This window comes from Clostridium sartagoforme (assembly GCF_039521405.1).
GTDB lineage: Bacteria > Bacillota > Clostridia > Clostridiales > Clostridiaceae > Clostridium > Clostridium sartagoforme.
On record NZ_BAAACH010000037.1, the window covers coordinates 288,357 to 344,494 of the forward strand.

General features: G+C 28.7%; 42 protein-coding genes (1 of these 42 only partly in view). 8 read left to right on the top strand and 34 right to left on the bottom strand.

Annotated features, from left to right (window positions below):
* The 28 genes from ABDZ60_RS15290 to ABDZ60_RS15425 form a co-directional block, all read right to left on the bottom strand.
* On the bottom strand, positions 1–741 hold the 5' portion of the coding sequence (locus tag ABDZ60_RS15290) for a sugar ABC transporter substrate-binding protein (protein WP_343779206.1). It extends 468 nt beyond the left edge of the window; 741 of the gene's 1,209 nt are visible here — the first part of the coding sequence; the start codon lies at positions 739–741; its stop codon lies off the left edge, out of view.
* Between the two features lie 135 nt (positions 742–876).
* Entirely contained in the window at positions 877–1,824 is a 948-nt protein-coding gene (locus ABDZ60_RS15295) for a PucR family transcriptional regulator (RefSeq protein ID WP_343779209.1), read from the bottom strand.
* Between the two features lie 263 nt (positions 1,825–2,087).
* Positions 2,088–2,279, bottom strand: coding sequence for a hypothetical protein (locus ABDZ60_RS15300; protein WP_343779210.1), 192 nt, complete (start codon positions 2,277–2,279; stop codon positions 2,088–2,090).
* A gap of 167 nt (positions 2,280–2,446) precedes the next feature.
* Positions 2,447–2,989 (bottom strand): phosphatase PAP2 family protein, encoded by a 543-nt coding sequence (locus ABDZ60_RS15305; RefSeq protein WP_343779212.1) that lies wholly within the window; start codon positions 2,987–2,989, stop codon positions 2,447–2,449.
* Between the two features lie 26 nt (positions 2,990–3,015).
* Positions 3,016–3,636 (bottom strand): thioester domain-containing protein, encoded by a 621-nt coding sequence (locus ABDZ60_RS15310; protein ID WP_343779214.1) that lies wholly within the window; start codon positions 3,634–3,636, stop codon positions 3,016–3,018.
* A gap of 146 nt (positions 3,637–3,782) precedes the next feature.
* Positions 3,783–4,109: a DUF1904 family protein gene (locus tag ABDZ60_RS15315; RefSeq protein WP_343779216.1), complete on the bottom strand. Its 327-nt coding sequence runs from the start codon at positions 4,107–4,109 to the stop codon at positions 3,783–3,785.
* Between the two features lie 263 nt (positions 4,110–4,372).
* Entirely contained in the window at positions 4,373–4,687 is a 315-nt protein-coding gene (locus ABDZ60_RS15320) for a PTS sugar transporter subunit IIA (protein ID WP_016206278.1), read from the bottom strand.
* Between the two features lie 26 nt (positions 4,688–4,713).
* Entirely contained in the window at positions 4,714–6,051 is a 1,338-nt protein-coding gene (locus ABDZ60_RS15325) for a PTS sugar transporter subunit IIC (protein WP_343779218.1), read from the bottom strand.
* A gap of 41 nt (positions 6,052–6,092) precedes the next feature.
* Complete coding sequence (locus ABDZ60_RS15330; RefSeq protein ID WP_016206280.1) at positions 6,093–6,398, bottom strand: PTS sugar transporter subunit IIB; 306 nt, start codon at positions 6,396–6,398, stop codon at positions 6,093–6,095.
* Positions 6,399–6,432: 34 nt separating this feature from the next.
* Positions 6,433–7,872 (bottom strand): glycoside hydrolase family 1 protein, encoded by a 1,440-nt coding sequence (locus ABDZ60_RS15335; protein ID WP_016206281.1) that lies wholly within the window; start codon positions 7,870–7,872, stop codon positions 6,433–6,435.
* A gap of 316 nt (positions 7,873–8,188) precedes the next feature.
* On the bottom strand, positions 8,189–8,917 hold the full coding sequence (locus ABDZ60_RS15340) for a MurR/RpiR family transcriptional regulator (protein ID WP_343779222.1): 729 nt from the start codon (positions 8,915–8,917) through the stop codon (positions 8,189–8,191).
* Positions 8,918–9,114: 197 nt separating this feature from the next.
* Positions 9,115–10,521, bottom strand: a complete 1,407-nt coding sequence (locus ABDZ60_RS15345) for a GH1 family beta-glucosidase (protein WP_047001858.1) — start codon at positions 10,519–10,521, stop codon at positions 9,115–9,117.
* Positions 10,522–10,569: 48 nt separating this feature from the next.
* Positions 10,570–10,803 (bottom strand): hypothetical protein, encoded by a 234-nt coding sequence (locus ABDZ60_RS15350; protein WP_016206283.1) that lies wholly within the window; start codon positions 10,801–10,803, stop codon positions 10,570–10,572.
* A 286-nt stretch (positions 10,804–11,089) separates the two neighbouring features.
* The gene (locus ABDZ60_RS15355; RefSeq protein WP_343779225.1) at positions 11,090–13,786 is read right to left on the bottom strand and encodes a GH36-type glycosyl hydrolase domain-containing protein; all 2,697 of its coding nucleotides are present in this window, start codon (positions 13,784–13,786) and stop codon (positions 11,090–11,092) included.
* A gap of 53 nt (positions 13,787–13,839) precedes the next feature.
* Positions 13,840–14,856 carry a LacI family DNA-binding transcriptional regulator gene (locus tag ABDZ60_RS15360; RefSeq protein ID WP_016206285.1) on the bottom strand — a complete coding sequence of 339 codons (1,017 nt, stop codon included), beginning with the start codon at positions 14,854–14,856 and terminating at the stop codon, positions 13,840–13,842.
* A gap of 68 nt (positions 14,857–14,924) precedes the next feature.
* On the bottom strand, positions 14,925–16,265 hold the full coding sequence (locus ABDZ60_RS15365) for a glycoside hydrolase family 30 protein (protein ID WP_343779227.1): 1,341 nt from the start codon (positions 16,263–16,265) through the stop codon (positions 14,925–14,927).
* A 16-nt stretch (positions 16,266–16,281) separates the two neighbouring features.
* Positions 16,282–19,440: a hypothetical protein gene (locus tag ABDZ60_RS15370; RefSeq protein WP_343779229.1), complete on the bottom strand. Its 3,159-nt coding sequence runs from the start codon at positions 19,438–19,440 to the stop codon at positions 16,282–16,284.
* Between the two features lie 30 nt (positions 19,441–19,470).
* Positions 19,471–20,298: a carbohydrate ABC transporter permease gene (locus ABDZ60_RS15375; RefSeq protein WP_047001862.1), complete on the bottom strand. Its 828-nt coding sequence runs from the start codon at positions 20,296–20,298 to the stop codon at positions 19,471–19,473.
* Positions 20,298–21,260 carry a carbohydrate ABC transporter permease gene (locus tag ABDZ60_RS15380; protein WP_343779231.1) on the bottom strand — a complete coding sequence of 321 codons (963 nt, stop codon included), beginning with the start codon at positions 21,258–21,260 and terminating at the stop codon, positions 20,298–20,300. Before ABDZ60_RS15380 ends, ABDZ60_RS15375 begins: the two co-directional genes overlap by 1 nt.
* 72 nt (positions 21,261–21,332) lie before the next feature.
* Complete coding sequence (locus ABDZ60_RS15385) at positions 21,333–22,670, bottom strand: ABC transporter substrate-binding protein (RefSeq protein WP_016206289.1); 1,338 nt, start codon at positions 22,668–22,670, stop codon at positions 21,333–21,335.
* 361 nt (positions 22,671–23,031) lie between these two features.
* Entirely contained in the window at positions 23,032–24,510 is a 1,479-nt protein-coding gene (locus tag ABDZ60_RS15390) for a methyl-accepting chemotaxis protein (RefSeq protein ID WP_343779233.1), read from the bottom strand.
* Positions 24,511–24,763: 253 nt separating this feature from the next.
* Complete coding sequence (locus ABDZ60_RS15395) at positions 24,764–25,522, bottom strand: flagellar motor protein MotB (protein ID WP_343779235.1); 759 nt, start codon at positions 25,520–25,522, stop codon at positions 24,764–24,766.
* An 18-nt stretch (positions 25,523–25,540) separates the two neighbouring features.
* Positions 25,541–26,320 carry a flagellar motor stator protein MotA gene (gene motA / locus ABDZ60_RS15400; RefSeq protein ID WP_343779237.1) on the bottom strand — a complete coding sequence of 260 codons (780 nt, stop codon included), beginning with the start codon at positions 26,318–26,320 and terminating at the stop codon, positions 25,541–25,543.
* Between the two features lie 228 nt (positions 26,321–26,548).
* Positions 26,549–31,918: a GH92 family glycosyl hydrolase gene (locus tag ABDZ60_RS15405; RefSeq protein ID WP_343779239.1), complete on the bottom strand. Its 5,370-nt coding sequence runs from the start codon at positions 31,916–31,918 to the stop codon at positions 26,549–26,551.
* Positions 31,919–32,122: 204 nt separating this feature from the next.
* The gene (locus tag ABDZ60_RS15410; RefSeq protein WP_343779241.1) at positions 32,123–38,002 is read right to left on the bottom strand and encodes a GH92 family glycosyl hydrolase; all 5,880 of its coding nucleotides are present in this window, start codon (positions 38,000–38,002) and stop codon (positions 32,123–32,125) included.
* Between the two features lie 345 nt (positions 38,003–38,347).
* Positions 38,348–39,223: an ROK family protein gene (locus ABDZ60_RS15415; RefSeq protein WP_016206292.1), complete on the bottom strand. Its 876-nt coding sequence runs from the start codon at positions 39,221–39,223 to the stop codon at positions 38,348–38,350.
* Positions 39,224–39,325: 102 nt separating this feature from the next.
* Positions 39,326–40,087, bottom strand: coding sequence for a MerR family transcriptional regulator (locus ABDZ60_RS15420; protein WP_016206293.1), 762 nt, complete (start codon positions 40,085–40,087; stop codon positions 39,326–39,328).
* A 229-nt stretch (positions 40,088–40,316) separates the two neighbouring features.
* Positions 40,317–40,550, bottom strand: coding sequence for a DUF2249 domain-containing protein (locus ABDZ60_RS15425; RefSeq protein ID WP_016206294.1), 234 nt, complete (start codon positions 40,548–40,550; stop codon positions 40,317–40,319).
* A gap of 303 nt (positions 40,551–40,853) precedes the next feature.
* Between ABDZ60_RS15425 and ABDZ60_RS15430 the strand changes: the two genes are divergently transcribed.
* A complete protein-coding gene (locus ABDZ60_RS15430) occupies positions 40,854–42,218 on the top strand; it encodes a YjiH family protein (protein WP_343779246.1) in 1,365 nt (454 codons plus the stop codon).
* Positions 42,219–42,298: 80 nt separating this feature from the next.
* Here ABDZ60_RS15430 and ABDZ60_RS15435 read toward each other — a convergent pair whose 3' ends face one another.
* The 6 genes from ABDZ60_RS15435 to ABDZ60_RS15460 all read right to left on the bottom strand — a co-directional run bounded on the left by ABDZ60_RS15435 (position 42,299) and on the right by ABDZ60_RS15460 (position 49,765).
* A complete protein-coding gene (locus ABDZ60_RS15435) occupies positions 42,299–43,684 on the bottom strand; it encodes a methyl-accepting chemotaxis protein (protein ID WP_047001867.1) in 1,386 nt (461 codons plus the stop codon).
* Positions 43,685–43,933: 249 nt separating this feature from the next.
* On the bottom strand, positions 43,934–46,549 hold the full coding sequence (locus ABDZ60_RS15440; protein ID WP_343779248.1) for an ABC transporter permease: 2,616 nt from the start codon (positions 46,547–46,549) through the stop codon (positions 43,934–43,936).
* Positions 46,546–47,229, bottom strand: a complete 684-nt coding sequence (locus ABDZ60_RS15445; protein ID WP_343779250.1) for an ABC transporter ATP-binding protein — start codon at positions 47,227–47,229, stop codon at positions 46,546–46,548. Before ABDZ60_RS15445 ends, ABDZ60_RS15440 begins: the two co-directional genes overlap by 4 nt.
* Before the next feature lie 80 nt (positions 47,230–47,309).
* Positions 47,310–48,320 carry a sensor histidine kinase gene (locus tag ABDZ60_RS15450; protein ID WP_343779252.1) on the bottom strand — a complete coding sequence of 337 codons (1,011 nt, stop codon included), beginning with the start codon at positions 48,318–48,320 and terminating at the stop codon, positions 47,310–47,312.
* Positions 48,313–48,990: a response regulator transcription factor gene (locus ABDZ60_RS15455; protein ID WP_343779254.1), complete on the bottom strand. Its 678-nt coding sequence runs from the start codon at positions 48,988–48,990 to the stop codon at positions 48,313–48,315. The genes ABDZ60_RS15450 and ABDZ60_RS15455 overlap by 8 nt, the downstream gene beginning before the upstream one ends.
* A 208-nt stretch (positions 48,991–49,198) precedes the next feature.
* Positions 49,199–49,765 carry a DUF4256 domain-containing protein gene (locus ABDZ60_RS15460; protein ID WP_343779256.1) on the bottom strand — a complete coding sequence of 189 codons (567 nt, stop codon included), beginning with the start codon at positions 49,763–49,765 and terminating at the stop codon, positions 49,199–49,201.
* A 248-nt stretch (positions 49,766–50,013) separates the two neighbouring features.
* On the opposite strand from ABDZ60_RS15460, the gene ABDZ60_RS15465 reads away from it, so the two are divergent.
* The 7 genes from ABDZ60_RS15465 to ABDZ60_RS15495 all read left to right on the top strand — a co-directional run.
* A complete protein-coding gene (locus tag ABDZ60_RS15465) occupies positions 50,014–50,928 on the top strand; it encodes an alpha/beta hydrolase (RefSeq protein WP_343779258.1) in 915 nt (304 codons plus the stop codon).
* Between the two features lie 25 nt (positions 50,929–50,953).
* Entirely contained in the window at positions 50,954–51,628 is a 675-nt protein-coding gene (locus ABDZ60_RS15470; RefSeq protein WP_343779260.1) for a response regulator transcription factor, read from the top strand.
* Positions 51,625–52,953 (top strand): HAMP domain-containing sensor histidine kinase, encoded by a 1,329-nt coding sequence (locus tag ABDZ60_RS15475; RefSeq protein WP_343779262.1) that lies wholly within the window; start codon positions 51,625–51,627, stop codon positions 52,951–52,953. Before ABDZ60_RS15470 ends, ABDZ60_RS15475 begins: the two co-directional genes overlap by 4 nt.
* Before the next feature lie 320 nt (positions 52,954–53,273).
* On the top strand, positions 53,274–54,740 hold the full coding sequence (istA, locus tag ABDZ60_RS15480; RefSeq protein WP_343779264.1) for an IS21 family transposase: 1,467 nt from the start codon (positions 53,274–53,276) through the stop codon (positions 54,738–54,740).
* Between the two features lie 2 nt (positions 54,741–54,742).
* Positions 54,743–55,492: an IS21-like element helper ATPase IstB gene (istB, locus tag ABDZ60_RS15485; RefSeq protein ID WP_343779266.1), complete on the top strand. Its 750-nt coding sequence runs from the start codon at positions 54,743–54,745 to the stop codon at positions 55,490–55,492.
* Positions 55,493–55,504: 12 nt separating this feature from the next.
* Positions 55,505–55,945, top strand: coding sequence for a hypothetical protein (locus tag ABDZ60_RS15490; RefSeq protein ID WP_343779268.1), 441 nt, complete (start codon positions 55,505–55,507; stop codon positions 55,943–55,945).
* 44 nt (positions 55,946–55,989) lie between these two features.
* Positions 55,990–56,138, top strand: a 149-nt coding sequence (locus ABDZ60_RS15495) for an ATP-binding protein (protein ID WP_425544863.1), incomplete at its 3' end; no start/stop codon positions are given.

The window sequence follows — 56,138 nt, forward strand, 5'->3', positions numbered from 1 at the left end:
ACCCTTAGCTATATCTCCAGTTATATCTGCTGCCATTAATTTATCTTTGTTAACTAAATCTGAAATAAATTGAAGTCCTGCTACTGCACCTTCATTTCCAAGACCTATATCTGATGGATCTAAAGTACCATTATTGTTTTTATAAACATATCCACCACCTGCTGATAAGAATGCATATGAGAAGAAGAAATCATTTATATTATACTCAAATCCAACTTCTTTTGCCATTGCAACTAAATCTTCCATTGTCTTTGGAACTTCTTTAACTTTGTCTTTATTATAGAACATTCCTGTTGTTTCTTGAGCAAATGGAACTGCATAAACCTTTCCCCCTATAGTTACTGCATCTACTATACCTTGAGATGTATATTTATCAGCTGAAACCATTCCTGATGGTACTTCTGCTGTTATTCCTGCTTTTTGGAACGTTCCTAAATTATCATGTGGAACTCCTAATATAAGATCTGGACCATTATCACTTTGACAAGCTTGAATCATTTCTTGGAACTTTCCTTGGTCTTCAACAACACTTACTTCAACATTATTTTCTTCGCCCCAAGCTTTAGCTACTTTTTCAAATTCTTTAACTTCGTTAGTAGTAAAGTGTGACCAAACTGTTAAAGTTTTCTTTTCTGTATTGGCAGTACCGCCTTTTTCATCTTTTCCACCACAACCAACTAAAGAAGTTGTAGCAATTATACCAGCAATTAAAACTGCTAATAGTTTTGAACGTTTTACCATAATAAATTCCTCCCAAAATCTAATTTTAGATCTTTATATTTATAAACCATATTAGGTTTATTAACTAAATTTATAATATTTTTTATTTGTGATATTGTTTACAGGTAACCTTACCGGTACCGTTTCCAACAAACTTTATAATTTATTTTTATATCCTGATTCTTTCCACAATAAAAATAAAATTTTAAACTCTACTGCTTCATTAAAATTGGATATATCATAGTTTACTATTTTTTTTATTTTATCTATTCTATAGAATAATGTATTTCTATGAATATATAACTTATCTGCTGACTCACTTATTTTTAAACCTTCACTAAAGAAAATTTCTATTGTTTTTATAAGATCCTCATCTAACTTAGAAAAAATATCATTAAATTCTTTATATACTCTAGTTATTTCTTTTTCATCTACATTCTCTATCATTTTTTCTACTAATAAAGAATTTTCAGTATATATCTTTGATTGCAAATTATATTTTAAACATATTTCTAAATTATCTTTAAGATATTCAAATTTTTCTTTAAGTTCATTATATTCATCAATTTTACAATAACTTATATAACACTTTTCTGTTATACTTTTTTTGATTGCTAAAAAAAGTTCTTTAATACTATCATCACTTATATCATTTTTACTTATAATAACAATGTATTCATCTTGAACAACTATAATACTATCGTCACCTAAATGTTTTCTCTCTATTAACTTTAAAGCTTTAGAATGCTTGTCTTTTAAATGAATAAGTATTAATTTGAACGGCTTGTCCTTTATAACCTCTTTTAGAATATCATTAGAAAATTCTTTCCCTTTTATTATGTCTAATATTATTTCTTCTTTAGATTTTACTGCATTACTTAATTCTTGCTCTAAACAATATTTTAATAAACTCATACAGTTACTATAATTTTCATAGGTTTCTAGTAACAGTTCTTCTGTTGGTATTCTTAAAATACTGCTTACAATTTTAGAATTTTTCCCTTGAAGAAAGTCAGCTATTACAGATCCATCTTTTTCGCTTATTTTGAAGGGAATTTGAATTTCTTCACTTATTTTTTGAAAAGAGTTTTTTAACCCATACATAAGCTTCCCCCATAATTTAATTTTTCTGAATATTTATGAAACAGGTAACGTTTCCAGAAAAATAAGAAATTTTGTTTTTATAGTATTTAACTTTACCTTGTAACTAGATTATACTCGTGCAATCGTTTTTATTCAATAGTATTTTAATACAATTAGCTATTTATTTTTTGTGTTATCTCACAAAAAACAACTTGAACCCCTTGTATTTAGCCATACTTATCAACTAAAAAGCTTTTTTTAATTTAAGCTTTTTAGTTGATTTATTATTTCATTTTTTTCATAGCTCTCTTCATATCATTTACGATACCTGAAATATTTCTTTTTGCATCTTCTCCCATATTTTCTACATGTTCCATTATCTCAGATATTTCATCTGCTATCTCTTCAGTTAATCTACCTGATTTAACATGTCTATATAGCTTTTTCATTTTTCTTTGAATTTTATCCTCCTCCATAAAATACACCTCCTTATAGCGTAATCTATATTTTTATTTTTTCACTTTTTTATGAATTTATACTTATATATTAGATAGTGTAGAACTAAAATTTAAATAATTCTTTATATAAACAATATTAAATTAATAAAAGCTTGCTGAAAACTTTTATTCTTCAACAAGCTTTTTTATGAATTTTTCTTTGTTACTATATTGTTTATTATTTTAATAGCTATATACCCACATATAATTCCAAATATCATTCCACCAACTATATCTGATGGATAATGTACCCATAAGTATAATCTTGAAAATGCCACAAGAAAAGCTAAAAAGTAAAATAAATACTTATATTCTTTTATATAATACCCAAGTACCATAGCTGCTGCAAATGAAGATGCAGTATGCCCAGAAGGAAAAGAATAGGATGATGGAGCTTTAATTATAAGCTCTATATCATTTATGGAATTAAACACTCTTGGTCTTTGTATTATATTCTTTATTATACCTTCTCCAATGATACTTGTTAATAATAGAGCAACTATCATTGTTATTCCTATTCTTTTATATTTTTTACTTACTAGTAATATTACTGATATTATAATCCAGATTAATCCTATATCTCCTAGCTTAGTTATTAATACCATTATACTATCCATAAGAGAGCTTGAAAAATATGTTCTAATAACTTCTAAAATTCTTAAATCTATAAAATTTATATAATCCCACATAATTCCCCCATTAAAATATATTCTTATTATTTTCCATAAATAATACTCTGTTGATTTTCTTCCAATGCACTTGAATTTTCTTTCATGACTTCACTTCTATAATTTTTAATTAATGCTATATCCTGTACTTCATCATTATAATTATATATTTTATATTGATTATTATATTCTTCTGAATTTTTACTTATTCCTTGATTATATATCCTTTTTATTGCCTCGACAACTCTATTGTTTCCTTTAAATCCATTTACATCATATTCTTCAACATAGCTCCATATTGCAATTTGTGTTGCAAAATACGCTTCTTCCTCTGAGGATAATCCTATTTCTACATAATTTTTATTAGGATAGCCTTCTGATATTATTCCAGCTAATCCATCATTGGCATAACCTATGCTTTTAAATATCTCTCCACTTGGATATAATTTTTCAATTTCTAAACAATAACCTATTTCTTCAGTTTCCAATGCTCTTATCATTTTTGCTTTAATAATAAAATTTTCATATTCTATTTCTCCAACATAATAATCTCCTGTTGATATTTTTACTTCATCTCCTAATTGCATTGCAAAGTAATTAGAGCTAAAATTTAATATTAATAAAACTAATATAAAAACAATAGCTATACTTTTTCTTTTAAATTTCATTTTATCACTCCTACTTAATTGACTTTATACTATTTTTATCAATTTAAGTTTAGATAATACTAAATGTTATAAATATTATTCATATCAAAACAAGGTAGGATATTATAGTATCCTACCTTGTTTTATTTTTACTTATTATAACTTTATTAAAAATGTTCTCCATTTTCATAGTATCTATTTTCTTCTAACTTAAAAAATATAACATCTACATTAGAATATCCTATTGAGTTAACATGATTAGTAATTATCTTTGCTGCTTTATCCTGAATTTCTTGTCCTCTATCAAACCAAGAAATCTCAACTCTTGCTTCACCATCAACAAATTTACCATCTCTTACATATAAAGATTGATCAACTGCTAAATTGAAATATTCCCTTGGACATTGAATTAATTCTTGAAGGTCGTCTACTAGATCTTTACTTATATCACATACTTTTTTAGCTTCTATTGCTTTAAATCTAATAATTGGCATTATAGGACACTCTCCATTTCTATACTTTTTAACAAAATTATATCATATTAGTAGTATTTGTAAAATCCTTATGCATAACTTTTAATTTTACTTACATATACATATATTTAAACTTCTTTACTTATTATATATATCTATTTTGTATAGTTTTATCTATAAAAAAATATAGAGGTAGTCTAAATTATTTCATTTAGCTACCTCTATTATTTATTTTATATGCATATTTATTCACTTGCTATTGTTTATTTTATATACATATTTATTTACTTACTATTGATTGCTTTATTCATTTCTATAAGCTCTATAGCTAAGTCTTTTATAGTTTCTGCACTGATCAGTTGATCTTCAGCATGCATTATTATCAAAGAAAACTCAAGCTTTTCACCATTAGCTTCCTTATGAATCAATCCAGAATGTGCATGATGCCCTTCTAATAAAAATCCTTTAGCTTCTTCTATTTTTTTGTTTGCTTCATCATAATCATTATTTCTAGCATCTCTTATTGCTTCTATTGCCAAAGATTTAGCCATACCTACGTTGCTTATAATTTCAAAAGCAACTAATTCTAGTTCATTCATAATTATTCTCCTATCTATCTTATTTATTACATAGTTTCTGTATCTGCATTTAATCCTTCTTCTTGTGATTTTGCTGCTGCCTTATTAGATGCTATAACGAAAGGAGCATAAATTAATACACTGACTGCTAAACACACAATACCTACAACAAGTCCCATAATTTCTCCACCAGTTCCTACGAAAGGTATAAGTGGTCCAGGAGTAGTCCAAGGTACACCATAAGCTATTGGTGGAATAAGTTTTACTACAATCGCGGCATATCCTATTAATAAATTAACAACTGGTACTAATAAGAATGGGATTATAAATATTGGGTTTAATACTATTGGTAAACCAAATATTACTGATTCATTAATATTGAATAATCCAGGTCCTATAGATAACTTAGCTATATCTTTTTGATCCTTCATTCTTGAGAATATAAGAATAGCTATAATTAATCCAAGAGTACAACCTGATCCACCATAGTTAGAAAATCCATCTACTAAAGCCCAAGTTGTTGGGAAAGGTGCTCCCCATGCACTTCCATTAGCTTGTGCGAAAGCTAAGTTAGCTGCATTTGGCTCTGCAAACATAGTATCTCTTACTGCTGCAATAGTATTAGGTCCATGTATACCCATTATCCATAATAAGTTTGATACTAAAGCCATAACTACTACTGATACAATACTGTCTCCAAGTTTAGTTAATGGTGCTTGTAATAAGTTGTAAATTATAGTGTGAATTCCACCACCATTAGTAACTTTACCTAATACAAAGTTAAGAACTGAGAAACCAACTGTTACTATTATTATTGGTAATAATATTTTAAATGTTCTAGAAACTGCTGGAGGAACTTGTTCTGGCATCTTGATTTCAAGTTTAGGTGTTTTAGATAACCTTGATAAAAGTTCTCCAACTATTAAACCAATTATTAATGCAACGAATAAACCTTGTGGTCCCATGTATTGCATTGTAATGTTTCCATCAACTGCTGCTGGATACATTATAAAGAATACTGATACTGCAGTTAAACCAGTTAATAGATCATCAGCACCTAAGGATCTTGCAAGATTCCTTGCTATTAAAAATACTATTAAAATTGCTAAAATGTTTAAAGATCCATTTAATACTGGTGCAAATATAGCTTGATAGTCTGCTAAATTAGGAATTAAATCTCCTAAGTGTAAAAGTTTCGCTATAAACCCATCTGGATGAAGTAAAACATTGTTTATTAATACCATTAATGAACCTGCCATTGTTAATGGGAAGGTTAAGATAAATGCGTCCCTAACTGCACAAACATGTCTCTGTGCATTTAACTTTGTTGCAATTGGAACAAGTATTCTTTCCATGCTACTTTCTAATTTTGTCATAAAGCTCATTGTTTTTCCCCCTCATATTTTTTTATTTATTAAACCTCTTGTTAAATTCCAAGAGTTTTTAATACACCTTCTAAGATAACTTTACCATTCATTGTTCCATATAACCTCATGTCTATAACTTGTACTGGTATTCTTCCATTAACTAAAGCATCTACTTGTGGTTTTTGGAATCTTACTTGTGGTCCTAATAAAACTATATCTGCTTTATCTATAACACTTGAACATTCTGAAACTGGAAGTGCATCAATATTAATTTCTATTCCTTTTTCCTTTGCTGCTGCTTTCATCTTGTTTACTAATAGGCTTGTTGACATACCTGCTGCACAAACTAATAAAATATTTTTCATAATAATTCCTCCTAAAATTTATTTTTAATTATATTTAAAGCTCTTCTCCATTAGTAGCTATCACATTTTTATACCAATAAAAACTTTTCTTTTTAATACGTTTTAAATCCTTTTCATCTTTCTCATTTCTATCTATATAAACAAATCCATACCTCTTTTGATATCCATTAAGCCAGCTTAGTAAATCTGTAAATGACCATGTACAATATCCTAATAACTCTACCCCATCAGTTATAGCTTCTTTGCAAGCTATTACATGATTTCTTATAAAATTTATTCTATAATCATCATTTATACTTCCATCTTCTTCGATTTTATCAAATTCACCAAGACCATTTTCCGTTACTAATATAGGAAGCCTGTATCTACTATTAATTCTTCTTATGCCTATTCTTAATCCTGTAGGATCTATCTCCCAATCCCAGTTAGTTCTATCTAAATTTGGATTCTTTATTGTCTTAAAGCTACCTGGAATTCCATAATCTTTAGATGTTCCTTTTTTTCCTGATGTATTTATTTCTTCAAAATTACTTATACCATCTATTGAATTTGCTTCAACAGTTTCGCTTCTATAGTAATTTATACCTATAAAGTCAGGTTTTCCCCTTTCTAAAAGTTCTAAGTCTCCATCTTCAATTTCCGGAGCTATTCCTTCCTTTTCATATCTACTTAGTGCAAATGCTGGATAGTTTCCAAAACAATATACATCTAACCACCAATGACAATTCATATCTTCCGCATTTTCCCTTGCTAAAACATCTTCTGGCTTGCATGTATAAGCATAATTAGGTGTGAAAGCAAAACTTGGACCAATCATACCATTTGATACATATTGTCTAAATGACTCTATTGCTTTTGCGTTTGCTAAGCTTGCTATATGATTTGCCTTAAGCATTCTTCTATCATCTTGTACCTTTGGTGGATGTATTCCTATCTTATAGCCTAAAAGTATAAATACATTTTGTTCATTTAATGTAACCCAATATTTAACTCTATCTCCGTATCTTTTATAAAGAGTTATACAATAATTATTAAAATCATCTATTATTTCTCTAGATTCCCAGCCTCCATATAAATCCTGAAGATACTGTGGTAAATCCCAATGATATATCGTTATTATAGGCTTTATATTATTAGCAATAAGTTCATCTATAAGGTTATCATAAAATTCTAATCCTTTTTCATTTATGTCTCCTCTTCCATTTGGATAGATTCTACTCCACGCTATTGAAAATCTATACGCTTTCAATCCTAACTCTTTCATTAAAGCTATATCTTCTTTATATCTTCTATAATGGTCTACTGCTACTTTACCATTTGTTCCTTCATAGGTTGTTCCAGGTAATTCACTGAATGTATCCCATATACTTAAGCCTTTTCCATCAATATTATAAGCTCCTTCAACTTGATATGCTGCAGATGCACTTCCCCATAAAAAATCACTTTTGAATTTATCAAGTTTCTTGTGAATCAATATTACCTCCTCCCTTCCTACTTCTTGATTATATTATATCTTACAAAAATATATTTGTAATCAGTTTCACCCCTTAAAAAAACACACTTTTATCTTATATAAATTGTTCCATTTATATAACAATTTGTTTTACATTTTATGGAGCTTTAAGTTCATATCTATAAATATTTTTTCTAATTTTATTTTTCAAAATTTAATATAATATTTAAATATTGTATATTTAAAGGGCATTATGTGTTAATTACTTTAATTCTGGTTAAATAAATTGTAGTAAATTGTATAAATATAGAAATTATAAGGGATAGATGCTATTCATCTATCCCTTATAATTTCTATATAATTTTCTACCTATTGTTTCAATAATGTATAACGCTGGTATTTGTGTTGTAATATCGTTTTCTTCTGTTTTTTCTTGTTGCACATAATAACCAATATTTATATCTGATATTCTTGCTAAAGTTGAATCTTCATTATTGGTAATGCTTATTATTTTACTACCCTTTCTTTTTAACCTATTTATATGGTCTATTACAGTTGGAGTTTCTCCAGACACAGAAAATGCAATAGTAACATAATTTTCTGTACATTTAATATTTATAGGATAAAACGGATCATCTATATATATAGCATTTTTACCTATTGCAGAAATATATCTTGCTGCATACTTTGAAAGAATACCTGAAAATCCTATTCCAACAAATATTATTGTATTGGCATTATTTAACTCATCACAAACCATATCTATTTTTTCTCTATAATCCATACTTTGTGCCTTTTTTAAAAAATCAATTATCATTGAGGTATTATCTGTTAATGATTTTCCTCCACCTTTTTCAATATACATTTTGAACTTTAATTTAAATTCTGAAAATCCTTCGCAATCTAATTTCTTACAAAATCTTAGTATAGTGGTAGTTGACACATGAGCTTCATTTGCTAATTCCCTTATTCTCATATAAATTACTTTTTCACTATTTTTCATTATATAATTATAAAGGGATAGTTCTAATTCATTTAAACTTTGTATTTTATTATAACTAAACATTACTCATCTCCTTTGCTAATTTAAGATAATGTATATAGTTATATATAATCTTAAATATTTAAATTAATAATAATTTTTTATATTAAATTTAAATAATCTTTATATAATTATACCACTTTAGCTAGATAATTATTATAAAAGGCTGAAATCTATTTTTATGAAGATCCCAGCCCTAAATTAAATGTCTTTAATTAAATTTATATATCTTCGCCTCTTGTTTCTATTATATGCTTATACCAATAGAAAGAGGCTTTTTTCTTTCTAGCTAAACCATTTTTATGATCTACATATATAAAACCATATTGCTTTTTATATCCATTTAACCAACTTAATAAGTCAATAACTGACCATGCATAATATCCTTTTAAGTTTATTCCTTCTTCAATTGCATTTTTAACAGCTTTTAAATGAGTTTCAATAAACTTAATTCTAGGTATGTCAACAATTTCATCTTCTATTATAGGATCTTCATCACCTAATCCATTTTCTGTTATATATATTTTTATATCTCCATATCTACCCTTTAGCATTCTTAATCCCTCTAAAAATGCTTCAGGTGATATCTCCCATCCCCATTTTGTGTACTTTTTATCATTCATTTTAACAGTTCTATAAAAACCATCAAATGAAGGATTACCTGGTGCTCCTGTTGAGTTTTCTCTATTTCTCTCAACTTCTTCATCCATATTGTTTTTCATTACCCTTTGAGGTTGATAATAATTAAGTCCTATAAAATCATTTTTATCTGAAGCTCTCTTTATTATTTGAAGTTCTTCATCTGTCCAATCAATTTTAATTCCTTTTTGCTCAATGATATCTACAACATATTTAGGATATTCACCTTTTAATATTGGATCATAATACCAATTTGTATCAATTTCATTTGCATGCTTAGCTGCAATTATATTTTCTTCTTTATTATCTATACTAAATGCAGGAGAAAATACATGTGTAATACCTATTTCACCATATTGTTTTAATGATTTATATAGTTCAATTGATTTAGCATGAGCTAAAAATACATTATGAGTGGCTTGGAAATATTTATTTAAATCACCTACTATTGCTGGCGGATGTGCTCCTGCTAAATATCCTAGTCCACAAAATACTACTGTTTCATTGAATGTAATCCAATGTTTAACTCTATCTCCAAAGGCTTTATAACAAACTTCTGAATAATTTAAGAATGCGTCTATTGTTTCTTTATTTATCCATCCACCTTTTTCTTCTAAAACTTGAGGCATATCCCAATGATATAATGTTACAAATGGAACTATTCCATAACTTAAACATTCATTTATTATATTGTTATAGAATTCTATTCCTTTTTGATTTACTTCTCCTACACCATTTGGTATTATTCTAGGCCATGAAATTGAAAATCTATATGATTCTAATCCCATCTCCGCCATTAATTTTATATCTTCTTTATATCTATGATAATGATCTATCGCAATATCACCATTAGTTCCTTCAAAAGTTTTCCCTGGTATCTTAGAAAATACATCCCAATTAGAAATTCCTTTTCCATCCTCATTCCAGGCACCTTCTACTTGATATGATGCAGATGCTGCTCCAAATAAAAAATCCTTTGCAAACTTCATTTATATTTCCTCCAATTCATAAAAATAAGCTTAATTTATTTCAATTTGTTACTTTACATAAAGTGTATAATAAAGTGCTGTTCCATACTTTGATTTTGTTTTAAATTGTGTTTTTAAATATGATTCTAATTCTTTTGCTGTTAAACTTGTTTCAGCTGAATAAATTATTTTTATTCTATTTTTATCATCACTTACTGTAAGCTTAACTTTATCATCCTCATAATTATCAAAAAATTCTCTTATAAATTTCATTTGAACTCCATTTATTTCTACATTATACATAACTTATCCCCCTACGATTTTTTAATTCTTTAATATAATTTTACAATACTTTTTAATTTAAAGCCTATTTTTATGAATTAATAAAACAAATATCACATTTTATAATTTGTTTTATTTTTGTAACAAATCGTTATCATAATTATATCAATAATCTTTAGGAAAATATATTATTTATTATTAAAAAGTATATATTAAATCTATTTTAATTACACTGCTATTAAAGGAGAGATAGTAAACTGCCTATCTCTCCTTTATATATTATTTATTTTAAGGATATCATTACTTTTTATTTTAATATAACAGTAATTATGTGTTCTTTATCTACTTCTAGTGAATTTATATATTTTTTATCTATGGTATTTAAATTATCAAATTCATATGTTTCATTATTGATGAATATTTCTTGAATTTTATACTCTCCAAAATCTTTATGCAATTCATTTATATATTCAACTTTAAATTTTCTGTCGCTAAATACTAAACTTATACTTGCTTTGTTGTCTTCATCAAATTGACTTAGTAATAGTTTAGGATCAAGTTTCATATCTCCATAACTTCCCTTTACTCCAAACATTTCCGTTAATACAGTCAAAATAAGCCAACTTGCTGATCCTGTTAAATAATGATACATTCCTCGTCCCTTAGAGCTTATATATTCGGGTATTCCAGGATATATCTTACTAACTTCAAAATTAATACAGTGTTTATATAGTGCATCTATAACTTTAAATCCTTCTTTTACAAAACCTCTTTGATAAAGTGCATTGGCATACATAATAGTCATATGACTAAAAACTGCTCCATTTTCTTTACTTCCATAAGCAAACCCAAACATTCTGCCTAAATCCGTTTTTAATTCCTTAAAATTAGTATTTAGTCTATATCCTCCAACTTCCTTGTCATATAAGTAACTATCAGCTGCCTTAACTATCTCTTTTACTTGTTTTTCCGTTGCTATATTACTCATTATTGTGAATACTTGTCCTGTAAGCATCATTCTTGTGCCTGATTCAAAGTCACCTTCAACTTTTTTTCCACTATTGTCATAATAACCATTATACCAACTGTAACCTTCTGAATTTGTAATCCATTCTTTAGAGTTAATGTGATTCTTTATCCAATTTGCTTTTTCTTCAAGGTCTTTAACTAATAAATCTATATCAATTTCAGAAGTTCTTCCTTTTATATCATGATTACAACTTTTACAATAAGTATTTAAAATATTTATCTTTTCTTGTGGATAATCATATATATTATTTTTGAATAACAAAACTTCTATCTCTTCTGCCATCTCTACGTGTTTAATTTTATTTTCGTTTTTAATTTTCTTTAAAAGTTCACATATATTAACTAGATTTCCTGAATATAATGCTGTAAATGCTACACTTTCTCCTTTTTCCTTAGCCATGTCTAAAGCATCATTCCAATCAGCACCTCTTAACCTCATATTATTATTTTCTCCTACATCATAAAATGCAGTCAAATGTTGTACTAATATGTGTTCTAAAATAGTACCTAAATATATATTATTTTCTTTTGTTAATAATTTATTTCCTTGCTCTATACTCCATAGATTATCCTTGTCAGTACCTCGTACAGTTTGTAAATCTTTGAAATAACTTTGTTTTTCTAATAGAAAATTTATATCTCCACTTTGATTGATATATAAATTAGTAGTTAAGAATGGCCATGCACCATGATCCATCCATACCCTAGTTATATTATTTCTATCTGCTATAAATTCTCCTAAATTTGCTCCTATAATAGTTGCATTGGAGCCATCAAATCTTACTCCTGCAAAATTATTTAATAGCATTTCTCTTACTTCTTTAGGATCCATTGCTAACAAAGCTAAACAATCTTGCCATAGATCTCTCCATCCTCTTCCCCCTTTTCCATAATCATGATGAGGTAAGAATGAACATCCATATATTCTTCTAAGAATAGGTTGAAAATTAACCCAATGCATCCAATTATTAAATGTGCTATCTCCAGTATTATATTTAAGATTAATTTTATTTTCCCAATATAACTTAGTATCTTTTAATAACTCTTCGAAATCGGTTTCCTTTAATAATGTACTAGTAAGCTTTTCGAAATCATCTACTGATTCCCCATATCCAAAAGCAATTATATAAGATTTTGATTCATTTGGTTTCATTTTTTCATTCTTAAATCTTAATGCTCCTATACTTTCATATCCCTCAAACTTTTCTCCCGACTTAATATTAAATTCTTTATTTAACATTATACTTTCTGGATTTTCAAAGGAACCGCCTTCCCCTATAAATTCTTCTACTATAGGTGAAAAGCTTATTGGCATACTTTTATCTTCATCTACTGCTATAACTCCATAAACTATTTCATTTATTTTGTGACCTCTCTCATCAAATGTAAGTGTTGGTTTAACTATTACCCCTGAATTAATAGTTTCTATTCTATGCAATAATGAAGTAACATGTCTATGATCTCTTATATTATCTGCTGAACGACAATATAGCGGTATAGCTGCTGTTGGAGTTATATTTATATCTTCTTCTGATATATTAGTTATTGTTACTTTCATTAATTCAACTTTATATCCATTTGGTACAAAATTGATTATCTCACTTTTTAATCCCATCTCTTTAGAGGTTCTGATTACCTTATGACACATTATGCTACATTCAATTTCAGTTTCTTCCTTTTCTTTAGAAAAAACTTTTGATTGCTGCTGTGATGATACCCCTGTTACAGACCAAGCAGTTTTTCCTTCAACATATATCCAGAAATTTCTTGATGACTTATTGTTATGAAGATCTTCACTACTAACTGGTGCTAATAAAAATGTATTTTGATTCATCTTGCAATCACCATTTAAAGTAGGTGTCAAACTAGACATAACTCCAATTTCATTAGCTATTGGAAAGTATAAATAGCTATTCTTTTCTGGATCCTTAAGTGTAAATTTCCCTGTATAATTTTGAAAATTAATTCTTTGCAATATTAATCCCCCCTTATTTTTAATTTATCTACTTTATTATTTATTTGAGCATATTAATCAATTTTAGTACAAGATTCCCTTACAATTAATTCTACAGGTATTACCTTATTAATTTTTAGCTTTTCTTTCTTATTTATTTGTTCTACTAAAATATCTACTGCTGCTCTCCCTATTTCATCACAGTTTTGCCTTATAGTTGTTAATTTGGGAGTGACATATTGTGATATCTCTATATCGTCAAATCCCAAGATTGAGATATCCCCTGGTACATTAAGTCCAGCCTCCCTTATAGCTTCTATAGCACCAAGGGCCATCTTATCTCCTGCTGTAAAAACAGCTGTAGGTCTATTTTTTAATTTTAATAACTTTTGCATAGCTTTATATCCACCAGTAAAATCAAAGTTTGTACCATCTACTAAATATCCTCTTGGTATTTTTAGCCCTAATTCTTTCATGCTTTCTATATAAGATTCTTTTCTTACGGTACTTGGCCAATTATCACCGTTTGATGTACCGTATATATGAGCAATCTTTCTATGCCCTAAATTATATAAATATTCAATTCCTTGTCTGCATCCTGATTTATTGTCTGATGTAACTGTTGATGCATATTCCGCAAACATATCTATTATTACAATTGGAAAATTACTATTTACAAGAGATAATGTCTCCTTATCATGAGGATCTGTACAAATAATCGCTACCCCATCAACACATTTATACTTAAAATATTCTAAAAAAGTATCATTTTTCAGTCTATCATTTTTAGAACCAAACAATAATGAATATCCATGTATATCTGATTGTTTTTTGAATGCCTCTATTACTTTAGAAAAGAAAGGATGACTTAATCCTACACCAAGGTCTTCATAATAAACAATTCCTAATGTCCAAGTTCTCTTTGTGGTTAGCCCTTGTGCCTGAGAGTTTGGAAGAAAGTTTTCTTCTTCTAATATCTTTTTAATTTTTTTTCTAGTTTTATCACTCACATCTGGATAATTATTTATTACTTTTGATACAGTTGTAGGAGAAACTCCTGCAATTTTTGCGATTTCGTATATTGTAATCACCGTTTCATCTCATCCCTTCTATTTTAAGTTCATCATTACATTAGTTCTTTATGATTAGTCTTTAATAGTTATTTACATAAAGTATATATTGAATTTGCTTTTAATTTCAAATCAATAATTTCATTATCTATTTTTAAAGTAACATTTCTATCTTCTTCATTTTCATTCATTAAAATTATACATATATCTTCTTTGTCATCTATACAAGAAAGTGCATAGATTTTTTTATCATTAGTAACTTTAGTTAATAATCTTAATGAATTTTTCTTAATGAATTTACTAAAATGTGCTATATAGTAAAAAGAGCTGTTATATATTACTTCTCTTTTTTGTGTGTCTACTATTATTGGAGCATCGCATAAGTTTCCAACATGATTTGGTCCGCCAGTTTCATCTAAAACTATATTCCAATCTATCCATGCCTCTACATAATTATTTAAGTCACCAATTATATTTCTACCATATCTTTCTCCTGGCTCCCAAGAACCAATATGAACTCCACCTTCTTGACATCCTTCAGTAAATATTATGTGCTTATCTGGAAATTCTTCATGAACCTTTGATGTATTTTCAAACTCCTCTGAAACATACCAATGTATGCCTGTACCCCATACATATTTATTTGCTTCTTTATCCTCTAGCACTGTCTTAGCCCTATTATAAACTAAATCTCTATTATGATCCCATATTATTATTTTTTTATCGAGTAATTTATTTCTTTCAAAAGTAGGCCCTAAATAATATTTTACAAAATCTCTCTCTTCTTCAGCTGAATACAAACATGAATCCCAAATCTGCTTTGCTGCTGGCTCATTTTGTACAGTAACCCCCCAGATATTAAATCCCTTTTCTTGCATTTCTTCTATATACTTAACATAATACTCAGCCCATAATTGTTTATATTCATTCTTCAATTTTCCACCATTATTCATTTCATTATTGGTTTTCATGTAACTTGGTGGACTCCATGGACTTGCTAGTATATTTAATTCACTCTTTTTCTCATTAATAACCTCTTTAAGTAATGGTAGTACATATTTTTCATATCTATCTAAAGAAAAACTACTTAATGATTTATCATTTTCTTCAACAAAACTATAATTCTCTAGTGAGAAATCACAGCTATTAATATGAATCCTTGCAAAATTATATCCTATTCCATATTCTTCATTAAAATATAAATCTAGAATTTTTTTCTTTTCTTCTTCATCTATCTTAGAAAGTACATATGCGCTTGATTCAGTTATTGCTCCTCCAAATCCTAATATTTTTTGGAATCTTTTTTTAGTATCTACTGTAATTGTACAATTTAAGTCTTTATTATCATCTATACTAATATCATCTAAGCAATATTCATTTAATCTATCTTTAGTATGCTTACAAGTAACAAATACCTTATAATCATTCATAACTATTACCTCTCCATTATTCTATTGTAGCTATTATTTCTCTTATTTGGCCACTTCTTATCTTTTCAGCATCAGTTCCAAGTATTTTCTTTTGGTTAATTACTTTAATATTATTATCAATACCTATTAATTCATATTTAGTTATATTTCCTTTTCCTGAACCAAAGGTATCTTTGTTATTCTTATTGATATACTTTAGCCTTATACTTCCTAGTAAAGTAGTTTCTATTATATTATTTTTAAAGAAATCTTTTGACAATACTGGCATTAATTCGAATTCTAAAACTCCATTTTCATATTTAAATATATTTTTCCCAACTGTCATTATCTTCCATATACTTAACATTTCTACAGTAGTTCCACTTAATCTTGCGATAAATCCTCTTCCATGTGTTCTTTCATCTGGATTAGCACTGCTTGCTATAAATGAAGAGTTTTCTAATATACTTCTTCCATATACTTTTGAATCCATAAAAGGAGGTAATACATTTTTTATATCCTCATAAAATTCTTCATATAGCCCTTCTTTTATTAGTTCTAAAATATATTTAAATTCCATATGCATGAAAATTGATTCTCTTTCAAGCCATCCTGATGTAAAAGTCCTTGCTCTCCCTATTTCAAATGTAACCTTTTCTAAAGATTCTGATGTCTTGTACATTTTTAATTTTTTATCATAAATATCGCTATTTTTTAAAGTTATATATATTTCCTTCTTTTCTTTTTCTTCTAAATTCGTTTTAAGATATCTTGCATACCCTTCCAAAAATAAAGGAAGAAAATTAACTTTAAACTCTATAGGATTTATATTTCCATTTTTATCTTTAGTAAATTTTACAGCTTCATAATACATAAATGTAGGAATTTTTCCATCATTCAACTCTTTTATTCCATCTATTCCTATATCTATTTTTTGTATCATCTTATCTACTGCATTTTCTATATCATCTTTATATAATATTTTTTCAGTTCCATCTATTGAGTATTTAACCTTTTCCCTATAATCTTCTCTTATATTTGAAATTATATCCCAATATTGACTTTGAGGTAATATATCATTAAGATTTTTCGAAAGATTATCCGTTAATTTCTTAACTACATCATAAAATTCTACTGGAAGCTTTAATCCATTTTCTATTAGATTTATATTTTCTTTAATAAAACATGCTAATCTTTTTAGCTCTGCTGTTTCTGCAAAACTTGATCCTATAAGACCTGGAAGTCCATTCATAGCATCATTCCATCCTGGCTTGCCTGCTTCCATTTCAATTCCAAATCCCATAACATCCAAAGTCATAAATTTAATAGTAGTAAGCATGAACAGCTTTGTAATCAAATTAGTCTTATATATTTTTCCTTCTTTATTATATATCCATTGATTTACATTGCCTTTTTTATTTAAAGCTACATATTGCCTAATAGTATTATTGTCTATAATATATTTTTCACTTCTAGGTAAAACATGCTCTGGAGAGTTATAAAATTTATACTCCATATCATCTATTAGCAATTCTTTTAGTTTATCAGGATAAACATCTAAATATTCTTCTATTAAATCAAGATTATATGTCCAGTGATCAATCCAAAATCCCTCACCGAAATCTGCTTCAATTTTTTCTTCACAAATATCTATTATTTCATCAATTAAAATACTAATTTTATCACTTGATAAATTTTGTTCTTTTAATAAATATGAATATAGCTCACCTAATGTAAATTCGTTATTATAAATATTATATAATATATCTTCATTCTTAATTTCATATTTTTTTAATATGCTTATAATAGAAGCTTTTCTATTTTTATCTATATAAAACTTCTTTCCTTTTATAACTAATGGATTATATCCATCAAGTTGTATCAAGTTGTTGAATAATTTAATATTCTCCTTATTAGTGAAGGGATGAATGTAAATATCCATTCTTCTATTTTGATTTATATCTCTAAAATTCCCATTACCTTGAGAATAAAAATTCGGCTCTATATTAAAGAAATTATAATCTCTTTCTAGATCACCATGTTTTCTGGAGTAGACATAATATACTTTGTTCTTACCTATTTTTAATGGATATCCTCCTCTTAAAACATTATCTATATAACATTGTTTAATATATTCATCAAATAATGAATAATTAGTTACTGTATTAACATGCTCAGCTATTTTATCTATTAACTTATTGCTCTCTATAATCTTTTCATTAAAATATTTCTTGCTCAATAACTTATTTAAGCTGTCATCTACCTCATTAATGCTATTCATGTATCCTATATAGCTATGAATCTTAACTTCTTCTTTTTCTGTCAAAACTGCTTGCTTCCCAGAAAAAGCACAAGGTACTTTGTTATAGCAAATGTTTTCATTACTTTCAAATAACTTTTCTACACTATTTTTAAACTTAAATGGATTTACTAAGCTAGTATCATATCCAAAAATATTCTCCGGATCTACTATAGGTTTTAGTACTTTTTCATTATCATCAAATGCTATATAAAAATATGCATTATTCACCATCTCAACCTTTGTTGTATCCCCTGTAGAAGATCTTAAATTATATATTGCTACATTATTTTCTTTGATCTCACCCTGCATCCAGCTTCTTAATGTATTTCCTATCTCTTTATAATCCTTATTATTAGAACCGTATGGTAAAATTGCAGCTAATCCATCCAATACTTCTATATTCCTTACTATATTAGATTTATTAATTATCCTTAATTCTCTTCCAAGTGCTGCAAATTTTTCATTTGGAATAGTAAAATATTTTACTTCTATTTCTAAATTTATATCTTTGTTTATTTCTATTATCCTCAATTCATTATTTTTTATCTTAAGTATTCTCTTAATATTTTCACTTCTACTAACTGAAAACGGCTCTATAATTATATTTGAGTTATCTGATATAATCTTTATAAACGTCCTGAATCCATTAGTAGTAACCATCTTATACGCTTCATTTGCTGGAAAAAATTCCATTATACAATTGTTTTTATCCTTAATCCCAATGCTACTAATCACTTGACCTCTATTTACATAAAATGACCACATTGGAATACCTTCTATACCAGCAACTCCTGATAAAAAACTTGCAAAAGGTGGTTTTATATCGTAATTTTCTATAACGTAAAAGCCTGATTCATCTATATAATCTGCTTTACTTCTACTATTCTTATCCATCTTCCAACCTTCCTCTCAATATAATTTAATCTACTCCTTGACACTACCTGCGGATATACTACTAATAATATATTTTGATAAGAACATGAAGGCTATGATTATAGGTAATACTGAAACTGCAACTGTTAAATATGTTGCTCCCATATTTGAAGCTATATCTTTAGACGCTCTCAATGATCCCATCATTACTGGTAATGTAAACTTCTCTGGACTAAGTAATAAAACTAATGGAACTAAATAATTATTCCATGATCCTATAAATGTTGTTATTGATATAGTTGCTATTCCTGGCATCATTATCGGAATACCAATCTTATGAAATGTTCTTATTTCACTTGCTCCATCTATTCTGGCTGCTTCAATAATAGTTCTAGGTAATACAGATTCTATATATTGCTTTAAAAAGAACACTACAAATGGATTTGCTATGGAAGGAATTATAAGTGGTATATAGCTATCCATTAATCCCATTGTATTTACTAAATCATAAAATCCTAATAATCCTAATTGTGATGGAACCATCATTAATACTAAAATTATAGTAAATATTATATTTGAGCCTTTAAATTTGTATATTGCAAATCCATAAGCTGTTAATGCTGAGAAATATGCTGTTAATAGTGTTACACATACTGAAACAAATAAACTATTACGAAGACCAGTAAATATATTGAAATATTTACCCATAGCATTCCAGTTATCTAATAAGGAGCTTCCAGGAATTAATGTAAAACCAGATATTATTTCTTGATTACTACGAGTTGCATTAACTAACATCATTGCAAATGGGGCTAAGCATATAATACTCAAAATAATTAAGAATAAATATAATAATGATTTTTTAAACTTCGTGAACATTAACTTACCCCCTTATCTTTCTTTGATCCATACATTGTTTTGAATGTAAAAGCTGAACATATTGCTATTATAAAGAATAATCCATAAGCAATAGCTGATGCATATCCAACATTATTAAACCTAAATGCTGTATTATATAAGTACATAACAGCTGTATTTATTGATCCTGATGGTGAACCTAATCCATCGGTAATTAAAAATGGGATATCAAATATTTGCAGACCACCTATTAATGAGGTTATAGCAACATATAGCAATATAGGTTTTAAAAGAGGTAATGTTATCTTGCCAAATATTGTCCATCTACCAGCACCATCAATTGTTGCTGCTTCATAATAATCTTTTGATATTCCCTGAACACCAGCCATTAATACTAAAAATGAATTTCCAAACCACATCCATGCACCAATTACAGCTACTACAATTACCGCAGTACCTGGCTGTCCTAGCCAATTGACTTTACTATTAATTACACCTGCATTTACTAAAATTTGATTTAAGGATCCAAATTGCCAATCTAATAAAGTTGCAAATAAAAATGCTACAGATGTTGCTGCAATTAAATTAGGTAAGTAAAATAAAGCTCTAAAAATACTAAGTCCCTTCATTTTATATTTCATATCACTAAATATAATTGTTAGTAAAAATGCTAAGCCAAGTTGAAGTATTATGTTTATTCCCCATATCTTTACAGTATTAACTAATGCACTCCAAAACATTTTATCTTGAATTAGACGTGTATAATTATCAAACCATATAAATTCGATCTTTCCATATCCATTAAAATTTGTAAAACTTAAATATAAAGTTCTTAGTATAGGATATATATTAAATATTATAAAAACTATTAAAAATGGTAGAATAAATAAATACCCATGCCTATTTATTTTATTTATGCTTTTAAAAGATGTTTTTCCCTTAATTTCAATTTTATTACTATAATTAGTTCTACCTAAATTCACTTTTTTCCCTCCTAGCATCTTAATTTTATTAAAGAGGTGAAATTTATTTTCACCTCTTATATTTGGGATATACTAGTTACTTGGAACTTCTATTTCTGGATATACTGATTTTATATTACTATAGAATTCCTTTAATGCATCTTCCTTGGTCTTTTCACCTTTTTGTACTGACTCAATAGCTTGTCCATAATATTTTCCAACTTGATCATCATATTTGGTTACTAATGAATAATCAACATCTTCTGCTTGCTTTAACCAAAAGTCATAAGATTTTTGTCCACCTAATGCAGGATTTTCTAAATCTTTATTAGCTTCTAAAACTGATTTTAAAGCAACTACATCACCATTAGATTTATCAATCCACCATTGTGCTACTTCTTCATCTAAAGTACAGAACTTAATAAAATCCCATGCAGCTTCTTTATTCTTGCTATAACTACTTATACCTACGAATGTGCCGCCAGCAAAATATGAATTAGGGCCAGTTGTTACTCCAAATTTTCCTGCTGTATCTTTTGCATTATCTCTAAGTATTAATGTTCCCCAAGTAGGTAATGCATATGAAAATACTTCTGTTTTTTCAGCATTTTGATCTATATCCTTAAGTTCTTGCCACTCTGCATCAACAGGAACAGGACCATTCATTGATGCATACCAAGCTGCTGACCATTCTGGCGCAAATGCAACTAATTTTTGTTGATATAAATCGACTGCAGCATCTAAATAATCTAATCTATCTTTAGTCATCATTAACTTATTATCTTTAACCCATGGTTCTGGATCATTACCATACACAAACCATCTTAAATTTCCTGTATCTGAAAATACTCTATATCCTTTTTCTTTAAGTTCTTTACCGGTTTCGATAATTGTTTTTACATCTTTAAACTTATCTGCTATAAATTGAGGGTCATCATTTCCCCAAACAGATTTTGCTATATCTCTACGATAAGTTATTCCACCTGGAGTAACTTGATAACTTAAAGCTCTAACAACTCCATCAACATCTTTACCTGCTTCATATACATAATCAACTATTTTATCTTTATAATCTTCAACTTTGTATGGTTCTTTTGTTAAATCTTCAAAAAATCCTGCTTCAAAGAAATTTGGTAGCATTTGTGGCTCTCCAACTATAACATCTGGAACTTCTGCCTTACCCCTTAATGCAGTTGTAAGCTTAGTTGGATAATCCGCTGGAGCAATAACAGTAACTTCAACTTTTTTATCCGGATTTTTTTCTTGATAATACTCAGCAAAAGTTTTTAAATCTTCTGCTAAACTCCACACCACTATTTTATCGCTTCCTTCAGTTTTCTTTCCTTCTGATCCATTTGATTTCCCACATGCTGCTAACGATGCTGTCATTAAACCCACCATTACTAATGACATCAATTTTTTAACCCTCATAATTAATCCTCCTAAATTTTATATTTCTATATTTACTAATTGGTTTCTTTTAAAAGCTAAAATCGAAACTGGTTTCGAAGTGTTTCAAAAAAATTTTTCTTATCTTATAGAACATCTTTTTCTTTCTCAGACTTTTTTCGAAACCGATTTAGTAAATATAAATACTTGTAAGAAACTGTTTACATTTAAATTATACATCCTATATTTATTCTTGTAAATACTTTTTATGTTTTATTTTCCATAAATTGTCCAATGGATATTTATCTATAAATTCTTAGTCTTTTGACTTATAAATATTAAAAATCTCCTTCTGATAATTATTATTTATCAAAAAGAGATTCTTAGTTTTATTATAATTACTTTATATAACTATCTTTTCTAATTCTTTACTTTCTATTTCCATATTCCTAACTAAATTATAGCTATTATTCACTCTTGTATTTTGTTCATCAATAGTTGCTTGTATTTCTTCTATTGATGCAGAATGTTCTTCTGATATACTAGCTATATTTTCGATTTTATATTGAATTTCTTTAAATTTATTTGCTAAGTCTTCAATGTTTTTGTCTTCTAAACTAATCATATTAGTAACATTTTTAAATGAATTTGTCATACTATTAAAACTGTTAACCATAATATCCATAAGACCTTTACCAACATTAGCTGCTTCATTTCCTTTATTTACTTCATCTAATACTATATTAGTACTAACTTTTATATCATTAATAATTTTACTTGCATTTTCAACATTTTCTTTGCTAAGTTCTGCAAGTTTTCTTACTTCTTCAGCTACCACTGAAAATCCTTTACCTGCTTCCCCTGCTCTTGCTGCCTCTATTGCTGCATTTAACGCAAGAAGATTTGTTTGTTCAGATATATCCACTATGCTTGATAAAATAGAATTTATATTATTTATGCTATTTCCTAATTCGTTAACATTTCTAGCAGATGATGTGACTGTATTATTTATTATCTCCATTTGATAGCTAACTTTATTAAATCTTTCAATACTGCTTACTGTTAATTTATCAGCTTCATTTGTTACTTTAGCTACATTCATTGAAATATTCTGAGTATCTTTTACTATTCCTCCAACATCTAAAACTAACTTGCTTATATCTTGAATGCTACTTGCTTCATCACTAACTCCTCTAGCTATTTCATTTACAGATAAAGTTATTGAATTGCTCATATCTTTAATTATACTTACATCACTTGAAGAGCTTTTTATATTACCATTTAAATTCTCTGTACTTTTCTTGATAATATTCATTGTTTCCTCAAGTTTTTCAACTAATTTCTTTGCTTCTTTTTGACTTTTCATAGCAACTTGAACATATTCATTTCCCCATTTAGATACATAATATAAAATAAAAGCACTTATATCAAAAAGAAAAACATATGATATAAATTCATTAATTCTTCCTGACGCAACTAAGCTCATAGGACTTATAAAGAAATAAATAGATATTGCTATATTAAAAAATACTACATAGACTAATATTAAAGCTTTTCTAAAATAAAGTCCTATCATCATTAATGCTATATAATGGATTAAAAATATCTTAGGTTGTCCCTGCGTAATATATGACATTACAAAACCTACATATGTTGCTGATGAACCAATATAAAAGTTTTTTATCTTAGTATTAATTTTTAAAAACTTTACTATAGTACTTAATATTCCAAAAAATAACCCTACAGATGCCGCTTTAATTGCATATTCTATTCCATAGTTCAAAAATGATTGCATTACTAATAAAACTATAATTGCCCAAGAAAGCTTTAAATTGAATGTATCTACTTTTTTAGTATCATAATTTAGTGACAAATTCTCCATATAACTAATAATTCTCCTTAACTGCTAAACTTAATAGCAATATACTAGCATACTTTTTCAGTAATATAAAGATATAAATTGTAATATTTTCTCATAATATACATTAAATAAGTATTGATCTATAAATTCACATTAAACTTTATGACAAAAATAAAAAACTCCTATAGGAGTTTTCTAAACACTATCACTTAAGTATTTCATTTTTAATTTCTTATAGTTTTATCTTTAGAACTTTTTATATACATTATAATAATTATTGACCTTGCTCATTATTAGTATATTTACGCACTATAATAATTTCTACTCTTCTATTTTTTGCTCTTCCCTCAGCTGTAGAATTATCAAATCTAGGTCTTTGATCAGCATACGCTTGAATTGATAACTTTCTTGAATCCATTCCTCCTGAATCAACCATGAAATTCATAACATTTATAGCTCTCATTGCACTTAAATCCCAATTGGAGCGAAAAGCCTCATTATTAATAGGTAAATTATCTGTATGTCCTATTATTCTAACATCATTGTCTAAATCTTTTAACATGCTAGATATCTCCATAAGCAATGGATATCCTTCACTTAATACACTTGCTTCAGCAGAGTTAAAAAGTATAACATCCTGCATAGAGATTTCAAGACCTCCTTCATTAACTTCAACATCAACACTATCACTATATCCATTTTTCTTAATTTCGTTATCTATTAATTGCTTAATATCTTGCATTTTATTTTCTTCAATACTTGCATTACTTAAGTTTGCTTCTCCACCAGATTCACTTGAGCCATCAGACCCTTCTAATGGTGAGCCTCCCCCGTTACCACCTTCCATTATTCCGCTGCCACCTGAAAGAATAGTATTAAATTCACTACTAACCTTTTGAAACTTTTCTTGGTCTATTTTACTCATAGCAAACATTACTATAAAAAGTGCAAGTAAAAGAGTTAACATATCTGAATAAGGTATAAGCCATGTTTCATCAACATGGTCTTCATGGTGAACTTTCTTCTTGGCCATCATTAATCTCCTTTAAATTTAACTATTTTTATCTTCCATACTTTTTCTCTCGTTCGGATTTATCATACTAAGAAGCTTATTTTCTATGTTTTTAGGACTTTGACCCTCTTGAATAGATAAAATTCCCTCAAGGATTATATACATATTATTTATCTCCTCTTGAGATTTTCTTTTTAGTCTTGATGCAAAAGGATGGAAAATTACATATCCAAAAAATATTCCATAAAGCGTAGCAACAAAGGCACCAGCTATCATGTGCGCTAGTTTTTCAGTATCACTTAAATCTGCAAGAGCACCAATTAATCCAACAACAGCCCCTAGAACTCCCAGGGTTGGAGCAGCTCCCCCTGCTGTGGTAAAAACAGATGCACCTGTACGATGTCTTTCTTCCATACTATCAATTTCTATCTCTAAAATATTTCTAATATACTCTGCCTCTACACCATCTACTACCATTTCAAGTCCTTTTTTCATAAACTTATTATCTAAAGATTGCATTACACTTTCTAAAGATAATAATCCATTTTTTCGAGTTGATTGTGACATTTCTACTATTTGTCCAATGATTTCTACTGGATCTTCACCCTTTTTCTCTTTAAAAAGAACCCCAAGAATTTTAGGAATATTAAGAAACTCCTTTTTAGGAAATGAATTCATAACGGCTGCGACAGTACCAACAAGAATTATAAGTGCTGCAGCAGGATTAAGTAAAACCGCAACATCTGCACCTTTAACAATCATTCCAACAATTATAGCCAAGAGTCCTGTTATCATACCAATAATTAAGAAAATATCCATTTGTTCTACCCCTTTTCTATTCTAAATATAATTTAAAATATCGATTTATATAGACATTTTATCACAGGATATTTCAAAATACTATTTATATTGCGGCCAAATTTATATAGTAATTTTAAATAATATAATAAGGATGTTACAAAAGAACAAAACAGTAATTTCATAACACCCTATTAATTTATTTACCTTTTTTAAATACTAATTATTTTTAAACTTATAAGCATTATTTTAATTCAATTTAGCTTTTTTATTTTTCCTTAGTAGCAGATATAATCCGGCACTTAAACTTAGCACAACAAACATATACTTATTTAATGAGGAATCATCTCCTGTTCCTGGAAGTGATAAATCTTCATTTCCTTTTCCATTTCCCTCATTTGGATTTGGATCTGGATTTTCTGTTCCTGGATTTGTTACCTTCACTAGTTTTGCTTTAGCTTCTTCTAGCAACCTAATTACACTTTCAACTTCACTTGCATCAGCATTTTTATTTTCAAAAACAGCTTTTGCAGCTTGTAAAGCAGATCTAAGTTGTTTTATTGATTCTTCTGTGTATTTAGAGCTATCTATTTTATCTGTTTCATTAATTAGTTCTTCTAGAGATTCTTTATTTGGAATTAATTTCAATGCATTTATAGCATTATTTAACTTATCAGAAACTTCTTTAACTTCTTCACTGGTATTAGGTGATTGAATAATTATCTTAGCTTCCTCTAAGGCTTTAAAAAATATATCTTTTCCTACTTCTATATATTTGCTTAAATCAATTAATTCTGCTTTTTCTATTGTTTCTTTTAATTCTGATATATCTATAATAGGAATTTCAACTAATGAATTCATTGCATTATTTAATAATTCTACTGCATCGTCTACTTGTTTTTGTGTTAATGCTACTGCACCATTAATTTCCTTAGCTTTATTTAGTGCTTCAATAAATTCATGTGTACTTTCTTCTTTATATTTAGTTAAATCAATTGCATTAGCTTTTTCTATAGATTCAACCAAGACTTTTTTATTAATTTTAGTTAATGTTCCCTTTGCACTTATAAGAGTATCATATGCTGATTTATATAATTCATATGGACTTCCTACTCCAACTTCCTCTGCTGTACTTATTGCATTTTGTAGGAAATTATAGCTATCTATAGTATATTCTTCTTGTGATATTGCTTTAGCTTCTTTAATAAGATTATTTAATTCATCTACAATCTTTAATTCTAATTGACCTAAAGCAACTTTAAGTTGCCTCACTGCACTACGTATATCACTAGCTGTTGCACTTTCATTTTCTAAGACATCTTTAGTCTTATTCATTGCCTTACTAAATAAATTAAATCCAAATTCATGATATCTGTCCTCTAATTCTAGTAAATTCTTATTATTCTCATATAAATTACTTAACTCACCTTTATCAATTACTTCTTCAAATTTAAACCAATCTATATTAGCTACGTAAGCTCTAGTCCCTACTACATCTGTGCGCATTACAAGATAAACTGTATGCTTTCCTGTAATTACGTTATTCATATCAACAGTTATATCTTTATATGTGTTCCAGTTGCTACCTGTGGCTGGAATTGGAATGGATTGTACTACTTCACTATCCATACTATCAAGATAGATATCTAATCTTGAGTTATCCCCACATCGTCCTGAATTATTAACATATCTAACACTTATTTTACTTAAGCCATTTCCTGTAAAGTCAATATCTTTATAGGAAACCCATGCACCATCATACGATCCTCCTATATTTGTTAGTGAAACTCCAGAAGCATCAGTACTATTTTCTATTTTTAAATTTCCACCACTCCAAGCTTCATAACTTTCTGCTTCGTACATTCCATAAGATTTCGCTCCATTAAATTGAAGCCAATCTATATTTGAGATATATGGCTTAGAATCTGTTGTTGATCCTTTCATTACAAAATAAATATCATGAATATTATTTAGTAATGAAGGATTTTCTAGATTAACTGTTTTTACAACATAATTATTCCAGTCTGATGCAGTTGATGTTAACTCAATTGTTCCTATTAATTCGCCATCTAATTCATCTTTTCTAACTTCTATTTTAGAATCTGCAGCACACCTTCCTGAATTATTTACATATCTAACGCTTATTGAACTTACATTTTTATCACTAAAATCAAGTCCATCATAGCGAATCCATGCTCCGTTGTACGTTCCACCAAGATTTATAGATTCATTTTTCAATCCATTTTCTGACCAAGCATCACTTTTTTCACCTTCTAGTCTCACCAATCCATCTGTGCTTAACTTCAATTTATCAATTGAATTATTTATTTTATAATATGCATCTTTCAAATCCTTTTCTGATGTACTGCCAGTATCTAGTAATACTTGTCCGTCATTTATAGCATTAACAAGCATTTTATAAGATGAATTTGTAAATACACCTTCTTTTATCTTTTTTCCTTTAATAATGGCTTGATTTAAACGTACAGAATAATCAAGATAAAAATCTAATAAAAGTGCATTCATACCACCCTTACTTGAATTTTCAATATCACAAGCTTTTGCTCCAACAAATGCTGAGTCCTCGAAACTAATAATCATATCATCTACATCTGCATCGTGTTTAGCTGCATTACCTTCAAATGATAATACTACTTGTTTATCTGATACTTTTTTAGCTACAGCTATTAGTCCCTCTGGTAAAGAGTCTATTGTTAATTTATTCCCTACTACAAAATCTTCTCCAATTTCTCCTGAAAATTTAGAATTTCCACTTAATGCGATGGTAACATTATCACTTATTCTTCCATCATCATCTTTACTTTCTTTTAATATATTTTCACTATATTCTAAATAATCATCTTTAAACATTATTTTAATATTATTCTTTATTTGACGGATACTATCTACTGGTGAAGTAAATGCATTGTCATTTAATTCAATAGTTAAATCTCCAATACTATCATTTAAATCATGTTTTAGTGCTTTCCCATTTAACTTTACTTCTATAGTATTTTCACTTGTTTTAACTGCTGATACACTCAAACCTTCTGGAACATTACTTATTTTAATTTTTCCACTAGATAAATAATCTTCGTTTATATCACCAGTAAATCCTACATTCTTTGAAGTAATAACAATATTATTTTTTATACTTCCATCATTTGCATCACCTTCATTGAAAGTAGAAGTAGTATATGCTATCGGATCTTTTTTATCAAAAACTTCTGTATTGATATTATCACTGCTTGACATAGCAGGAACTCCATCTTCTGCCCAATTAGATGGCTCTGATCCCATATTAAATGATAGTTTTCCACCTCTAATAATTTCTGAATAATCTACCCACGTACGATCGAAAGACTTTCCATTTAATGTTGCTGATTGAATATAAAAATTATCTTCTGATACATTATTTGCTTCTATAACAAATGTTTTTCCATTTCCTACATCTAGTGTTACCTTTTCAAAAAATGGTGTTCCTATTTGGAATGTTGTATCTCCTGGAGTCATTGGGAATAGACCCATTGCTGCTGCAACAAACATTGAAGCCATTGTTCCTGCATCATCATCCATAGTTTCCATAAATCCATCTGGACTTAATTTATATACATAATCATAAATAGGTTGCTTATACTCACCAGTTCCACTATAACGATTCCATGTTTCTTTAGTATAAATGTTTCTTACCCAATATTGAGTTCTGCTTGGTTTTCCAGCAAAATTAAATAAATAAGGAGTGTGTAAATCTATTTCGTTAGTGTTTGTATGAAGCATTGCCTTTCCATTATCAGGATCTTGTTCACCATATAATCTTGATAATGCTTTTAACATAGTTTCTTTTCCACCCATAAGATCCATTAATCCATTTACATCATTTGAATCCCACCAAGTATATTGCCATAAAGTCCCTTGGTATAATCCGTTATCTCCATACTTTTCTGGGTTGGCAGTCATCCAATTTCCATTTGCATCTTTTGGCCATAATAATCCTATATTTCCATCGCTTGTTTGAACTGCATCTTCTTTATATAAGTTTTTATAATTGAAAGAACGATTTAAATAATATTCATATTCTTCTTCATTTCCTAATGCTTTTGATAAGAATGAAATTGCCCAATCATCATAAGAAAACTCAACTGTCTTATCTACTCTTCCTTTTATATATCCTAATCTTTGTGCTTCTTCATTTACAGTATTATTTGCAATTTGTTTAGCTTTTTCATAAGCTGGTAATAAATTTTCTATATCAGTGAAACCTTTAGCTACTCCATCTGCTAGTAGAGCAACTGCATGTTCAGTACGAACAGTAGGTACTGTTTGTGTATCAATTCCCCAAGTTCCTATTCCATATTCCATGGTATTTGCTAATGATCTAATTATATCTTTGTAAATATCTGGGAGGACTAATCCTATCATAGGATATTTACGGAAATCATCCCATAAAGTCCATGAATCATAGTGAGTATAATCATCAGCTTCATATATATTAGTATCTGTAGCTCTAAATTCTCCTGTTGTACTAGTTGCGTTTACAGGTGTTGTAAACATATGATATAAGTGAGTATAAAATAATTTCTTTAGCCTTCCATCAGGATCACTTTTAGCTGAATTTTCCACCTTAACTTTACTTAATATTTCATTCCATTTACTATCAGCATTAGCTTTTACTTTATCAAAATTCCATTCATCTATTTCATTATGCATATCAATTTTAGCTTGATCGCTGCTAATTGTAGAAATACTAACTTTTATTTCTACAGCTTCATTTTGTGCAACGTCAAAGCCTAAGATTGCTCCTATGTCATTTCCTTTTTGTGAAGATTGCTCTGTTAATGTTGAGTTATTCCAAGTCTTTACTTGTTTTGTTGGCTTATTTGTTTCTAAGTAAAAGTATAGTGTATATTTTCCATTTCCACTAACATTTTTCCCACTAAATCTACCAGAAATAGATGTAAAGTCTTCATTTTTTTCAACAACATCTAATATTGCATTACGTATATCAGTTCCATGGTATGTATAATTTAAATCTAGTAATAATGAAACCTCACCAGCTTTAGGAAATGTATATTTATGGTATCCAGTATGAATATCTGAAGTCATTTCAGCTTTAATATTTCCAAAGCTTTCATTATCTATTGCATTGTTATCATTTCCAGTTTTAGGGGTTAATTCAACACTATAGTATCCAGGATTTGCACTTTCATTATCATGGGAATACTTTTGTCCTTTAGTTGCTGCATCTGGTCTTGCTGAATAGTTTACATAAGTAGGTGTAATAAGTATGTCTCCACCTGAGCCTTGTCCTCCTACCCCTTCAACCCTTGTATGAGAGAATCCTTGAATACGATCTTTGCTATAGTCATATCCAGCATGATCATCTGTTTTATGTGGATATGTGTCTGGACTTAATTTCACTAATCCATACGGAACCACACTCCCTGGAAATAATTGCCCATAGTCTACATCTGTACCAACAAATGGATCAACATATTGAGTGTAGCTTTCTTCTGCTGCACTTGCTTTAATAACTGGTGAAGCAAAGGTATTACATAAATTTAATGTAAATGCAGCTGTTAAAGAAATTGCTAACAAACCTTTTTTTCTTGTTTTTTTCATTTTACCCATCCTTTCCTATAATCTCATAATTTTACTTTCGTAATATCCTCATTTTAACATTGAAAATTAAATGCTATAACTTTTAACTTTTGTAAAAGTTTTCACATTTTTTATACCCCTGTTAATTGGTATTTAGATAATAAAAAAGAGATAAAGTATAAATTCAATACTTCACCTCTTTTTTTAATTATTCATTACAATTATTTATTTTCTTTTTTTTAATACTAAATATAATCCAGCACTTAAGCTTATCATAACATACATATACTTGCTTAGTGAGGAATCATCTCCTGTTCCTGGAAGTGATGAATCATCATTTCCTTTTCCATTTCCTTCATTTGGATTCTCTGTTCCTGGATTTGGAGTTGGATTTTCTGTACCTGGATTCGGATCTGGGTTTCCTGTACCTGGATTTTCATTTACCTTAGTTAAAGCCCCTTTTGCTGCTTTTAATTTACTTAAAGCTTTATCTACTTCATCTTGGGTAGCTGAATCATTATTTAATACATTCTTTGCATTATTTAAGGCATTCTTAAACTCAGCTATAGTTGTATCTGTATATTTACTTAAATCTAAGTTTTCTACTTCCTTTATATAATCTTTCAAGACCTCTTTATTGACTCTTTCAAAATCAATTACTTTTTGAATTGCAGTCCTTAAAGTAGAAGCAGCTTCATCAATAGCTTGTTGTGTTGAATTAATATTCTCACTTACTTTTTTAGCATTACTTAAGGCTTTATTGAATTCATCAACAATATCTTGACTAACACCATCTAATAGCTTTTCTATAATTTTTTCATTAGATAAAGCAGCAATTAATTTATTTAAATCTTCTTTATTTGTATCTAGAACAAATGTAGTAGTGATTTCTAAATTTTCATTTACTTCTTTGTAAGTCAACTTGTTATCTTCTACAAATTTTGTAATATCTTCTCCATTTATAATCAATGATGCTAATTTATACCCTTGTTCTGGAGTAACAGTAATTAATAAATCTTTGCCCTTAGCAATTTGATTATCTACTGCAGTTGTGGTAATTGTTCCATGTTCTGAAGGATTTACTTTTACATTAACCATCTCAACAAGTTCTTCTAATATAACTTCTATTTTTGCATCCTCAAATGGCATTAATAATTTAATAGTATAAACACCATCAACAGCATTAGGAATAGTTACATTTTCTCCATTAAGCTTTACTACTGATAAAAGTTTTCCTTCTTCAATATTTTTAATTGTTAATACTACTTCTTCATAACCTATAGCTTGACCTTTATTTAATTCAACAGTTACATTTCCACCTTTAATATCAGTTTCAATTTTATGAGGAACTAATTCTCCAAATATAACATCAATCTTAGTATCAGAAGTTAACTTATCTAATGTATATGATTTATTTTCCTTATCAAATTCTACTGATACACCATTTACAAATACATAAGTTACATCTCCATCAAAGGTCATTGTATACGGTCTGCCTTCATAAGCATTTCCAGCATTTACTTTACCGTCGCCAATTATATTTACATTAGCTTCAATTTTATTTCCAAATCTAAAGTAATCTACATTAGAAACATATGGTTTCTCAGTATCATTATTAAATACTAAATACACATCATGCAGTCCTTGCTCTACATTCTTTAATAAATCTCCCTCAACAAGAACATAATTACTCCAATTTTCACCAGTTGTTGGTAGTTCTATTTTTGCAACTGCTTCACTATCCATACTATCAATATGAACCTCTGCATAACCGCCAGCATCTTTGTTTTGAGCAGCATAGAATATTTCTAAAGTATCTTCATTACCAGCAAATACAATGTCATTGTATTTTACCCAAGTACCTTTCTTTACCCCTCCAATGTTCTTTCCATCATTTACTATACTTGAATGTTTATCATTAAATTCTTCTGCTTCAATAATGTCCTTTGCAATCCTAATTGAATTAATTCTTCTTCTAACATTACTCAATAAATTATATTGAGTAACAATCTCCTCATGAGTAGCATTTTCGTTATTAGCCACTGCTTCAGCACTTTCAATTGCACTATTTAGAAGATCCTTAGCTGCTTGAGGTAAATTACTTTGATTAATTGTTTTTGCACTAATAATCATTTTATTTAGTACATTTATATCAATTGATGAAGTATCTCCTTCTTGACCTAATAGTTCTACCTCTGCTAAATCTGTTCCACCTTTTAGTTCTAATTTGTAATGTGTAAATCCAGAAATTTTTTCTTCTGGTAGATTAAATGGCCTTGTATAACGTTTCCACTCAAATTTCAAATCATTTCTCTCATCTATAGCTTCCCATTTAACTCCATCATAGCTTCCACTTAATCTATAACCTGTAGGAGTCTCTCCCTTATCTGCAGAAGTTAATGTTAACATATTTACTTTAGTTGGCTTAATGAAGCTATAAATAATTTCACTATTGCCACTAACATTTAGAGTAGCTGAGGTATTAGAATCATTATCAAATATTTTCTTAGCTTCTGATATATTTGAGTAAACACTTTCAAAATGTACATCACCGTTTGGTTCGCCAACTTCTTGAACCCCTGGTGTAGTGACATCTTCTAGTGGATTTGGTATTTCATCATTTTTAGTAATTGATGTAGGTAATGACTCTTCACTTGAACCCCAATTTGTATTAGGTGTATTTCCCATAGTAAATTCAATTACAGCACCATTTGCGACATCTTCATGTTTTATATAGTTTTTATTATAATCTTTTCCATTTAATTTCATTGATTGAATATAAATATTTTCATCACTATTATTGTTAGCTTTTACTGTAATACTCTTACCATTATCTAAATGAACAGTCATTTCTTCGAATAATGGTGAACCAATTGCATATTCATCATTACCCATAGATACTGGATAGAATCCTAGTGCAGAGAAAATATACCATGCACTCATTTCTCCATTATCTTCATCTCCAATATATCCTTGTCCAAAGTCACTTCCAACATATGCACGATCTAATATATCTCTTACATATTTTTGAGTTTTCCATGGCTCACCAGCATAATTATACATATATGGAATATGGTGAGAAGGTTGATTTGAATGACCATATTGCCCTAATTTTATTTCTCTTGCTTCTTTTTGTTCGTGGATACCTCCTATGCTTTCTACTGCACCGTACCCCCAATAGTCTCCATTTGTTTCAAAGATTGTATCAATCTTTTCTGCCAAAGCAGCTCTTCCACCATATAGATTGGCTAATCCTTGACCATCTTGAGTCACAGATACTGACATATTAAATGCATTAGTCTCTGTATAATCATCCCCCCAGAAAAATGGGTTAAAGTTTTCATCTGAATATGACCAATCACCATTAGCATTTCTTCCTCTTAACCATTTATCATTTACTGTATCACCAGTAGATTTAAATAATTTAGTGTAATTTAATGCCCTATTTAAATAATAAGCTGCTTCATCTTCATATCCTAATTTATTAGCAAGTTGATAAAGACCATAGTCATTTATATAACCTTCAATTGACCATGAGAAACCTTCACCTTGTGAATCATGAGCTGTGTAACCTTCAAAAATAGACTTGTTTAAGTTTGCACGCCCACCATTTGTTAAGTTATTAGAAACAACAGCTGCATTTTTGATTGCTGATTCATAAGCACTTTGCCAATTAAAATCTATTCCTTTAGCAATAGCATCACCAAATATAACATCTGAACTTGTACCAACCATTGAGTTAGTTCCACCTGGTGCTATCCATCTTGGTACATAACCTTGATCAACATAATGTTGAACTAAACCATTTAATAGTTCAGTATCCTTTTCTGGTGTAAATAGTGCATATGCTGCCCATGCTGTACGATAAGTGTCCCAAAAGCCATTATTGTAATACAATGTTCCTTCTACTACATCATGATTTCCATATGGAGATTTATACTTCCAAATTGGATTATCATTAGTTCCAGTATTTTCTGATAATAAGTTAGGATAAGCATTTAATCTATATAAATTAGAATATAGTGTTGTTAATTGATCTTTACTTGCACCTTTAACGTCTATCATATCTAATGTATCATCCCATGTGGTTTGTGCCTTAGTAAAAATTGAATCAAAATCATCACTATTAGTAATTTCTAGTTCAAGATTTTTCTTTGCCTGATCTATACTTATAAATGAAGTAGCAAGTTTCATTTCAATAACTTCGCTATTAAAGCTTGCTATTCCTTGTTTAGTATTTTGAACTGATGTATTTCTTGGTTTTTCGGAAAATTTACCGTAGATATACATGGTTTGCATTCCATTACTATTATGACTACTTGATGCTTCAAATGTTCCATCATTATTAAATTTTAATGTTCCATTTGCTCTTGTAGAATCAAATATTATATTTCTGTTTTGTGAATCCGTATCAAATGTAAATCTTGCAACTGAACCATGTACAGTTGGTGTAACTTCCATTGTAGAATTACTTGCATTTGAGCCTTCATTAAAAGTTACTGAATAATAATGTGCTTTTGCTGTTTCATTTTCATGAGTGAATTCTGCTTGACGTGCTGATGAATTTATTTGATTTGCGCTAGTTACTTTTGTAGAATCAACTGAGGTGTTTATCATAAATTGCCATGTTCCACGATCACCAACCCAATAAGATGGTTCATGAGAAATGGTGATATGCTTTAATGTATTACCATTCAATTGATAATTATAAATCTTATTATCGGATGCATTAGTAGCTGGTGCAAAGAAATTAAATCCATGAGGCATTGTTACTGCTGGCGCTGTTAATCCACGTGAAAAACTTGGTGAATCATTTGTTCCACGTAAAATATTGACGTAGTCTGATTTATGTGTAAAGGTAACTGGCTCCTCATTATAAATTTTTAAATCATCAATATAAGTTCTAAACTTTGCATCAACTTCTTTTGGATTATCATTATTATCATAGGCAATTAAAATATTTTTAATTGTCTTTCCACTTGCAACCATTCCTATATTACTTGCAATATAGTTCCATTGATTTGTTGTTAGTATTCTACTTTCTCCCTGTGCCTTAGGATTTAACTTAGTATCATATTGATCTATTGAATTTAAATCACTTAAAAATGAACCATCAGTAAATTCTATATCAACTGCAATATGCATTTGAGTATAATCATAGTCATAGTCACTTTCATCAAGTATGCTTGGGAAAATAGTATAACTTAAATTTGTGTCTTCATCCACTTTTACATCTAAATCTTTGTAAATTACATTATAGGAATATGCTCTCTCATTTCCTTTATGAATCCCTGAAATTTCAACTGCTTTAGTTCCAGTCCATCCTTTTCCTGAAGCTTGATTCCATGTTCCTGAAGGCCCTCTAGTAATAGCTGTTGTCATTTTACTAACGGTTTCTGCATCTTCCTTTATTCCAGTTCCTAAGTTTAGTTCTGACCATTGAGCCATATTATTATTAGCTTTATATAATTCTGTAATTTCTAATTTAAAGAACTTATATGCTTTTTCATTGTTTATTTTGTATTCTTTTCTTTCATATCTAGCTGAAAAAACCTGATTATTTTGTTTGTCTAAGTTTTCCCAAATTGTTCCATCATTTGAAGCTAATAAAGTCCAAGCTTTTGGATCACGTTCTTGAGCATCATTAGCTGCTACTATTTGATAACGATCAATTACTACTCCTTCCCTCACTTCAAAAGAAACCCAAGCTTTATTTGTACTATTTATTCCACTAGGATCGTAAGCTAAAAATTTTGTGTTTGTTGCATCATCAAATAGATTTGAAGGAATTTCGTTATCATTGTATTTTCTACTTGATTGAATACTAGATAATATTATTTTGTCATTAATACTTCCGTCAATGACTATCTCCTTTGGTAATCCTGATACATTTTCACTTCCTCTTTTTTCATCTATAATAGAATTTAAAAAGTTTTTATCTGTTTCATTATCCTCAAAAGATGTTTCAAATAGTATTTGTTTTTCTGGTTTTGTATTTGCACTTGTTGTTAGGTCTTTAGCAAATACTGCTGAGTAATTAATAGTCGTAACAGTTAAAGTCATAGCTAAAAAAGTAGTAAGTATCTTTTTCCCCTTAGCTTTCATTCTATTCTTCCTTTCTCTGTAAACTTATTTCAATTACCTCTTATACTCTTACCCTCATCAATCACCTCCATCTTTTAATTAAATTACATTTGTATAACAGAAGATTAATTTAAAATTTTATGATTCTTCATCTATATAGTAATGAAAGCATTTACATTTTTAAAGATACAATTTTTGTAAAAATTTTTACATTTTAAATATATAGCTTTTTAAAAATTTTTGTGTTTTTTATATTATTGAAACTTTTAATTATACCTTCTATATAATAGCTATTTATAATATAAAAAAAACAAGCTAAATTTAAATTTTATCACTTGAATTTAGCTTGTTTTATATTTTATTATTTTATAACATTGCTGCTCCAATAAGCCCTGCATTATCCCCAAGTTGCGCTATTCTTATATCTACCATTGCTGGATCTGCCACCTTAGTTTTTGTACACTCAATAATTTTAGGTAATAAATAACTATTATATATTAATACTGCTCCACCAATAACTACAGCTTCTGGATCTACTACAGCTATTATATTTGCAATACCAATTGAAATATTATCAATCCATTTATCTATTATCTGAACAGCTTTTTCATCATTATTTTCATATAAATCAAATACATCTTTTGTGGTTAGTTTTTTCTTATACGCTTCTGATGCTATTCTGGCTATATTTACACCACTACACTGACCTTCTAACCCACCTTTATTTAATCCTCCTTGGCTATACTTGTCTTCATTTATTATCATATTATATATTTCTGCTGTTTGACTATGTGCTCCATTTATAATCTTCTTATTAATAATTAAAGCCCCACCTACTCCTGTAGAAACTGTTATATAAAACACTGATTCACATTCCTTTGCGCTTCCTACTAAACTTTCTGCAAATCCTGCTATATTAGCATCATTGTTAACCTTTACAGGTATGCTTAATTTTTCACTTAAATATTCTTTTATATTAAAGTTTTCCCAGCCCTTTAAGTTAACTGGATTTAATAATTTACCTATTCTCAAATCTAATGGTCCCGGTGCACCTACCCCTACCTTTTCTATTTCATAATTGCTCCATTGACCTTTTATTTGATTAACTAATTTATTCAAATTATATTCTGGCCCCTTTATTACCTCATTTTCAGTTTTAAATGTTTCTATTATATTTCCTTCTTTTGATATTATTGCCGCTCTTAAGTTTGTCCCTCCAATGTCAATTCCTATTAAATACATTTTTAACTCCCCCTTATTATATACATATATTTTAAACTACCAAATATACTTTTTAAAACATAATACTCCAGCCTATTGTAATTTGGTTTTATCTTATAAATATCATAAATTTTCACAATGAAATATAATTGATTTGTAAAGAAAATCACTTAAATCCTTATCGCTGAATTGATTAAGATATTTTTTAAATCTATTATCATATTTATAAGTACTTGCAATACATCTTAGTATATCTGTATCACAAGTCATATATTTTTCTAAATAGCCTTTCCATTTTAAAACTAAGTTTTGAACCTTATGTGATGAAGGCGAATCATTAATATATCCTGCTAGTTCTTTAAATAAGCTTTCCATATTATTTTTAAACTCAATATTTAAATTAACTTTTTCATCTTCAGATAATTTTTCTATATTCTTTTCATATTCCTTATATTTTTCTGTTTCTCCATATACTATCTTAGCTTCACGATTATATTGTTCTTGTAATGGTATAACTGTTGAATCATTAAATATATTTAAATTAAATAATTCTTCGCCTGCCAAATAATCATCTAATGCATTAATAATTGTTTTTAATCGTTGTTCCTTTCGTCTCAATTTTCCATAATGCATTTCTAGTATTTTACTTTGTTCTTTTTTAGGAAGTTGCATAATATCTGATATTTCATTTAGAGTCAAATCCATTTCCTTTAAAAATAAAATAGTTTGAAGTCTTTCTAGATCGTTTATATCGTAAACTCTATAACTATTTTTCGATTCTCGTCCTGGCTTTAATAAGTTTATTTTATCATAGTAATGTAATGTCCTTGGAGTTATCCCTGTTATTTGAACAACATCTTTAACTGTAAATAATTCTTTCTTCATTTCAAACTCCTTTCTTTATTGTAGTTTCAAATTTTAATATACTAATTTTCAAATTAATTTCCATTATACATGATATTATTATAATCTAAATTAATAAAATTCATAGTAAAACCATTAATTTTTAATATTCTTTTTTATATAATCTCTTAAAGTATAAAAAACACTCCCCTTATAATAGACACTTTATTATTTTATATGTCTATTATAAGAGGAGCATATCATATGAATACTATTTCTTTTTAATAGCTACACGCCATACTTCTGGGCCTTGTTCAAGGTATTCCCATTCAAATTGTTCAGTGTACTCTGCTAAAAATTGATAATGTAGTGGTTTTGGATCATGGTCATTTAATAACTCCATTTCTTCTCCACTCTTTAGATTATTAAAAGTATCAAATATTACAGCATGTTTTTCCTTTGGTGAATATATACGTGCATCTACTTGTGCATTAAATCTTGACATAGTTTCTACCTCCAATAATATAGTTTATAGGTTATATATTATATCTAAATATAGAATTTTTATGTGATTTCAATCACATATATAGCTATAAATAGTTTAATTTTAAGATTTAAGATTTAAAAGCTATTGAATTTTTTCTCAAAAAATAAAACTCCTTGGTATTTATTATAGGTATAAAGAAAATAACAAAATTACCATTTAATAATTGTATAACCTTTAAAATATTTATTGATTTTAGGTATAAATCATATTAAAATAGAATTCGCTGTATAAATATTAATTTTTATGTATAAAGGAGAAACAATGAATAATACATTAAATAAAGATAGATCTTCACTAAAATCCTCATTATTTTTTATTATTCCATCTTTAATGGGGATAATTTTATTTATATTTCCAATTAAATTTCAAGGAAATATAACAATACCTGTTGCAATATTATCTAATTTATTAGCTAATATTCTTCAAAACTGGTTAACTTCTATAATAACCTTAACAGTTTGTATTTCTACATTAATAAGCATAATAGCAAAAATATTTAAACCAAACTTTATTGTAAAAAGCGAATTTTTAAATAATTTATTTAATGTAGGCCCACTTTGGCTACTTGCTCGACTAATAGGTACTATATTTTGTGTTTTAACTTTGTTTAACCTTGGGCCTAAAGCTATAATTAGTGACATAACTGGATCTTTCGTATTAAATGATTTACTTACAATATTGTTTACTATATTCTTTTTTGCAGGATTATTGCTACCACTACTTTTGAATTTTGGATTATTGGAGTTTTTTGGGACAATGCTTACTAAAGTTATGAGACCAATTTTTAGGCTTCCAGGTCGTTCTTCTATTGATTGCATAACATCATGGCTTGGAGATGGAACTCTTGGAGTAATGCTAACAAGCAAGCAATATGAAGATGGATTTTATTCTAAAAGAGAAGCAGTTGTAATAGGAACTACCTTTTCTGCTGTATCAATAACCTTTAGTTTAATTGTAATAGATACAGTTGGGCTAGCTCATTTATTTATTCCATTTTATTTAACAGTTAGTCTTTCTGGAGTTATTGCTGCTGTAATAATTCCTAGAATATATCCATTAAATAAAATATCTGATACATATTATAATAATCAAAAAGGAAATGCAGATGAATCAGTTCCTGATGGATATAATTCTCTTTCATGGGGATATAAAAAAGCTTTAGAAAAAGCCTCACAAAATTCTGATATAAAGAAATTTTTTATAGATGGATTAAAAAATGTAATAGATATGTGGTTTTCGGTGTTACCAGTTGTTATGGCAATGGCTACTTCAGCATTAATAATAGCTGAATATACTTCTGTGTTCCAAGTTTTAGGAACACCTTTTATACCATATTTAAAACTTTTAGGAGTTCCAGAAGCTGTTGCGGCATCTCAGACTTTAGTTGTTGGTTTTGCTGATATGCTACTTCCATCTGTTTTGGCAGCAAACACTATAACTAATGAAATGACAAGATTTATAATAGCTTGTACTTCAGTTTCTCAATTAATATATATGTCTGAAGTAGGGGGAGTACTTCTTGGTTCAAAAATCCCAGTATCATTTAAACAACTAGTAATATTATTTATAGAAAGAACTATTATTATACTTCCTATAATTGTTATAGTTGCAAACATACTGTTTTAAAAAAGGTTGTTTATAAACAACCTTTTTTAATTTAATATGAATATTTATATATATTATTACATACCCTTATTGATATTAGGCTACATAAATGTTTTAAGAATATCTAATGATTTGAAAAGCTGCTCAGAATATATATCCATTTTTTCTAAATACATATCTGCTTTTTCCATATCTCCTTCGTTAGAAGCATTAACTGCATCTCTGCCTGTTTCATGTAGTTTTATATGACATTCTTCCATATCCTTAAATTCTTTTACATCTTTAAATTTTTCACATCCAATTCCATAATACCATTTACCTAGACGGCAGTCCTTATAATCTGCTAGCCTTTTTGCATCTAATTCTTCGTATCCTAAGAACATGTTGTAAATTCTCCATTTCCAAACTAAATGGTCTGTTTTAAAAACTTCAATTATTGCTCTCTCATCTACAAAATCTCTGTTATTTAAATAATTTCCTCTAAAGTCATGGACATGCTTGCTTGTATCATTAACATATTCCCCAAGGCTTTTACTCTTACTTTCTATAAAATCTGCTTCTTTAGATATTTGTTCAACTCCATCAGTTAAGTTTTCTGTAACAGCTGTTTGTTCCTCTACATTTGCTGTTACTTGGCTTATAGTTTCATCAATTTTATGGATAGAATCTGATATTTCATGAATTTCATTTAAGGCTTCATTTATTATATTTTTACCTGTATCTAATTGATTAATTGAACTTTTAATTTGATTTGAAGAATTATCTATAGCCTTATTTAAATGAATAACATCATCTTTTACCTGCTCTAAAGATATCTTGGTGTTTTCTGCAAGCTTTCTTACTTCATCTGCAACTATAGCAAATCCTTTTCCTTCTTCACCTGCTCTTGCGGCTTCAATTGCTGCGTTTAAAGCTAATAAGTTTGTCTGATTAGCTATGCCTTTTAATATCTCTATAACTTGATTTATAGATTCTGTCTTTTTCTTTACTTCATTCATCTCATTATTAATCTTTTTAGTTTCTTCAAAATAATTAATCATAAATTCCATGGACTTTTCTATTTTTTCTACTCCAGCTTCTGTACTTAAGCTAATATCTCTAGCATTAGCAGCAACATTTTGAGATATGTTTGCCATATTTTCACTAGATGCTGATAATTCCTTACTATTATTCAAAAGATTATGTAAATGCTCTGTTTGGACTTTAGTACTTTTTATAGTATCTCTAAGTGAAGTCATTTTTGTCATTTCTGTTAATATTGAATTGATATTAAGTAAATTATTAGTTCTTTCAGTTTTTAGCTTGTCCACCAACTTATTCCATTTATCTGAAACTTCCTTTGATCCCACTTCCTTTTCATTTATATAAGTAGCTTTGTCATTTAATAGATTGTCTATAGCATTTATTAATATACTTTTATCTATAGAGCTACTTTCTTCATGCTGAGATTGTACTTGTGCCTTTACTTTCCTTCTAAATTTAATCATGATTCCTCCATTATAAGAAAATTTATTTTTATTTTTTAATTATACTAAAACTTTACATAATATTCTATATTATTGTTAAATTTGCTAAAAGACTGCTTTTAGTAAGTTAACTACAAAGTAATATATTAAGAATTAAAATCTTAATTAAATTATATTTTGCAATAACTATATATTAAATAAACCTTAAAAAGATGATTTCTGTTAAGTACAGAAATCATCTTCTTATTCTACTTATTTTCTTTTATAAATTTATATAATCTCCTGCTTTAATACATCTATAATATTTTCTTTTTTAACTTTTTTACTAGAATAAATCATTGCTGCTCCAACTATTACAAATACAGCTACTATTGCAATTAAAACACTAAGCCACGGAACTTCAAATCCAAAACTAAATTTAATCATAAGTGTTTTGTGTATTAAATACATTGCAACAAAGCTTATTGGCAGACCATATGATAGTGCCTTTATTCCATAAAATAAACTTTCATAATTTATCATTTTATTAAAGCTTTTAGGTGTCATTCCCACAGATTTCAGCATTGCAAACTCTCTTTTCCTAAGGGCAATACCAGTTGATATGGTATTAAAAATATTTGCTATACAAATCGAAGTAATAAGTAAAATAAAGGCATATGTGAATACTGACATTATTAAGACCATTTGCTCTTCCTTCTGTCTAGCCATATATAGATTATAAACAGATATTTCATCTTGTTCATATGCCTTCTGAATTTCTTCGATATTCTCTTGAAGTCTTAAAGGATTATTGCTTTTTAAGTAAAGAGTTCTATTAATATTTTCAGCTATATTCTTATTTGCTTCTGCTATTTTATAAAGAACATCTTCTGATACAATTATATTGAAATTTGCTCCATAACTTACTGAAGATACTCCCATGGGAACCTTATCTGTTAGAGTCGCTATTTCTATTGCTTCAACTGTGACGTCTTTATCAACTTCATAATCATAAAATTCTAAATCAAGCTTTTCCCCTATATTTGTCTTAATAGCCTTTTCTTCAATATATCTATTTGTTTTTCCATCTTCATATCTTACTGTATTAATAACTATTGCAGACGGATTTTCTGTATCCAATAATTTATTAAAATCAATCCCAACCTCTTTCGCATAGGATTTTAAAGCTTTATCATCCAGTGCCTTTAAGGATATATCATAAGGATACTTTCCATTAGTCAAAGATTCTTTTTTATTTTCTTTTACATAGTCAGACATAAACTCTTCTTTAATCAAAGAGCGAAGATCAAGAGTATTAATATAATTATATTCTGAAATATTATCTAATGATGTTATTTTCCTAATTATATCCTCTTGTTTTGTTCTATCTTTATCATTAAAATATACTGTTATATCAAAATTTACTCCATCTTGAGTAAGCAATATAGACTTTTTAAGACTTGATGTAAAATAAGATACTGCCAAAAATAAAATCATACTTATAATTAGTGAAAATACGGTTGCCCTATATCTTGCCTTATTTCTTTTAAGATTTTTTAATCCAAGCTCTCCTTCTATACCAAATATTTTTCTTGTTAACTTTGATGTTTTTACTTCTTTACCTTTAATTTTCACATCTGATGTTTGTCTAATTGCATCTATAGCAGAAATATTTGACGCTCTCTTTGCAGGTATGTAAGTTGAAATTAAAATAGTGATTACAGAAACCATGATAGCCGTTAAAATTGTTATTGGTAATACTACTAATTTTAGATTTTCAGTTAATCCTAATGCTCCCTTAAGCATAGAATTTATAAACTTAAAGGTAATATTTATACCTGCTAGCCCTGTTATAATTCCAATAGGAATACTAAATATTCCAATAACAGCACCTTCAAAAAACACAGAATTCCTCTTTTGCTTCTTAGTTGCACCAACACTTGATAACATACCTAAATGCCTAGAACGTTCTGATACAGAAATTGCAAAAGCATTGTATATTAAAGATATGGAACCAATCATTATTATAGTTATAATAATGATAGATAGAGTAGTAAGCATATTTCTTAGATTATCACTTTTAACAACACCATAATATCTTAATAACTCATTATTAAATTTTACTTCTTCTATTCCATTTTGAGATACTAAATTTTCTGCATTCTCAAATAGTTTAGAATTAATATTATTTAAAATAACAGATGCATTCACCATTTCCTCTGAGTTCATAATATTTGCATCAACATATGATAGGACTGTATATCCTGGTGACCAAGTGTACTCCCATTTAGGGCTTTCTATTATTCCTACAATTATATAAGATTTTGTATTTTCTTTTATTAAAACTTCCTGATCTGTACCGTTATATCTTCTTAATGGATCTACTTGTGAAAGTATTGAGTCATTACCTTCCTCATCCTCAAAATGCCTTTTCCCAATATCAAAGGTTAAAGTGTCACCTATTTTGTAGTTAACCTTTGCATTTTTTATTATAGCTTCAGAAATCACAATTTCATTTGCCTTTTCAGGCAATTTTCCTTCTATTAATTTAATAGGAAAGTTTTCAAATCCTTCTTTACTATACTCTTTTAGAAAAACATATGGTTTATTATCATTTTGACTTTCTTCTAAAAAAGCATATCCTAAATCTCTGCTTAGAATTACTCTTCTTGTTTCATCATCATTTTTTATTGCCTCTAATTGGGTTTTGTTTACATTTTGATAAAGAACATGCCATTCCCCTTCATCTGATATAATCTGTCTTTTCAACATATCCATAAAGGAAATACCTAATGAAGCTACTGCTGTAATCATTGCAACTGAAATTATTACCCCTATTATAGTAACAAGAGTTCGTCTCTTGTTTAATAATAGCTGCTTTAAAGTTAGTTTATTTATAATATTCATGGACGGATCACCTCATTTTTAGTAATTTCACCGTCTTCTATTGCAATGATTCTATCTGCCTGCAAAGCAATTTGTTCATCATGAGTAATAACAATAAGAGTTTGACTAAATGTTTTATTAAACATTTTAAGTAACTCAATAATTTCCTTACTATTTTTACTATCTAGATTTCCAGTTGGCTCATCTGCAAGCATAATGGCAGGATTACTTATTAAAGCCCTACCTATAGAAACTCTTTGCTGTTGACCTCCTGAAAGCTGATTAGGTAAGTGATCTAGTCTATTTTCTAAACCAAGTATATCTACTATATTATTAAACTGCTTTTCATCTACTTTATGCTCATCAAGTAATAGTGGAAGAGTAATATTTTCTTCTACACTAAGTACAGGAATAAGATTATAAAATTGATATATAAGACCTATTTGCCTACGTCTAAAGATAGCAAGCTGCGTTTCATTTAAACTATATATATCTGTATTGTCTATAATAACCTTTCCACTTGTAGGTTTGTCTACACCTCCAAGCATATGCAATAAAGTAGATTTACCTGAGCCTGAAGGCCCTACTATTGCTACAAACTCTCCTTTTTTTACAGAAAAAGATATATTATTAAGTGCCTTTACCGCTGTTTCCCCACTGCCATACTGCTTAGACAGGTTTTCCACTCTTACTATTTCCATTGTAAAACCTCCATTTTTTTATATGACTAAAGTATATCTGTCTAAGATGACTATACAGTGACTTATTTATTACAATTTAGTCACTTTTGTTTATTATAAAATTTTATACTAAATTCTGTACCTTGATTTTTCTTACTTCTAACACTTATATCTCCATTTTGACTTACTATAATACTTTTAGCCATAGCAAGCCCTATACCAACGCTTCCAGCACTTGCATTTTTACCTTTATAAAATCTTTTAAAAATATAAGGTAAGTCTTCCTTTTCTATTCCACTTCCGTTGTCTAATATTTTAATTTCAGTGTATAGAGGATTTTCTTCATAAAAAATTGAGATTACTCCTTTATTTTTAGTATGCTCTATACAATTTTTCACTATATTAACAATTGCCTCTATACTCCAATTCAAATCTCCAGTAAATGATGTGTTTTCATTTCCATCTACAATTATTTTCTGTTCCTTAAGTTCCATAGGAATAAGTAATGGACTCATTGCTTTTTTTATAAGTTCTGATACCTTTACCTTATCTTTTTTAAATGTAATTGTGCCAGCATCTATTTTAGATAGTTTTAATAATGATGTTAGAAGCCAATCCATACGTTCAAGCTGCATTTCTATATTTTTAGTAAATTCAATTCTTTTTTCTAAATTTAAATTTTCTTCACTTAATAAATCTATCATAACCATCATAGAAGTAAGAGGTGTCTTTAACTGATGGGATATATCTGAAATAGCATCTGCTAATTTCTCCTTGTCTTTCTTTAAAAATTCCCCTTGTTTTGAAAGCATCAGAGTAACCTTGTAAATCTCGTTTTTAAGAATACTAAGCTCACCTTCTTCATTGTCTCTAATATCCATTGAATAATTTCCATTACTAATATTACGTAAATATCCAGATAACTTTTCAATTTCTTTATATCTTCTTAAAGTAAATAAATTGGCTAAATATATTATTAAAAAAGCAACTATAAAAGTTATAATCCCTGATACTGGATTTATTATAGAGGATAAAATTACACCTATTATTGATACTCCTATTATTAATGTAAGTAAAACCCTAATTTCTTTATTTCTAAGTATATTAATCACCTACCTTATATCCAAGTCCTCTTACTGTTTTAATGATGGCAGGTTTTTGAGGATTATCTTCTAACTTTTCACGTATTCTTTTAATATACACTGTTAAAGTGTTATCATTTACAAAATCTCCTACTACATCCCATATCCCTTCTAAGAGTTGACTTCTTGATAAAACCTGTCCTTTGTTATTTGCAAAAATTAATAATAGACGATATTCTAATGCGGTAAGATTAACTTCCTTACCATTTTTATAAACCTTTGCTTCAAGAGTATTTATTCTTAAATTATTTATTTCAATAAATATACTTGAATCATCTTCCTTATTATATCTTCTCAATACTGATTTTATGCGAGATATAAGCTCTCTAAGACGAAATGGCTTAGTTATATAATCATCGGCTCCTATATCAAGTCCCATAACTACATTTACTTCATCATCACAAGCAGTCAAAAATATTATAGGTACATCACTTTTTCCTCTTATAATTTTACATAATTCATAACCACTGCCATCTGGTAAAGATACATCAAGTAAGCATAGACAAAATTCATTTTCTATAAAAGCTTTTTTCCCGGATTCAACATCATGACACAAGACTATACTAAAGCCTTCCTTTTCTAATGAATACTCTAAACCAGAGGCAATTATTTTATCATCTTCAACAACTAAAATCTTCAAGTTATCACCTCATTTAATAAATTAATCTTATTATATCATTTGACAAAATAAAGGCATATTAAATATTCATCATTTTATTTTGCATATATTTTTTTATTTGCTGCTTCTTATAAAGTAAGTTTAACAGTGAAAAAGAAAAATTCCCTCAAACCCAATAGTTTGAGAGAACTTAAAATACACTTTAAATTTCAATTAGAAACCTTTGAACTTAGACTCTAAGTGAACCACGGAATCCCCTAGAGCCATAATATGATTCTGCACTATTATGATACACAAAAACAGTATCGTAGCGACGATCACAAAAGATTGCTCCGCCTAGACCTCTAATTTTAGTAGGTGTTTTAATCCAACTTGAAGTTTTAATATCAAAGCTTCCAATCCTTTGTAGTTCTCGGTATTGTTCTTCTGTTAAAATATCAATACCCATATATGCTGCCATATCAATAGCATTATTTTTAGGTTTATGCTCTTTCCTAGATTCTAATGCTTCACGGTCGTAGCAAACACTTCTACGCCCCTTTGGACTTTCTACTGAACAATCATAAAAAATATATTCACCTGTAATCTCATCATAACCAATAACATCTGGTTCTCCACCAGTAACTTCCATTTCATTGAGTGACCAAAGTTTTTCATTATTATCCTCAAGTTTTGCTTGTAGTTTATCCCAATCGAGATTATTATGACGACTCATATTTTTCTCGAAACGGCCTTTCAAAATATTCAGTAGCTTTTCACATTGCTCTTGTGGTAACTCTCTTTTTTCATTTTCCATAACTAAACCTCCTTTTCAGATAAAATTATTAGTTTTATAATACCCTATAATTTATCAAAAGCCTATAATAATCTTAGTAAATCTAACAAATATATTTCTAAAATCTAGTTCATATTCAGTTCATAAAAAGGTTTTACTATAACTACATAGCAAACCTTAAGTTTAAAATAAGGCTTTGTAAAAGAACATTATTTAATTCTTTTACAAAGCCAAAAATATTTATTTGTATCAAATTGGAGGATTAATTTATGAAAAACAAGCAAAAAATTTCCAGTAAAAAATTATATTTCGTTATAGCAGCCATAGTTATTGTAATTTTTTCATTAAGTGGATGCGGCCTCATTAAAAATAAAGTGAAAGAAGCTTCTAAAAGTAAGTTGGAAGGCTTAAAGAATAACGAAAACACAAAAATTCTAGATGAGCTAAATGATGAATGGGTGTTTCCAGAAGGATTCAATTTAGAAAATATTAATCATAATGGATTAAATATGAATTGGGTTTATGCTGAAAATTCAACTACTGATAAAGTAATTTTGCAACTTCACGGAGGTGCCTATAGAAAGTCATTGGCAGACTATCCAACTATGTATCAACGTACAGCTGTAAAATATTCAGAAATCAGTGGTGCTAGAGTTTTAACCATAGACTACCGTGTTGCACCAGCTAATCCTTTTCCGGCTGCACTTGATGATGCTGTAGATGCATATCAATGGCTTTTAGACAATGGTTATAAATCAGAAAATATAATAATTGCTGGTGATTCTGCTGGTGGTGGTCTTACTCTTGCTACTGCATTATACCTAAGGGATAATAATATTGATATGCCTGTTGCCCTTATAACAATGTCTGCATGGGCTAATTTAGACTATAGAAAGGCAGACGTAGCCTATATTAGCGACAACGATCCAAAAAATCCTTATATATCTCCTATTTATGGAGATTATTCTGGTATGCCTAAAATGCTAATGCAGGTTGGCGGAGATGAGGTTATTTTAAAGGATACAGTAAATGTATCTCAAAAGGCAACTAAAGCTGGGGTTGAAGTTATACAAACTTCTTATGATGGAATGTTCCATGACTTTCAAATGTTATTTCCAGTAAATGATCAAGCGAATAAAGCTTGGGATGAGGTGGAAGACTATATAAAAAGTATATATAAATAAGTTATAATTAAAATGGGTGATAATTATGCTAAATATTTTATTGGTAGACGATAACAAAAGCATTCGAAAGCTTATTTGCGCTTATCTTGAACCTGAGGGGTTTAACATACTACATGCGGAAAATGGTATAGAAGCATTAAAGATTATGGAAAATAATCATATTGACCTTATGATTGCTGATATTATGATGCCTCTAATGGACGGTTTTACCCTAACTGAGGACTTAAGGGCAGCGAATTACGACTTACCTATTCTTATGATTACTGCAAAGGACACATTTGAAGACAAGAAACGAGGTTTTCGTGCAGGCACAGATGATTATATGGTTAAGCCCATTGACATGAACGAAATGGTACTCCGTATCAATGCTCTCCTCCGTCGTGCTAAAATCAGCAATGAACATAAAATATCAATTGGCAGTATTGAACTAAACTATGATACCTTGGAAGTCAAAACCCCTCTTCATACCTATATGCTTCCCAAAAAAGAGTTTTATCTGCTTTTTAAGCTTTTAAGTTATCCTAAAAGGATATTTACTAGGCAAGAATTGATGGATGATATTTGGGGCATGGATACGGAAGCGGATGAAAGAACAGTAGACGTTCACATCAAAAGGTTAAGAGAAAAATTTGAGGGGCTTAAAGAATTTGAAATAGTCACAATAAGAGGGCTCGGATATAAGGCGGAAAAAAAATTATGAAATGGTATTTAGGTATAAAGTCTATTTATTTAAAGCTGATTTTTACTTTTCTAGGTATGCTTTTTTTTAGCTGCATGATTGCTTTTACAATTATTTTTGCTACAAGATGGAATACAATGAAAAAAAACATAAACTCTGAGCTCTTGATAAAGGCTGAGAATTTCCAAAGTTTCCATAAAAGCTACCAGGCTGATATTTATGATATTCAAAGGCTTCTGAAGGATAATTATATCTTAATAGATATATTCTCAAGCTATGAAGATATACAAAATAACTCCGACTATAAAAATGCCATTTCAAAAGATCAATATACTGAAATACTTAGCGGTAAAACAGTTAAATTTGAGAAGCTAAAAAAACGCCGTTTTATGCCTGCTGTAGGTATAAGTGCTGGTGGCAAGGTGGTAATCATTCACCCCAGCTTTAACCTTATAGAAAACTTCAAAAACACTGCCTATGTGCTTCTTATTTGTCTGTGCCTGGATTCAATGTTAATAGCACTAGCAGCGCGCATGTTAGTTAAGCCAATCAAAAAATTGACCTTTGCGACAAAAGAGGTTTCAGCAGGAAACTTTAATATTCGAGTAGAAACAAGAAGTTCAGATGAAATTGGCCAGCTTGCTGAAAATTTTAACATAATGGCCACTGAGCTTAAAAACATGGAGTATCTACGTAAAAATTTTATTTCAAATGTCTCTCATGAATTTAAGACTCCTATTACCGCCATTTCTGGTTTCGTAAAACTTATCAGAGATAGAAGGTTATCACAAGAGGACTTTAATGAATACATCAATATAATTATTTTAGAAGCTGAGCGGCTAAGTAACTTAAGCAGCAATCTGCTGAGACTTGCTACAGTTGAAAATCAGGCTATTGTTGTAAAATCATCATTATTCTTCTTAGATGAACAGATACGCCGTGTGATAGTGCTCCTTGAAAATAAATGGAGCTTTAAGGGCATTAATCTTGACTTACAAATGGAACAGCTTGAATACTCTGGTGATGAGGAACTTTTGCAACAGGTATGGATAAATCTAATCACAAATGCAATCAAGTTTTCCAGGGATGGTGGAACAATAAAAATACTATTGAACAAACTTGAAGATAGAATCAAATTTCAAATAATAGACAATGGTATAGGCATAGCACTGGAAGACAAACCTAGAATTTTCGATATGTTCTACAAGGGCGATAAATCCCGTTCAAATGACGGTAGCGGGCTTGGACTCGCCATATCAAAAAAAATTGTGGAACTTCATAATGGTAAAATTTACTTTAAAAGTGAATATGGTTCTGGTACAAACTTTACTGTTGAGCTTGCTTAGTAACAGTTAGAGTTAATCCACAAAGGATCCATTAAAGCTGATAAGTAAAAGTTCTAGAAGAATTCTGCTTCTAAAGTAAAATAAATATTATTTCTTAACTAAGCACACAAAAAATCAGGACTGATAAAGTTTATCAGTCCTGATTTCTTACTTATATATATTTATTTAATTCTACGCCTTATTTCAATCTGACGTCAATACTACCGTCCCCACATTGTTGATTTATACTTAAAACTGACCCACCTTTAACGAGTAAAGTTGACCCACCTATAATGGATAAACTATCCTAATCTTTGAACCAAAGATTAGGAGGAATAAAGGTGAAAGATGTGAGAGATTGGATAACAGTTAAAACAATGTATAAGAAAGGAGTTCCGATTCGGCAAATAGCAAGAGAATTAAAAATATCCAGAAATACAGTTAAAAGATTAATACGATTTGAAGAAGAGCCTAATTATAGGAAGCGAGAATATGAAACAAAGATTGATGCTTATCTAGAAGAAATCAGAGTTTGGTACCTTGATCCTGAATATAACTTCATTGGTACAAGAATTTACAGAGAGTTAAAGAAAATTGGGTATGCTGGAAGCATATCACCGGTATACAGATATTTAAATAAACTAAAAGAAGATAAAATTAATATTCCATTAAAGGCTACAAAACGTATTGAAACACCCTTAGGTGATCAATCACAATTTGATTGGGCACACTATGTAATGACTATAGGTGGAGAAAAAATAACAGTTTATTGTTTTTCATTAATTTTATCAGCATCAAGGAAAAAAGCTATTATATTTTCTAAGTCTTGCGACGACGAAGCTATATATGAAGCAATACACTTATTATTTAAGAAATTTGGAGGAGTAACAAAAGAATTATTAATAGATAACCCAAAAGCTTTAGTAGATTCTAATAAAGCTGGAGATGAAGTTAATTTTAATACTAATGCATTAAGATTAGCACATTATCTAGGAATATCTCTAAATGCCTGCAACCCTTACAGTGCGAGAACCAAAGGTAAAGTAGAGAGACCTTTTCAATATATTGAAGAACAATTTGTGAAAGGAAATAAGTTTAATTCTATGACTGAATTAAATCAAGCTGCTGATATATTTATAGAGGAAGCTAATAATTCTGTCCACAGAACTACGCTAAGAATAACAAATGAGTTCTTTTTAGAAGAATCTCCACATTTAATACCGTTAAGAAGTAAACTTTTTATAATTTGTGACCTTAAAGAGAGAAAAGTAAGTTTAGATTCATATATTTCTGTAGATGCTGTAAAGTATAGCGTACCTGTTGAATATGTAGGTAAAAAAGTATCATTTAGAATAACATTAGGATATAAATTAGAAATATTTAATAAAGCTTTAGATATAATTGCATCTCATGAAATTATTAAGGATAAGGGAAAAATGATTACGGTAGATACTCACTATGGTGATTTAAATAATATTGCACCAAAATCTATTCCTGAAATAATAAGACAATTTGAAAATACATTTTCTAACGGGAAGATATTCTACAAAAACTGTATTCCATATTTAAAGCAACCTAGTTATCACCTGCGTCAAATAATTAAACTCAAGGAGTTATACGATATCGACTCGTTAGACTTAATTTTAAAGTATTGTATTGATAATAATATCTATGAAATTAAAGCTATAAAAACCGTATTAAAAACACAGTATTTTAATATTGTAAAAGGCATGAATTCAGAAGACAAACTCCTTACTATAAGTGAAACTAGTCGTGATTTATCTTATTATGAGGAGGATCAGTTTTAATTATGAAAGACATGATTAACACAGCACCAGAGCATATTAAATCTCTTCTTAAGCAATTTAAATTGTTAGATATTCAGTTAAACTATGAGGCAGAAATAGCTTACGCTATCGAAAATAATCTTGGACATAGAGAGTTTTTAGCAAGATTATTAGCCATCGAGGCTAAAGGAAAAAAAGAAAGAAATACTGAGCGTAATATTAAGGCTGCAAAATTTGAGGGAATAAAAACATTGGATGGATTTGATTTTTCCTTTCCTGATAAAATTAATGAAGCTAAAGTAAGGGATTTAGAAACACTAACATTTATAAATAACAAAGAAAATGTAATTTTAATCGGCCCGCCAGGCGTCGGCAAAAGTCATATTAGTATAGCACTAGGAGTATTAGCTTGTAGAAATGGGTTTAAGGTATTGTTTACTACTGCTCAAGAATTTATGGACAAGTTATATGCTAGCTATCTTCAAGGCTCTTTAGAAAGTAAATTTAAAGCCTTGCGAAAAATAGATCTATTAATAATTGATGAATTAGGTCATTTTCAAATGGATAAAGAAAAAGAGAGCATATTCTTTCAAATCATCCGCCAACGATATGAAAAAAGCTCTCTAATAATAACTACCAATATACCACTAGGTAATTGGGATAAAATATTTACTAGCAAATTAGCTGCAACCGCAATACTTGATCGACTAATGCATCACTGTCACTTAATAAGTATAACAGGGGATAGCTATAGAGTAAAGGGGATTAAATAGGAGGATTTTAAAATGAAACCTGATCATAAAGATTTAGATTATGAAAAATTTATACATATATTTAATAATGAAGGAAAAAAAGCAGCAAAGGAGTTTGTTGCCAATACTACTTCAATTAATTATGACTATTTTGTTAGGTTATTAAAGAAATATACTAATTACGTATATAATAGGACATTTAAGAGATATGAACTTTCCGCTGATGAGTCTAGTACCTTTATGAGTATGGATGATTTAATAAACAAAGGAAAAGATGATGCTACAAAAGTTGCAGAATCTTTTCCTGAGAAAGTTTATTATAAAGATCCTATCGCTGAACTAAATATAGATATACTTCAAGATAGGCTTATAGAGATATCTAAGTATATTAAAATTAGTCAAAGTACCAAAAGTATTGAAATTAATATGGGCCGCTTACGCGAAAGCGGGTATGATCTTAGCGTTATAAGTTAAATATTGATGGGTCAATTTTATTTGCAAAAGTGGGTCAAAAGTAGTTGACAATCTACAGTGTAGGTAAGACACATTTAGCTACCGCTATCGGAATAGAGGCTGCAAGTAAAAGATTCCTCACTTACTTTATTAGCTGTCACGATTTAATTCAGAACTTAAGAAACGCCTACAATGAAAACAGGCTAGAAGCTAG

Bases quoted from the DNA above. Each gene is read 5' to 3' on its own strand.
- ABDZ60_RS15370 (WP_343779229.1), bottom strand. From the start codon at position 19,440: ATGGATAAGAATAGTAGAAGTAAAGCAGATTATATAGATGAATCAGGC.
- ABDZ60_RS15345 (WP_047001858.1), bottom strand. From the start codon at position 10,521: ATGAAGTTTGCAAAGGATTTTTTATTTGGAGCAGCATCTGCATCATAT.
- ABDZ60_RS15350 (WP_016206283.1), bottom strand. From the start codon at position 10,803: ATGTATAATGTAGAAATAAATGGAGTTCAAATGAAATTTATAAGAGAA.
- ABDZ60_RS15395 (WP_343779235.1), bottom strand. From the start codon at position 25,522: ATGGCCAAGAAGAAAGTTCACCATGAAGACCATGTTGATGAAACATGG.
- ABDZ60_RS15375 (WP_047001862.1), bottom strand. From the start codon at position 20,298: ATGTTCACGAAGTTTAAAAAATCATTATTATATTTATTCTTAATTATT.
- ABDZ60_RS15305 (WP_343779212.1), bottom strand. From the start codon at position 2,989: ATGTGGGATTATATAAATTTTATAGATTTAAGAATTTTAGAAGTTATT.
- ABDZ60_RS15415 (WP_016206292.1), bottom strand. From the start codon at position 39,223: ATGTATTTAATAGGAATTGACATTGGAGGGACAAACTTAAGAGCGGCA.
- ABDZ60_RS15420 (WP_016206293.1), bottom strand. From the start codon at position 40,087: ATGAAGAAAGAATTATTTACAGTTAAAGATGTTGTTCAAATAACAGGG.
- ABDZ60_RS15330 (WP_016206280.1), bottom strand. From the start codon at position 6,398: ATGAAAAATATTTTATTAGTTTGTGCAGCAGGTATGTCAACAAGCCTA.
- ABDZ60_RS15300 (WP_343779210.1), bottom strand. From the start codon at position 2,279: ATGGAGGAGGATAAAATTCAAAGAAAAATGAAAAAGCTATATAGACAT.
- ABDZ60_RS15470 (WP_343779260.1), top strand. From the start codon at position 50,954: ATGCTAAATATTTTATTGGTAGACGATAACAAAAGCATTCGAAAGCTT.
- ABDZ60_RS15430 (WP_343779246.1), top strand. From the start codon at position 40,854: ATGAATAATACATTAAATAAAGATAGATCTTCACTAAAATCCTCATTA.
- ABDZ60_RS15410 (WP_343779241.1), bottom strand. From the start codon at position 38,002: ATGAAAGCTAAGGGGAAAAAGATACTTACTACTTTTTTAGCTATGACT.
- ABDZ60_RS15445 (WP_343779250.1), bottom strand. From the start codon at position 47,229: ATGGAAATAGTAAGAGTGGAAAACCTGTCTAAGCAGTATGGCAGTGGG.
- ABDZ60_RS15325 (WP_343779218.1), bottom strand. From the start codon at position 6,051: ATGAGCTTTATGACAAAATTAGAAAGTAGCATGGAAAGAATACTTGTT.
- ABDZ60_RS15425 (WP_016206294.1), bottom strand. From the start codon at position 40,550: ATGTCAAGATTTAATGCACAAGTAGATGCACGTATATATTCACCAAAG.
- ABDZ60_RS15365 (WP_343779227.1), bottom strand. From the start codon at position 16,265: ATGAATGATTATAAGGTATTTGTTACTTGTAAGCATACTAAAGATAGA.
- ABDZ60_RS15385 (WP_016206289.1), bottom strand. From the start codon at position 22,670: ATGAGGGTTAAAAAATTGATGTCATTAGTAATGGTGGGTTTAATGACA.
- ABDZ60_RS15460 (WP_343779256.1), bottom strand. From the start codon at position 49,765: ATGGAAAATGAAAAAAGAGAGTTACCACAAGAGCAATGTGAAAAGCTA.
- ABDZ60_RS15490 (WP_343779268.1), top strand. From the start codon at position 55,505: ATGAAACCTGATCATAAAGATTTAGATTATGAAAAATTTATACATATA.
- istB (WP_343779266.1), top strand. From the start codon at position 54,743: ATGAAAGACATGATTAACACAGCACCAGAGCATATTAAATCTCTTCTT.
- ABDZ60_RS15435 (WP_047001867.1), bottom strand. From the start codon at position 43,684: ATGATTAAATTTAGAAGGAAAGTAAAGGCACAAGTACAATCTCAGCAT.
- ABDZ60_RS15340 (WP_343779222.1), bottom strand. From the start codon at position 8,917: ATGTTTAGTTATAATAAAATACAAAGTTTAAATGAATTAGAACTATCC.
- ABDZ60_RS15390 (WP_343779233.1), bottom strand. From the start codon at position 24,510: ATGGAGAATTTGTCACTAAATTATGATACTAAAAAAGTAGATACATTC.
- ABDZ60_RS15465 (WP_343779258.1), top strand. From the start codon at position 50,014: ATGAAAAACAAGCAAAAAATTTCCAGTAAAAAATTATATTTCGTTATA.
- ABDZ60_RS15320 (WP_016206278.1), bottom strand. From the start codon at position 4,687: ATGAATGAACTAGAATTAGTTGCTTTTGAAATTATAAGCAACGTAGGT.
- ABDZ60_RS15315 (WP_343779216.1), bottom strand. From the start codon at position 4,109: ATGCCAATTATTAGATTTAAAGCAATAGAAGCTAAAAAAGTATGTGAT.
- ABDZ60_RS15405 (WP_343779239.1), bottom strand. From the start codon at position 31,918: ATGAAAAAAACAAGAAAAAAAGGTTTGTTAGCAATTTCTTTAACAGCT.
- ABDZ60_RS15440 (WP_343779248.1), bottom strand. From the start codon at position 46,549: ATGAATATTATAAATAAACTAACTTTAAAGCAGCTATTATTAAACAAG.
- ABDZ60_RS15295 (WP_343779209.1), bottom strand. From the start codon at position 1,824: ATGTATGGGTTAAAAAACTCTTTTCAAAAAATAAGTGAAGAAATTCAA.
- ABDZ60_RS15475 (WP_343779262.1), top strand. From the start codon at position 51,625: ATGAAATGGTATTTAGGTATAAAGTCTATTTATTTAAAGCTGATTTTT.
- ABDZ60_RS15310 (WP_343779214.1), bottom strand. From the start codon at position 3,636: ATGAAATTTAAAAGAAAAAGTATAGCTATTGTTTTTATATTAGTTTTA.
- motA (WP_343779237.1), bottom strand. From the start codon at position 26,320: ATGGATATTTTCTTAATTATTGGTATGATAACAGGACTCTTGGCTATA.